The following is a 57,671-nucleotide window of genomic DNA, read 5'->3' on the forward strand; positions in this document are numbered from 1 at the left end:
GTCTGGAGCTTCCTGAGCGGGCCCACCTGCATCTATTCGGAAAAGCCACGGGACATCCTCGCCGAGATAGCCGCCGGCATCGAACACGAATTTCAGAACTCCCCCGTCGCCCCGGCCACGGTCGGCAGCCAGCCTGGGCCCAATACCCTCCGCGGGGCGGAAACCAATCTCTATGCCCAGGCCACAGAGCAGGCCTTCGATCTGGACCTCCTGGGCCAAAAAGTCCACATCACGGCTACGCCCATTGCCTACGTCTGGGACTACGGCGACGGTATCGCACTCGGTCCGACCCCCAATTCGGGCGCACAACTTCCGCAGGACCGCTGGGGCGAAAAAACCCTGACCAGCCACATCTATACCCATACGGGCAACTTCACCGTCACCGTGGCAACGCACTTCCGCGGAACCTACTCGGTCAACGGCGGTGCACCGCTGGCCATCCCCGGACACGGCACGTTCAACTCCGCACTACTGCCTGTCAGTGTCTGGCGGACAGTAACAAAAACATACGCCGACGATTGCCTCCAAAACCCACAAGGAGAAGGCTGCGGCAATGCACCCTGAAACAAAGCCCTGAGGTACGGGGCCTTCCGCGCACGGGCCGTTCTCCACGTCTCCACGTCTCCACACGGCTGCGAACGGACGTGGCTGACCTCCGCTTAGGGGGAGTCCGCTGCTAGGCTGGCCCGCATGCACTCTGCCGGGGAACGGAACCGACCCAGACAACCGCGAAAAATGGTGGCCATTGTTGTACCGGCACTGGGTCTTGCCGCCGTCGCGGCCGGAGTGGTGATGGCGGCATCTGCGGGGGAGTCCCGCAGTTTTGGCTGGTTTGCCTACGCTCCATTGTCGAATACAACCTTTTCAAGCGCGGGGTTGCTGTATCTGGGTCCCTGGACAAAGACAGGGATTGCGCTCGCGCTGATCGGCTCGTTGGTGCTCGCGTTTTGGTCCGGGTACCGAGCCGGTACGCGAAGATAGTAGCAGGGCCAAGAATGCCCGCAGCGCGCGCGGATCTCTGCGCGCTCGCCCGAATCTTCTCCCGGTGCGACGGCTTTTTCCGCGCCCGTGGGCCCCGCTTGGTCGGGCACCGAGTAGGCCGGGCTCTTTCAGCGGCGATATGTTCTCCCACACGCCCCACAAATGGACAAACGCCGCGAAAACGGAGGGATGCCGTGGAAATTTCCACGGCATCCCTCCAGATGAACGGCAAAAGGAACGGCAGGAGACCGGGCAGGATGGCCCGGCGACCGGATGTTACGTCAGGCGGATCTGGCGGTTGACGTCTTTGTATAGCAGGTAGCGGAACTGGCCGGGGCCGCCCGCGTAGCAGGCCTGCGGGCAGAAGGCGCGCAGCCACATAAAGTCGCCGGCCTCCACCTCGACCCAGTCGTTATTGAGCAGGTACATGGCCTTGCCCTCGAGCACGTACAGGCCGTGTTCCATCACGTGGGTCTCTGGGAAGGGGATCACACCGCCGGGCTGGAACGTCACGATATTCACGTGCATGTCGTGGGCCAGGTCGTTCGGATCGGCGAAGCGGGTGGTCTTCCAGACGCCCTCAACGTCGGGCATCTCGCTGGGCGCCACCCCGGCGTCGCTCGTGACGAAGGACTTGGCCTCGTAGCCCTCGAGCCGTTCGTAGGCCTTGCGGATCCAGTGGAAGGAGACGATTTCGTCGGAGACGTTCTTCAGGCTCCATGCGTCACCGGCGGCCAGGTAGGCGTAGCCGCCTTCCTCCAGCTGGTGCAGCTGGCCCTCGAGGGTCAGATTGACCTTGCCCTTGGTGACGAAGATGACGCCTTCGACGCCGGCCTCTGCCTCGGGCTTTTCAGCGCCGCCGCCGGCACCGATCTCCACAATCAGCTGGGAGAACGTGGTGGCGAAGCCGGAGATCGGGCGGGCAATGATCCAGGACCGGGTGTTGCTGAATCCCGGGAGGTTGCTCGTGACAATGTCCGTCAGCACGCCCTTGGGGATGACCGTATAGGCCTCCTTGACGATGGCGCGTTCGGTGGTGAGGTGTGTTTGGGGCGGCAGGCCGCCCTCGGGGTAGTAGTACTTGCCCATCAGTGAATCCTTTAGTGAGAGACGACGGCGAGCCGCGGGTGGGCCAGCGCCGTCAGTTGGGTTTGGTCAAGGCTCGTCAGGGCCAGCACTTCCTCGGCGCCGGCGGCGCCACAGACCAGGCCGCGCAGGATGAAGTTGGCCAGGGCGCGTGCCGTGGCCGGTTCGTCCATGACGGCGCCCGGGGTCTGCTGGACGTAGTTGCGCAGGCGTACGGCAGCTGCCGGGAGGCCTTCGCGGTAGAAGGCGTACGTGGCGCTGAAACGGCTCGGCAGCTGGGCGGGGTTCAGGTCCCAACCCTGGTAGTAGCCGCGTTCCAGGGAACGGCGGACCAACCGGCCGTGCAGTTCCCAGGCGGCGTCCGCGCCGTCGCCGATCGGCATGATGTTCGTGGAGCCGTCGGAGAGGCGAATGCCCGTTCCGGCGACGGCCAGCTGCATAATTTCCTTGGCGAAGTCCGCCACCGGGTGCTCCATTGACTGGTACTGAGCGGAGATCTCCAGTGAGGCGCTGTAGTCGTAGGTGCCGTAGTGCAGGGCGCTGATGCGTCCGGGGACCACATGGGGCAGCTGCGCCACGGGGGAGGTGCCGTCCGGGCCCAGAATGAGCTGCGGGGTTTCCACCTGCACCTCAAAACGCAGGCGTCCGGCAGGCAGTCCGTGGATTTCCTCCAAACGGCCCACCGCGAAGTCCATGGCCTTGACCTGGTCCACGGTGGTGACCTTGGGCAGGGTCAGCACCAAGCCGTCGGGTAGTTCCCCCGACTGCGCCAGGGTGGAGACGAACAGGTCCAGAGTGCGCACGCCGCGGGCCCGGGTCGGGGCCTCAAAGCACTTGAAGCGGATGCCCACGAACGGCGGGGCCGTCCCGGCAGCCACTGCGGCACTGACGGTCTTGGCGGCCGTCACGGCGGCTGCATCCTCGACGTCGTCGCCGCGGTCGCCAAACCCGTCTTCAAAGTCCAGACGCAGGTCCTCAATCGGCTCGTTTGCCAGCTTCGCGGCTACCCGGGGAGCCACGGCCGCAGCCAGCTCCCCGTCTTGCCCAAGCAGCGCGCCGAGACGCTCGAGGCCGCCGGCGTTGTTGATCGCCTCAAGGCCCTGTGCACCCCAGTCGGCGGCAAAGGTGGTGGTGAACTTATCCGCAGGCACGTACACGGTGTGCACGGGCTGGCGGGTGCCGTCGTCGCCCGGGTAGTTGCGGTCCAGCAGTTGGTCCGTGGCGGCGCAGGAAGCATCGATGTGCGCCAGGTCCGCCGCTGTCAGTGCTTGGGTTTCTGCCATCCTTAGCCCACCAGTTCATAGGCGGGAGTGGTCAGGAAATCCGTGTACTCCTCGGAGAGGCAGATGTCCGCGATGAGATCGCTGGCAGGCTTGTAATACTTGGCGAAGGCTTCCTCGCCCACCTCGCCGCGCAGCTTTTCGGTTTCCTCGCCCAGGATCCGGGTGACCAGCTCGCGGGTTGCGGTGTTGCCGGTGTCCGTGAGCGTGACCTTGTTGCGGATCTGCTGCCAGACCTGCGAGCGGGAAATCTCCGCCGTCGCGGCATCTTCCATCAGGTTGTGGATGGCCACTGCGCCGTTGCCGGAGATCCAGACGGCGGTGTAGGCCACGGCCACGTACAGGTTGGCCCGCATCCCTGCCTCGGTAACCTCGCCCGGAGCGGAGGCAACGTCCAGGAGCTGCTCCGCGGTGACGGAGACCTCGGGACGCTGCTTGTCCAGCTGGTTCGGACGGTCGCCCAGCACGGCGTCGAACACTTCCTGGCAGATCGGAACCAGGTCCGGGTGCGCCACCCAGGAGCCGTCGAAGCCGTCATTGGCCTCGCGGGTCTTGTCCGCGCGGACCTTTGCGAAGGCCTGCTCGGTAACCTCGGGCTCGCGACGGTTTGGAATGACGGCGGCCATCCCGCCCATCGCGAACGCACCATGGGCGTGGCAGGTCTTGACCAGCAGCTCCGTGTAAGCGCGCATGAACGGCGCCGTCATGGCCACCGAGGCGCGGTCCGGGAGAATGAATGCCTCACCGGCATCACGGAAGTACTTGATCATGCTGAACAGATAATCCCAGCGGCCGGCGTTGAGGCCTGAGGCGTGGTCGCGCAGTTCGAAGAGGATTTCATCCATCTCGAAGGCGGCCGGGATGGTCTCGATCAGCACCGTTGCACGGACACTGCCCTGCGGGACGCCCAGATAGTCCTGCGCGAAGACAAAGACCTCGTTCCACAGCCGGGCTTCCAGATGGCTTTCCATCTTCGGCAAGTAGTAGTACGGTCCGGCACCGTTGGCCAGCAGCAGCTTGGCGGTGTGGAAGAAGAGCAGACCAAAGTCCACCAGCGCGGCCACGGCCGGTTCGCCGTCGACCATGACATGGCGCTCGTCCATGTGCCAGCCACGGGGGCGGGCGATCACGGTGGCCAGCGGCGCATCGGTGCGCAACCGGTACTCCTTGCCCTCCGGCGAGGTGTAGCTCAGCGTTCCGGCGGCGGCGTCGCGCAGGTTCAGCACCGCGTCAACGACGTTGGGCCAGGTGGGTGTGCTGGCATCTTCCAGATCCGCGAGCCAGACCTTGGCGCCGGAATTGAGCGCATTGATGGCCATTTTGGCGGGGGACGCGGGGCCGGTCATCTCCACGCGACGGTCCTGCAATGCGGCAGGCGCCGCGGCAACTTTCCAGTCCCCGGCGCGGACGTCTGCGGTTTCGGGCAGGAAATCGAGTTTGCCCGTCCGTGCCACCTGCTCGCGCTTGGCGGCGCGGTCGTTCATGCGGGCCCGGCGTGCGGGTGCGAAGCGGCGGTTTAGCTCTTCAATGAAGGCCAGCGCCTCCGGGGTGAGGATTTCCGTGGCGCGGTCAATCGGATTCGCGTCCGAAAGAGTGAGCGTGGGGGTTGGTGTGGAAGACATGAAAAAGGGTCCCTTCTAGGAGTGGTGCCCGGCAGCGGCAGCTACGGCGGTTGCTACGTCACCGGCCACCTGCTGGTCGAAAACGCTCGGCACAATGAAGCTGGCGTTCAGTTCATCATCGGCCACGCGGGCTGCAATTGCACCTGCTGCGGCCACCAGCATTTCATCGGTGATGTCGGAAACACCGGCATCAAGCAGGCCACGGAAGAACCCCGGGAAGGCCAGCACGTTGTTGATCTGGTTGGGGAAGTCGCTGCGGCCGGTGGCGACGACGGCGGCGTACTTGGAGGCGATGGCGGGATCCACCTCGGGCGTCGGGTTGGCCATGGCGAAGATGATGGAGTCCTTTGCCATCGAGGCGACCTGCTCCTCGCCCAGAACGTTCGGGCCGCTGACGCCGATGAAGACGTCCGCGCCGGCCACTGCCTCGTGCAGGGTGCCGGTGAAGTTGTCCGGATTCGTGTTCTCCGCCAACCAAGTGCGGTGCGTGTCCGTGTAGGTTTCGCTGCGGTTGATGGCTCCCTTGCGTCCGCAGGCGATAACATTGACGGCGCCCTGGGCGATCAGCAGCTGGATAATGGCATTCCCCGCCGCACCCACGCCGGCCACCACAATCTTCACGTCACCGATCTTCTTATCCACCACGCGCAGCGCGTTGGTCAGCGCCGCGAGCGTGACAATGGCGGTACCGTGCTGGTCATCGTGGAAGACCGGAATGTCGAGCTCATCGCGGAGGCGCTTTTCAATTTCGAAGCAGCGCGGGGCCGCGATGTCCTCCAGGTTCACGCCGCCGTAGACCGGGGCCAGTGCCTTGACGATCATGATGATCTCTTCGGTGTCCTGCGTGTCCAGGCAGACCGGCCAAGCATCAACGTTGGCGAACTGCTTGAACAGCGCAGCCTTGCCCTCCATCACCGGCAGCGCAGCGGCGGGACCGATATTGCCCAGGCCGAGGACGGCGGAGCCATCGGTGACGACGGCAATCGTATTGCGCTTGATGGTCAGATTCCGGGCGGCGCCGGGATCTTCGGCAATTGCCATGCAGACGCGGGCGACGCCGGGTGTGTAAGCACGGGACAGGTCGTCACGGTTGCGCAGGGCTACCTTGGGGACGACCTCGAGCTTGCCGCCCAGGTGCATCAAAAAGGTGCGGTCGGACACCTGACGGACGGTGACGCCGTCGAGCGCATCCAACGCTTCCCTCACGCGCACAGCGTGCGCATCGTCGGTGGTGTTGCAGGTGACGTCAACAACCAGGCGTTCGTGGTGGGACTCCGTGACGTCCAGCGCGGTGACGGCTGCACCGGCCGCGGCGACGGCTGCGGCCAGCTCGCTGGTCGCCGTGAAGCTGGACGGCGCCTCGACGCGCAGGGTGATCGAATTTCCGGGACTGGGAGTCGCCATTGAATTTCCTCCTGGTGCCGGTCGGACCGGCAGTAGCTATGCTGCGAATGTTTTCGTATTATGGATATTATTATCTATCTCGTGGAAATACAATCCCTCTCTTACACGTATCACGGTACCGTCATCGGTGCGGTATCTTGGGAGAACAGGGCAGAGCTTCCGCGATGCGGATAATAGTTGTCGGAAATCTTACTGACCCAGACTTACAGGAGACGATCGAAATGGCTGTCAAAGCTGCCGGCGGTGTGCAGTCCGTGGAGCGTGTCTTCGAATTGCTGGAGCTCGTCACCGATGCCGGCGGCGAAGTGACGCTCTCGGAATTGGCCGGTTCCACCGATCTGCCGCTGCCCACCATTCATCGGCTGCTGCGCACGCTGGTGAAGCTCGGCTACGCCCGGCAGCTGCCCAACCGACGGTATGCCTTGGGGCCGCGGCTGATCCGGCTGGGCGACGGCGCTACTAAGCAGCTGGGTGCACTGGTGCGCCCGCAGCTGGCGTCACTGGTCCAAAAGCTCGGCGAGACCTCAAATATGGCGATGCTGGACGGCGACATGGTGGTCTATATTGCACAGGTTCCGTCGGCGCACTCGATGCGGATGTTCACCGAGGTGGGACGCCGCGTACATACCCATGATTCAGGTGTGGGCAAGGCTATTCTGGCCCAGCTTAGTGACGATGTGGTGCGCGGTATTGTCAGCCGGGCCGGAATGCCTACTCCGACGGACCGCAGCATCGGGAACGTGGAGGACCTGCTCGCGGATCTAAAGCGGATCCGTGAGCGCGGGTATTCCATCGATGACAACGAGCAGGAAATCGGTGTTCGCTGTTTTGCCGTGGCGATTCCCGGCGCGCCTACACCAACTGCTGTTTCCGTTTCCGGACCGGTTTCCCGCGTGGACGAGGGGTTCGCGGACCGGGCCATTCCCTTGCTGCACGCTGCCGCCCGAGTCATCGCAGATGATCTGGAGCAGGCCAGCCGCGCGTCTTAGCGAGATTGCTCCGCCGGTGTTTCGCGGTTCATGTCCCAGCCCTGGTTTCGAACTCGATGACAGGATGACCGCGGATGACCTGGCCACCCTTTGATGCCGTGCCCGCCGGCGAAGGGTCCGAGCCCCTGGTGCGCCGAAGCGACCTGATCATCCGTGGCACCGGGGTGGGCTGGGCGGCACACCGGGTGTGAATGGTGGTTGCAGGGTCGGGACGCGATCCCAAGCCGCGCAAAATAATTTCATCTGTTGAGAAAAAAGTTTCACTGAAACTATGGTGCACATCACAAGTTCCTGTTAGTGTCATCTTCAGCCAAAGGCGGGCATCCCGGATGTGAACTTTATCTGACGGGGTTGTTATCTACCGGGCGTAACTGAACCTTCAAACTCATTGAAGCTGCCGGGCCGCCAAAAAGACCCGCCGTTACTCCGCGTATCCTCCGCGCGGCCGGGCTGCTTCTGACGCAAGGAAGTCGCCACCATGGAATCTGCACTAAATGCCACAGCTGACCTCGAGACCTATCTGGTCCAGGCCATTGATCTGGCCACCCGGAACGTCCACAATCACGGCGGCCCTTTCGGCGCCGTCGTTGTCACCGCCTCGGGACAGGCCTTTGAAGGGCTAAACCGGGTCACGGCAACCAACGACCCCACCGCCCATGCCGAAGTGACGGCCATCCGGGCAGCCTGCGCCGGAACCGGTACCTTCGACCTGACCGGGGCAACTCTGTACACCAGCTGCGAGCCATGCCCCATGTGCCTGGCCTCGGCGCTGTGGGCCCGCGTCGATCAAATCATCTTCGCCGCAGACCGGCACGACGCCGCCCGCGCCGGATTCGACGATGCCGTCTTCTATGACTACTTCGAAACCCCGGTGGAACTGAGGTCAATGCCGGTCCGGCGGCTCGCTCCCGCCCAAACGAGCCCGCTGGCGCCGTTCGAAGCGTGGCTGGCCAGCGGCACCCGGATCGACTACTAGGCGCCGGTGATCCCCATGACACTTCAGACTAAGACCACCGCCAAGGGCGAAAAAGCCACCGTCGCCACCGAAACTACCGAATCCACCGGCACCACCGCCACACGAAAGCAAGGGACCAAACGCGGACTCGCGCGCTGGTTCGACCGCTACTTTGAAATCAGCGCACGCGGCTCGAATGTGTTCCGCGAACTCCGCGGTGGCCTGGCCACATTTTTCGCGATGCCTACATCGTCGTCCTCAATCCGCTGATCCTCGGCAGCCCTGACGGCTCCGGACACACACTGGGTATCCCCCAGGTTGCCGCCGTCACCGCCGTCGTCGCCGGTGTCACCACAATCGTGATGGGAATCTGGGCGAAGTACCCCTTCGCGCTGGCCGCGGGACTCGGGGTGAGCGCCTTTGTCTCATCCACCATCGCGACCACTAAAAACCTGACGTGGCCGGAGGTGATGGGGCTGGTACTGATCGCCGGTATCGTCATGTTCGTACTGGTCCTTTCCGGACTCCGGGAGGCTGTGATGAAGGCCGTCCCCACCGGGCTGAAGACCGCGATCGTGGTTGGCATCGGTCTCTTTATCGCCATTATTGGCCTGGTAAATGCCGGTTTTGTCCGCCGCATGCCGGACGCGGCCCACACCACCGTGCCGCTGCAGTTGGGCCAGGACGGCAAACTGTTGGGGTGGCCAACCCTGGTATTCATTGTCGGGCTGATCCTGACCATCATTTTGGTGGTGCGTAAGGTCAAGGGCGGCATCCTGATCGGCATTGTGGCCACCACGCTCTTCGCTATGGGCCTGCAGCTGATTACCAATACCCCCTCCAGCCTGAAAGATCCCTCCGGCTGGTCGCTCATGATCCCAGCCGTCCCGAGCCAAATCTTCTCCTTCCCGGATCTGTCCTTGATCGGGAAGGTGAATCTTTTCGGCGCTTTCGCCCATCTGGGCATTATGTCTGCGCTGCTGCTGACCTTCACCATCCTGCTCAGCGTATTCTTTGATGCGATGGGCACCATGACCGGGCTGGCGAGCGAGGCGGGGCTGGTGGACAAGAACAAAAACATGAAGAATGCCAACCGGGTGCTGCTGGTCGATGCGGCAGGCTCCGTTGCCGGTGGCTTCGGTTCAGTCTCCGCCAATGAGATCTTCGTCGAGTCGGCCGCTGGGATCGGCGAGGGGGCGCGCACAGGCTTGGCCAGTGTGGTCACCGGAACGTTGTTTCTGCTGGCCGCCTTCTTTACACCGCTGGTTTCCATCGTGCCGTTCGAGGCGGTGGCTCCGGCGCTGGTGATCGTGGGGTTCATGATGGCTTCGCAAATCCGCAATATCGATTGGTCGGACTTCGGTATCGCGATCCCTGCCTTCCTGACCTTCATCCTGATGCCGTTCACCTACTCGATCGCCAACGGTCTGGGGGCCGGATTCATCGCCTACGTGATCATCCGGGTCGTCCAGGGCAGGGCTAAGGAAGTGCATGTCCTGATGTGGGGAGTCTCTGTGGCCTTTGTTATCTACTTTGGTATCGGTCCAATCCAGCAGCTCCTCGGCCTCCATTAGCCGATCCTGCCCCGCTCGGCCACACTAAACGCGGGTGTCGGTTCCAAGGGCCGGCACCCGCGGAGGAGGAATAATACAGTCATGTTGAATCTTGTGGATTCCCTGCTGGCACTGCTGGCGCAGTCCCGCGACGGCCGCCCGTGTGCCGTCGCCACCATTGTGGGTGCAACGGGGTCAGTGCCGCGGACGGTGGGGACATCCATGCTCGTGAGCCCGGACGGCGCGGTGACGGGCAGCCTTTCCGGCGGTTGCATCGAAGGTGCCGTGGTTGAAGCCGCACTGGAAGCCATTGCCGGCGGTGAGCCGGGCCGGCAGTTCTTCGGCTTCAGCGACGACGATGCGTTCGCGGCCGGGCTGACCTGCGGCGGTTTCTTGGAAGTGCTGGTGCAGCCGGTGTTCCCGGAGGACGGGATGGGGCGCCGGGCAAAGGGCGAGCTGAAAGAGGGGAACGACGGCGGCACTCACCGGCTGATGGCCGGTGCGCTGGCGGGTCTGGCCGGGCTCGGGCTGCAGTCCCCGGCCGCGCTGATCCGGCGCATTGACTCCGGCGCACGGGGTGTTGATGGTACCGGCGGCGGCGCCGTCGTCGTCCGCGAACCGCAAAACGTGCAGCCGCAGGCGCTGACCGCGGGGCTGACCGCGATGCTCGGGGACACATCCCTGGTGCAGAGCGCCGCCGCGCAGTTAACGGAGCTGCTGCACTCCGGCTGGACCGGGCAGCTGCAGTTGAGCGCTGATGGAGCCTACTGCACAGACAGAGCTGATCGACTCTACTGCAAAGACAGAACGGGAATGTCCGGGGAACCGGCGCCATCCGGGGAACCGGTCACATTGTTCGTTGAAACCCGGTTGCCGGCTCCCCGGTTTCTGATTTTCGGTGCCAATGATTTCAGCGCCGCGTTGTTGCCTGCCGCGCAACTGCTCGGCTACCGGGTTACCCTCTGCGACGCACGCCCGGCATTCGCCCGGCAGCAGCGTTTTCAGAGCGCGGACGAGGTGGTCACAAGCTGGCCGGACCGTTATCTGCGGGCCGAAGCAGCAGCAGGACGGGTGGATGGGCGCAGCGTGATTTGCGTGCTCAGCCATGATCCGAAATTCGACATCCCGTTGCTGATCGCAGCGCTGGAGCTGGAGGTCGCGTACCTGGGGGCCTTGGGATCCCGGCGCAGTGACGCTCAGCGGACGGAGGCCTTGCTCGCCGCCGGTGTGCCGCCGGCCCGGTTGGACCGGCTGCATTCACCGATGGGCCTCGATCTTGGCGCGGTCAGCCCGGCCGAGGTGGCCGTTTCCATCACCGCTGAGATTCTGGCCGTGCGCGCCAACAAGCAGACCGTCGGGCCGCTGCGCCAGGGCGCGGGTCCGATCCACGGCACAGCCAGCGTGAACGGCACAGGCAGCATGAACAGCACAGGCATTGTCGATTGCCCCGTTAACCACGGTTTCCGTGCACGCCTGCGGACCACAGATGTTGAGGATTTGAGGAGATTGGCATGGATATGAACACCATCGAATCCACCATCCGGACCACGGACCCGGGCTGTTGGCGGCCGGGCGACGCCTGGCTGGCCGGCGGGACGGTGCTGTTTTCCTATGGGAGCAGCGTCTTGCGCCGCCTGCTGGATATCGGCGCAGCCGGCTGGACCCCGATCACGGTCAGCGAGGGCGGAATCGAGTTGGCAGCCACCTGCACCGTTGCTGAGCTGTATGCCCTACCGGAACGGGCGGAAACGCCGGCACAGACTGACTCACCGGCGCAGCCTGATTTGCCGCCACAGCCAAATTTGCTGGCGCAGCCAAATTTGCTGGCGCAGTGGCCCGCGCTGGCGTTGATCCGTCTGTGCTGCGACTCCTTTGTGGCCTCCTTCAAAATCTGGAACATGTCCACCGTGGGCGGCAATCTCTGCACCGCGTTACCGGCCGGGCCGATGACATCGCTGACTGCAGCGCTGGACGGAATCGCCACGGTCTGGACGGTCGACGGCGGCACCCGTGCCGTGGCGGTCGAAGACCTGGTGATCGGCGACGGCACGACATCCCTGGCGCCGGGCGAACTTTTACGCAGCATTACAGTGCCGGCCGAAGCCCTGCGCTCGCGGACGGCCTTCCGCCGGCTGTCGCTCTCAAACCTGGGTCGATCTGGAGTGCTGCTGATCGGCCGGCGGGACGAGGACGGCGCCTTCGTGCTGACCGTCACCGCCTCGACGAAGCGACCGGTAAAGCTGCGCTTCGCACCGTCGTCAACCGTTCCGGCCGACGACGGCGGAGTGCCAACCGCCGCTCACTTGCGCGCGGCACTTGACGCCGCGATTCCGGAGGAGCTCTATCACGATGACATTCATGGCCTGCCCGCGTGGCGCCGGGACATGACGTATCGCTTAGCGGAGGAAATCCGTGCCGAGCTAGTGACCGATTCTTCGTCGACGACGGGGGCATGAGCCATGACTTCGCAGAAAAACGGAATGAAAATCAACGGCACCTTCACGGACATCCAGCCCCGCCCCGGACAGTGTCTGCGGACTTTTTTGCGGGAACGGGGCAACCTGGGCGTCAAAAAGGGCTGCGACGGCGGCGACTGCGGAGCGTGTACCGTGCACGTGGACGGTAAACCGGTACACAGCTGCATCTACCCGGCCGTCCGGGCCGAGGGTCGGCAGGTGACCACGGTGGAGGGACTGGCGGGGCCGGACGGTCTGCACCCGATGCAGGAGCAGTTCCTGGCCGCGCAAGGGTTCCAGTGCGGCTTCTGCACCGCCGGCATGCTGATGACGGCGGCGACCTTCAATTCGGAGCAGAAGGAGAACCTGCCCCGGAACCTTAAGGGCAACCTGTGCCGCTGCACCGGGTACCGTGCCATTGAGGATGCGGTCTGCGGCGTCAGCCACGTCAGCACGACCGGGCAGCAGGCAGGAGACAATGTGGGCGCCCCGGCTGGACTGGCCGTGGTCACCGGGACGGCGCGCTTCACGCTGGACGTTCCGGCGGCGGAATTCCCCGGGCTGCTGCATTTGAAGATACTGCGCGCCCCGCATGCGCACGCCCGCATCCTGTCCGTCGACGCCGCAGAAGCCCTGGCGGTCCCGGGAGTACAGGCGGTTTTCACCCACGAGGACGCTCCCGCGCAGCTGTTCTCCACCGCCCAGCACGAGGGGTATCTGGACGATCCGGATGACACCCGGGTGCTCGACGACGTTGTCCGCTTCATCGGTCAGCGCGTCGCCGCCGTGGTCGCGGACACCGTGGGCGCGGCGGAGGAGGGCGTGCGCCGGCTCCGCGTTCACTACCAGGTGCTCCCGGCGGTGTTTGATCCGGAAGCGGCCATGAAAGCGGGTGCTCCGGTGATTCACGGGGAAAAGGAGCCGCTGCAGACCAGGATTTCCCGACCGCAGAACAACGTGGTGGCAGAGCTGCACAGCCACCTGGGCGATGTGCAGGCGGGGCTTGCCGCTGCGGACTTTGTGTACGAAAACACCTACCGGACGCAGCGCGTGCAGCACGCAGCGCTGGAAACGCACGCCTCCATCGCTTATTTTGACGACGCCGGCCGCCTGGTGCTGCGCACGTCAACGCAGGTTCCGTTTCTGGTGCGCCGGGCGCTTTGCCGGGTCTTTGACCTGCCGGCGGAAAAAGTCCGGGTGGTCTGCGAACGGGTTGGCGGCGGATTTGGCGGCAAGCAGGAAATGCTGACGGAGGACATCGTGGCGCTTGCCGCGCTGAAGCTGCAGCGGCCGGTGCAGCTGGAATATACGCGGGAGGAACAATTCACCGCGGCAACCACCCGGCACCCCTTCCGGATTAAGGTCCGCGCAGGGGCGCGCAGCGATGGCACGCTGACCGCTCTCGCCTTCGACGTGGTGACAAACACCGGGGCGTACGGCAATCACGCCCCCGGCGTCATGTTTCACGGCTGCGGGGAATCCATTGCCATTTACCGGTGCGGGAACAAAAGGGTCGACGCCCACGCCGTGTACACGAACACGGTCCCGGCCGGCGCCTTCCGCGGTTACGGCCTGAGCCAGATGATCTTCGCCGTTGAATCCACCATGGATGAGCTGGCGGTGGGCATCGGAATGGATCCGATGGAGTTCCGGCGCCGCAATATTATTGCCAAGGGTGATGTGATGCTGTCCACGCAGCCGGAACCGGAGGAAGACGTGATCCTGCACCCCGATAGCTACGGGCTGGACCAGTGTATTTCGCTGGCGGCGGAGGCGCTGGCCCGCGGCCGCGACCGTGAACGTGCGGCCGGCGTGGATGATCCAGGCCCGCAGTGGCTGGTCGGCGAGGGGTCGGCGGTGTCCATGATCGATACTGTGCCACCGCGGGGTCATTTTGCCCATTCCACCGTAGCGCTGCTGCCCGACGGGCGTTACCAGGCAAGCGTAGGCACTGCGGAATTCGGCAACGGTACGACGACGGTGCACGCCCAGTTGGTTGCCACCGCGCTGGGGACCACGGCGGATCGGGTGCGGATCGTGCAGTCCGATACCGACGTCGTCGAACATGACAGCGGCGCATTTGGCTCCACTGGGACTGTCGTGGCCGGAAAGGCTTCGCTGGCGGCTGCGGAGGAACTGGCACGGATGCTGCTGAAGTTCGCCGCCGTCAGCAGCAGCGCTGACGTCTCCGACTGCCGGCTGGACGCCAGCACGGTCATTTGCGCTGGTGTCCGCATTCCGCTGGTGGAGCTGCACCGGCAGGCCGAAACCGCAGGAACGCCACTGGTGGCGCAGGGCCAATGGGGTGGCAGCCCGCGTTCTGTTGCCTTTAACGTGCATGGCTTCCGGGTCGCAGTGCATTCGGGCACCGGCGAGCTGCGTATTATGCAAAGTGTGCAGGCAGCCGATGCCGGTGTGGTGGTGAACCCGATGCAGTGCCGCGGCCAGGTGGAGGGCGGAATTGCCCAGGCCTTGGGGGCAGTGCTGTATGAGAACGTGGTGGTTGGCGCGGATGGCGCCGTGGAGACGAAAATTCTCCGGCAATATCATCTGCCCACGTTCGCCGATGTACCGCGCAGCGAGGTCTACTTCGCCAAAACCACGGACGAGTTGGGCCCGCTGGGCGCTAAATCCATGAGTGAGAGCCCGTTTAACCCGGTGGCGCCCGCTCTGGCCAATGCAATCCGGAACGCTACCGGAGTCCGGTTCTCTGAGCTGCCGCTGGCCCGCGACAGGATCTATCTGGGTCTGCGGGACGCGGGGTTGCCGGAAGCCGGTTCAGCGCAGCAGGTGCAGCGCGGCGGGAGTATCCACGTCCGCTCCGTCGGACAGGTCGCTGCAGTCGATTAAGTCCACTAGGCCGGGATTCGCGCGCAGGAATGCACGTGCGCCGGAATCTCCGGTTGCTAAGGCTGCTGCCTGCCGGGCCAAGCACGAGTCAAGCAGGACCGGATGGCCGCGGCGCAGGACGCCTGCCCTACCGTATCCCGCCGCTGTGATCCGCCCGGTCCGGTGCGCGTCCAGCAGCCGGGCCACCATCCCGGTGGTGAGTCCGGGCTGGTCCACCAGCGCCACCAGCACGTTGTTCCCCACGGGCGCCGCGCCAACGCCGAGTCGAAATGACGTACTCATCCCCTCGTCCCAGTCCGGGTTTTCCAGTATGCGGTAGGACGTCAGCTGGGTGTCGGCGCCGACTCTCTGTGCCTCGGAGCCCAGGAGAACAACGACGTCCGCGCAGCCGCCGGCGCGAAGCACCCCGGCGAGGTACTCAACGAGCGTGGTCCCTCGGAACGGGAGCAGTGCCTTAGGGCCCCGGCCCAGCCGGCGCCCTGCACCCGCGGCCAGCAGGACCGCCGTCGTCATTGTTTCAATGCGCATACTTCATCATCACACCGGCACAGCGCGCTGGCTGCTGGCTGCTAGCTGTCGCCGCCTGCCCCTCCGGTGGTACCGGCGTTGACATTGAGCAACTGGTATTTCTCCGCGGCCAGAGCGGGCACCGAGGCGTCGATCTCGCCGCGCTTGGCAAGCAGCTGCAGCGTCCGGACCACGACGGAGTGCGAGTCGATCTTGAAGAACCTGCGGGCTGCCTGGCGGGTGTCGGAGAAACCGAACCCGTCCGCGCCGAGAACGGCATAATCGCCCGGCACGAACTGCCGGATCTGGTCCGGGACGGCCTTCATGTAGTCGCTTACGGCGATGACCGGCCCGGCACTGTCCTGCAGTGAGGTGGTGACGAACGGAAGCCGTGGCTCCGCCTTCGGATTCAGGAACTCTTGTTCCTCGGCGGCCAGACCATCGCGGCGCAGTTCGGTCCAGGAGGTCACGGACCAAACATCGGCGGCAACGTTCCAGTCGTCCGCGAGAATCTGCTGGGCTTCCAATGCCCACGGCACGGACACACCGGAGGCCAGCAGCTGGGCGCGTGGCCCTTGACCCTTGGCCGGAGCCAGCAGGTACATCCCCTTCAGGAGCGCCTCGACGTCCAGACCCTCCGGCTCGGAAGGCTGGGTGATCGGCTCGTTATACACCGTGATGTAGTACATGACATTCGGATCGGAATGCTTTCCACCGTACATCCGCTCCAGTCCGGCACGCATTATGTGGCCAATCTCGTAGCCGTAGGCCGGGTCGTAGGTCACCACTGCCGGGTTCGTGGAGGCCAGCAGCGGGGAATGCCCGTCCGCGTGCTGCAGACCTTCGCCGGTGAGCGTAGTCCGGCCGGCGGTGGCACCAATGATGAAGCCGCGCGTCATCTGGTCGCCGGCCGCCCAGAAGGCGTCGCCGGTGCGCTGGAAGCCGAACATCGAGTAGAAGACGTAGACCGGGATCAGCGGTTCGCCATGCGTAGAGTAGGACGTCCCGGCCGCCGTGAAAGCAGCGACGGACCCGGCCTCGTTGATGCCGGCGTGCACGATTTGGCCGGAGGTGGATTCCTTGTACGCCAGCACCAGATCGCGGTCCACGGACAGGTAGTTCTGGCCGTTTGGATTGTAGATCTTCGCCGTCGGGAAGAACGCATCGATCCCGAAGGTCCGTGCCTCGTCCGGAATAATCGGCACAATCCGGGCGCCGAACTCCTTATCCCGCATCAGTTCCTTGAACAGCCGGACGAACGCCATGGTAGTGGCGGCCTGCTGCTTCCCCGAACCGCGCTTGGCGATGTCGAAGCTCTTCGATTCACTCACGGCCAGCGCCTTATGAGCCGCACGGCGTTCCGGCACGGAACCGCCCAGCTGTGCGCGCCGTTCCATCATGTACTTAATCTCCGGCGCATCCATCCCCGGGTGGTAATACGGCGGACGGTACGGATCCTTCTCCAGCACCTCGTCGGAGATGGGGATCCGCAGCAGGTCGCGGAAGTCCTTCAGGTCCGCCAGCGTCAGCTTCTTCATCTGGTGCGTGGCGTTGCGGGCCTCAAAGTGGGTACCCAGCCCGTAGCCCTTCACCGTCTTGACGAGGACCACGGTGGGCTTGCCCTTGAACTCCGTGGCGGCCTTGTACGCCGCGTACACCTTGCGGTAATCGTGGCCGCCGCGCTTGAGATTCCAGATTTCGTCGTCGGAAAGGTCGGCAACCATTTCCTTCGTCTGCGGGGTCTGGCCGAAGAAGTGCTCGCGGACAAACCCGCCGGACTCGCCCTTGTAGGTCTGGTAGTCGCCGTCGACAGTGGTGTTCATGACCTCCACCAGCGCACCCTCACGGTCCTTGGCCAGCAGGTCATCCCACTCGCGGCCCCAGACCACCTTGATCACGTTCCAGCCCGCGCCGCGGAAGAACGCCTCGAGCTCCTGCATGATCTTGCCGTTACCGCGGACCGGTCCGTCCAGGCGCTGCAGGTTGCAGTTAATCACAAAGTTCAGGTTGTCGAGCTTGTCGTTGGCCGCGAGCTGGAGCAGGCCGCGGCTTTCCGGCTCGTCCATTTCGCCGTCGCCCAAAAATGCCCAGACCTGCTGGTCCGAGGTGTCCTTGATACCGCGGTTGTGCAGGTAGCGGTTGGACTGCGCCTGGTAAATCGCGTTCATCGGGCCGATCCCCATCGAGACCGTCGGGAACTCCCAGAACTTGGGCATCAGCCGCGGGTGCGGGTAGGAGGAAAGCGCGTGGCCTTCCTTGGACTTTTCCTGCCGGAAGCCGTCCAGATCCTCGGTATCCAGCCGGCCCTCGAGGAACGCGCGGGCGTACATGCCGGGGGAGGCGTGGCCCTGGAAGAAGATCTGGTCTCCGCCGCCGGGATGGTCCTTCCCGCGGAAGAAGTGGTTGAAGCCGACTTCGTAGATGGTGGACGCGCCGGCATAGGTGGAGATGTGCCCGCCCACGCCGATGTCCGGACGCTGTGCCCGGTGCACCATCACGGCGGCATTCCAGCGCAGCCAGCGGCGGTAACTGCGTTCGATGTCCTCATCGCCGGGGAAATCCGGCTCCTGGTCCGCCGGGATGGTATTGACGTAGTCCGTGGTGGTCACCATCGGTACGCCCACGCTCTGCGCACCGGCCCGCTGGAGCAGGCTGCGCATGATGAACTGGGCGCGCTCGGTGCCCTGCTCCTGGATCAGGGAGTCCAGGGACTCGATCCATTCCGCGGTCTCTTCCGGGTCGCCGTCGGGCAGCCGATGGGTTAGTTCGCTCAGGATGTGGGAGTTCTCTTCGCCAGCGGCCACGTCAGACCTTTCGTCGTTGAAAGCGTTTCCCGTCGGGAATGCGGCGGAGGAGCCTTATTCCATATCATGAGAAACAAATATTGTAGAATGAGAATACATGTCTCCGGCCGGAGCGGTCAATCCCGACCCCCGTCCGGATGTAGCGGATGGACTTTTTAGGAGGCGTAATGACCGTTGAATCAAGCGCGATGACCGATAGTGCGGACGACGGCGGCACAAACCACGGCGGGAAGGTCGCCGTGGTGACCGGAGCCGGCTCCGGGATCGGCCGGGCGGTGGCACGGCTGCTGCTGGGCTCCGGCTATCGGGTGGTGCTGGCCGGGCGGCGGGAGAAAGAACTCATGGAGACCGCAGGCGGGAATCCCGCCGCGCTGATAGTACCGACGGATGTCACCATACCGGCGGAGGTGGAGGCACTCTTCGCGGCCACGACGCATCGGTTCGCCCGGGTGGATGTGCTCTTCAACAACGCCGGCACATTCGGTCCCACGGGCTCGGTGGATGAGATTACCGCCGCGGATTGGGACAGCACGGTGGCCGTGAACATCACCGGCTCGATGCTGTGCGCTGCGGCGGCCGTACGGGCCATGAAGGCGCAAAGGCCGCAGGGTGGACGGATCATTAATAATGGGTCGATTTCGGCGCATTCGCCGCGGCCACGGTCAGCGGCGTATACCGTCACCAAACATGCCATCACCGGGTTGACAAAATCCATTGAACTGGACGGGCGGGGTTTCGGTATCAGCTGCGGGCAGATCGACATCGGCAACACGGCGACGGACATTATGTCCACCCTGGGCGTGGGAACCGGTGCCCTGCAGGCCGATGGCAGCCGCCGGGTGGAACCGACGTTTCCGGTGGCCGAAGCGGCCCGTGTGGTGCTGCTGATGGCGGACATGCCGCCGTCGGCCAGTGTTGGATCGGTGTTGATCACGGCTGCCGGGATGCCCTTCATCGGCCGCGGCTAACGCAAAACGTATAGCAAAACGCTTTTCGACTGCGCCGCAGCTGTCCGAATGAGAGCTCAGACGGACATCTGCGGCACAGTCGATGGGATGCGAACCGGCTAGTGTTCCGATTCCACCTGGCGGATCGGCACCTGAACACCGTTGACATCGAGAAGCTTGCCATCTTCCCAGCGGTCACCGTGCTCCAAGGCTTCCACCACTTCCGCCGGCACCAAGCGGTCAGCCGCCGCAGAGAAAACTGATGGATTCTGGGAGTTGCCGGCCTTGAGATGGTTGAACAGCAGGTTCAGCAGGATCGCCATGATGGCGGCAGAGCTGATGCCGGAGTGGAAGATCGTGGCAAACCAGTCCGGGAACTTGTTGTAGAAGGTCGGAGCAGCGATCGGTATGATCCCGGCACCGATGGCCGTGGCCACGATGATCAGGTTCATGTTGTTTTTGTAGCTCACTGTGGAGAGCGTGCGGATACCGCTGGCAGCAACCGTACCGAACAGGACGATGCCCGCCCCGCCCAGAACGGACAACGGCACGGCGGCCACAACGCGGCCCATTACGGGAAGCAGGCCCAGGACCACCAGGATGACGCCGCCGGCGGCAACGACAAACCGGCTCTTGATCCCCGTGACTGCCACCAGTCCAACGTTTTGGGCGAAGGCGCTTTGCGTGAAGGATCCGAAAATGGGGGCTACCGCGCTGGCGGCCATATCTGCCCGCAGGCCGTTACCCAAGCGCTTGGAATCAACCTTCGTTCCGACGATTTCGCCGACGGCCAGGATATCTGCCGAGGTCTCAACCATGATGACCAAAACAACGATGAACATGGAGACGATTGCGGCAATATTGAACGTCGGCAGGCCCAAGTGGAAAGGCACCGGGAACGCGGCGATGTCGCCGACGCCCACCTTGGAGAAGTCCGCCATCCCGAGTGGGATAGCCACCAGCGTGCCGATCACAATGGCAAGCAGGATGGACAACCGCGAGATGGTGGCGCTGCCAAGCTTGCTCAGCAGCAGGACGATGGCCAGAGTCAGTGCGGTCAAGCCGATATTGGCCACGCTGCCGTAATTAGGGGCTTTAGCGTTTCCGCCCATCGCCCAGTTAGCCGCGACGGGCATCAGGGACAGCCCGATCACCGTGATCACGGTGCCCGTGACCACGGGCGGGAAGAACTTGATGATCTTGGAAAAGATGGGGGTGATCAGGAACCCGACCACGGAGGAGACAATCACGGCGCCGAAGACAGATTGGATACCGCCGCCGCCCTTGACAATTGCCACCATGGTCGCAACGCCGGCAAAGGAAACACCTTGGACCAGCGGCAGCTGGGAGCCGAAGAACGGCACCCCGACGGTCTGCAGCAGGGTGGCAAGACCGCCCATGAAAAGGCAGGCAGCAATCAGCAGCCCGATATCCGCGGTGTTCATTCCGGCCGCCTGCCCGACGATCAGCGGTACTGCAATGATGCCGCCGTACATGGTGAGCACATGCTGGAGCCCGTAGCCGAAGCTGGCCCCAATGGACATCCGCTCGTCTTCGGGTCTGGCTGTGGTCGCGCGGCGCGACCGGCTCTCTTTGGTGGTTCTGGACATGGTGCGAAGTCTCCGTCCCGGCAATCAATCGTGCCGTCATGAAAAATTTTGGTCATGCGGGGTGCATGAAAAGCTTTGGTCATGAAACTGCCCGATGGATACTTCGCTTGGCGGGTTCTTCCGCGCTGAAAGTGTCGGGTCAAAAGTGTTCCGGGGCGGGCGGTCCGCCCGCCCCGGAACACCAGGTTTTAGCAGAATCCGGCGATGCCTTCCCAGGCCCGGCCGGCGTCGGATGCGTCTTCACGCAGCACCGTTGCTTCGATCAGACCGTAGGGACGGTCGGCGGCGAAGAAGACCTCGTTGGGATTGTCCAGCCCGAAGGGGGCCAGGTCCACGAGGAAGTGGTGTTTGTTCGGCATGGAGAATTTGATCTCATCGATTTCGGGGTGTGCCTCGAGGACCTTCTTGCCCATTCCGTACAGGGTGTTCTGCAGGGCTGTGGAGTAGTTCTCCGTGAACCCTTCCAGCAGCAGGGCTTTGACGTCGTCGTACGCATTATTGAAGTCAACGTCGGTGGTGTTGTAACGCCACCGGGCCGCCACATCGGTGGACATGATGCGGTCACTGGTCTCGGCCAGGGTCGTGTACTTGTCCTTCGGGTATCCCTCGAAGCCGGACTGGGTGGACTTGAGAACCGTCAGGCCCTTGAGCCCGCCCATCACCTGAACGTCGTCGCCGTCCTTGACTACCACGGCGGTCCGGGTTTCCGTCCCGTTTTTGACGAATGAGTGGTTGTGCTCGGATCCATCGGCCTGGATGCGGTCCCAGTTGTAGGACTCCGCCGCCCAACGGCCGCCGTCCACCCAGTCAAAGCTGGAGGTGAAGTGCTCGGCCAGGCGGAGCAGGAACTTCTCCGGCGAGCCAACGCCTTCACGGGCAAAGGCGTAGACGGTGTTCTTCTGCGTGTCCGTCGGGACGACGTGTGCGTTGTCCCCTTCGAGGTGGGCTGCCTCGAAGTCCCCGCGCAGCTCGGAGGTGACATTGAGGTCTTCGATCTCGTGGCGGTCCGTGTCGCGGGTGATCTTGACAAGGCGGACCTCCGCCTTGCCGTACTGGTTGGCGCCGAGAATGATGTTGTTGCTGCTCATGATTAGTTTCCTCTGTACGTTGAGTAGGCGAATGGACTGAGCAGCAGCGGCACGTGGTAGTGCGCCTCGCTCTGGGCGACAGTGAATGTCAGCACAACCTCCGGGAAGAAGGTGTCCGTTTTGATGCCGGCGAAGTAGGCCCCGGTGGCGAAGTGCAGCCGGTAATCTCCGGAGTCAAGCCGCTCGGGGCCAAGGTCTTTCACCCGCCCGTCGGCATCGGTTTTGCCCGTCGCAATCGTGGACCAAGCGTCACCGTCGCGGGCGTAAAGCTCGACGGCGACACCTGCAGCCGGCGTGCCGGCTGCGGTGTCCAGAATGTGGGTGGTCACATGGGAGACGCTCACGCGGTTACTCCTCCTTTGAGCCGCAGCAGGGCGATTTCGCGCAGCTGCTGGGCAACGATCGGATTCTCGGTTTCGGGGGTGTTCTGCAGCCGCTGCGTAAGAACGGCCAGGATTTCGTGTGAGCTCCGGCCGGCGGCTCGGATCAAAAAGACCCGGCCGAACTTTTCTTCATAGGCCCGATTCCCCGCTGCGAGCTCTGCCGCTACCTGAGCATCGGTGTCACCGAGTGCTGCTTGTTCGGCGCGCGACAGTTCGGCTTCGGCATTGCTGCCGGCGGCACGTTCGCCTATCCGGGGATGGTGGGCCAGCGCCGACTCGATTTCCGCTTCGACGAACGGATCGGCCGCGTTGCCGGCACAGTCCAGCAACGCTTCGATGCTGGTGAAGGGCCGGGCCAGGGCGATCTCCTCGATCCAACGAGGAACGTCAATGCAGGGACGCAGGACGGCAGCCGCCTCTGCAGGCTGCAACCGATTGAATTGCTCAAGAGTCAGTTGATCAAGCGACATTGCTTGTACCTCGTACTAAAAATGCTGGCATCCACGGTGTAGGGCTATACGAAAAAAATCTCGCATCGTGAAACTGTTATTTCAGCATATGTAATAGTGAACCTCGTCACACCGATGATGTCAAGCGGCGGCGCAAATATTCAAGCACAAAATTTCGGGACGGCAGGGGCCGCGGCCAAGGTTCCGGCCCGAGCGGCCACTGATTTTTAGGGATTTTCTGGGGCGACCCTGGTTTTCGCAGTGCCTGCTTTTTAGGACAACCCGGCTTTGGGTGCGGCGGAAGTTTTTGGGCATGGCTATGCCCCGGCCCGGGAAAGCCCCGGCCGGGGCATAGATCCTGTGTAATCAGTTCACGCCGAGGGTTTCCCGCAGCTCGGCGACGTGGCCGTTCGGGGCGACGTTGTAGGCGGCGTGCAGTACGCGGCCCTCGCCGTCCAGTACGAACGTCGACCGGAGGACGCCTTCCATGTCCTTACCATTCACGGTCTTGTGGCCCCAGGCGCCCCAGGCGCGCGCAACCTGCGCGCCGTCGTCGGCCAGCAGCGGGAAGGTCAGTCCCTGATCCTCGGTAAAATTGCGCAGCTTTTCGGGGGAGTCGGGGGAGATCCCCACCACCTCGTAGCCGGCCTTCTTTAGCGAGCCAAGGCTGTCGCGGAAGTCGCAGGCCTCCGTGGTGCAGCCGGGCGTGGCGGCAGCCGGGTAGAAGTACACCACCACGTTGCGACCCTGGAAGTCGGCGAGGGAGATGGTGTTGTCAGAGGCGTCGGGAAGGCTAAACGTGGGGGCAGTATTGCCGGGAGAAAGCTGCTCTGTCATGGGGTTTCCTTAGTCGTTGAGGTGCATGGTTACTCGGGGTGCGGGGTGCGGGGTGCGGGGTGCGGGGCGCTGGCGGGACTGCCGACAAACGATAGTTTACTCAGCCGTCCGCGCAGGCTGAAGCCCCAAAGCGCTGGCAAGTGTGAGGATTTTGCGTGCGCGGCCGATTCTGGGCAGGTCGCTTCCGTCGCGGATAATCCCGCCGCGGGCATCGAAATCGGACAGGAAGTCACATGCCCAGTCAATGTCCGTCGGCGTGGGGCTGATGACCTCGTTGATCACCGGAGCCTGATCAGCTGACAGGCAGAGTTTGCCGGTCATTCCCATCAGCACAGTAATTCCCGACTGCTCGCGGAGAACCGGGCGGCTGGTGCCCACGGTCGGGCCGTCAATGGGGCCGGGGAGATTGCCGGCGCGGCTGGCCACGACCAGCTTCGCCCGCGGGTACGCCATCGCTTCCCGGTCCGCGCTCATGCCGGTGTCGCGGCGGAAGTCGCCGCTGCCAAAGGCCAGGCGGAAGGCGCCATGTGCCCGGGCAATGCGCGTCGCTTCCTCGATGCCGTAGGCGGATTCAACGAGAGCCACAATGCGGTGCTTGCCACCGAGCCGGTCAAAGGTGGTGGAGACCTGTTCGGGGGTTTCAGTCTTCGCCAGCATCACTCCGAGCAGCCCGGGTGCATCCCTGAGCGCGGCCAAATCGTCTGCCCAGAATGCAGAGGCTGCATCATTGACGCGGACCCACGCCCGACCACCGTTGTACAGCCAGCGGGATACAGCCTCCCGGGCTTCCGGCTTTTTACCCGGGTCCACCGCATCTTCGATATCCAGAACGACGGCGTCCGCAGACGATGCTGCGGCGTCACCGAAAATTTCCGGCCGGGTGGCAGGGACCAGCAGCCAGGAACGGGCGACCTCCGGCTGCACAGCGGGTGGCAGACCGCTGCTTTGTCCTACCTCTGCGGGCCGGCCCGCAGATTCGGCGTTTTGGGTTTCCCGGGTGGCGGTAGCACTGTGCATGGCGGGCTGCCCCTTCTAAGCATTTCGTATGATGAAAACTAAATATTGTTATACGAAATTATGCTAGAACTCTGAGCCGGATTAGTCAACGAAAGAAGAGAGTCTTCCCGGCGCCGCCCGAAGGGCCGGCCCAGGACCTTCTTCGGCGGCGTCGTTGGCTCTTCCCTTTTGTGACGGTGTCGGAATGGTGTGGCAGGCCCGCTGCTGGCAGAATGAAACCACACCCATCGCCGCAGGAGGACACCGTGGATAATGTCATTGGCAACAACATCGATCGTCGGCTTAAAGCCGTGCTGGACATTATGGCCGCGGGAGCCTGGCGGGGTGAGAAACCCGGCGCGGGAGAGGTCCTGGCCGAAGCCATTGCGCTGGTGCCGTTTGACACCGAGGAGGGCAAGCTGCTCAGCGGGGGTGTACCGCGCGGCCACAAGAACCTGACCACAGCCACGACCAAGCTGGTCAAAGCCGGTTGGCTCGTGAAGGGCCGCAGCGGTTGGTCGCTCACTGATGACGGGCTGCGGGCCACGGTCGCCTTCCCGGATGCACAATCACTGGCGGTCGCGCTGGCGGCGGGAACCCCGGTCCCGGCCGAGATGCCCGTGCCGACAGCGCCGGCCAATACCGCCAAGGCGGCGTCCAGCAAGCCGGCAGGTAAGGCTACAGCAACGAAAGCGCGCGCTACCAAAACGGCTGCAAAGCCCGGGACCGCCGCAGCACCCGAAACCCCCGCAGCACCTGAGGTGCCCGCCGCGCAGAACGGACCGTCCGCCGTCGAGCTCGGACCGCAGCCGGAAGCCGTCGCCATCGTCGGAGACTTCGGCACGGCGCTGGGGGCGCCAGGCAACTGGGAGCCGGACTATGACGAAGTACAGATGAAATTTGATGACACGGACCGCCTCTGGAAGCTGACGGCGGAACTCCCCGAAGGGTTTTACAGCTACAAGGCCACCATTGACAGGTCATGGGAAGAAAATTACGGTGCGTTCGGGGTGCGCGGTGGAGCAAACCACGAACTGCATCACCGGGGTGGCCGGATCACGTTCCGCTACGATCACGGCACCAAGGACGTTCTGACCAGCTGAGGTGGCCGTGCCGTCGCGGGCCTCCTGGCTGGGGTAGACCGAGTGGCCGGGGAGCCGGGTGCGGCCGTTGCCGAGGTCCTCGAACGTGGCGAACTCGATGCTGACTACGTTTTACGCCAGGACCAGCCGACGGTCAAGGGACCGGCGTGCAGAATAGGAAGCTTGAAGTATCAACTGCTGTGGGATGCTTGATTTATGAGCGAACCGAGGTGGTTGTCATCCGGGGAGCATGAGGCATGGCTTGCTTTATTGTCCACCATGACGCTGCTGCCCGGAGCGTTGGACGGGCCCCTGCAGCAGGAGGCTGAACTCTCCCTCTTCGATTACAACGTGCTGGCCATGCTCTCCGAAGCGAAGGACGGTACCTTGCCCATGAGCGAGCTTGCTGCCCGGACCAGTGCCTCGCTCTCGCGGCTCTCGCACGTTGTGAAGAAGCTGGAAGGCCGGCGCTACGTCACGCGTTGCCCGCACACCCTGGATGCGCGAGTTACCACGGCCACAATTACGGTGCCGGGAATGGAAATGATTGCGGGGCTGGCGCCGGGGCATGTGGACAATGTGCGTTCGCTGGTCTTTGATCAACTGGACGACGACGACGCGGCTGACCTTGCGCGGATCGGCCGAAAGCTGGTGCGTGGTCTTGACCCGCAGCACTGGATCCTTCGCAAGCCTTCGCCTTGATGGTTCGGGCGGCTGCCAACTCGCTTCTTTCGTTTCAGTAATTTCGGTGGCGCTGGTGCTGAGATGGGGACTGTCAAAAAAGTATGCGAGAAGGTCTTCCGCACCACCGGGCCACCCCCGCACAGTGTGGTGCTCAGTTGTGGACTGTGATGATCGTGTAGGCCAAGACGGCCTGCCCATAAAGACCGGCTCCGGTTACCGTGAACGTGACCGGGCCAGGCGTCGTCGGAGTTCCGGTGATCGTCCCGGTGGAAGCATTCAGCGTCAATCCGACCGGCAGCACACCGGAGGTGACGACGAACGAGGCCACATTTACGGCCGGAATAGTAAATGAATACGGGATTCCTACTGTTGCTGCCGGGACAGCTCCGGCAGACAAAACCGGCAGGGCAAGCACCGACACCGTATACGAGTTCTCGTTGGTGACGTACACATGTGTCCCATCGGGGGACACGGCCACCCCGACCGGCTTCAGCCCGACGGGAATCGTCGCGGACACCTTGTTGGTCGCCGTATCAATCACCGACACTGTATTCGCATTGGCGTTGGCCACGTAGAGGTGTGCCCCATTGGGCGAGACCGCCACTGCGGCAGAGTTCGCCCCCAAAGTTAACGGAATTATCACCGACACTTTGTTGGTGACCGTATCAATGACTGACACTGTACTCGGACCGCTGTTGACAACGTACACGCGTGCCCCGTTGGGCGAGACCGTAACCGAGGCCGGCGCGGCCCCGGCCGTAAACGGGATGGTCGCCGACACGGTATTCGAGGTCGTGTCAAGCACCGAAACCGTATCGGAACCGGCGTTGGTGACGTAGACATGTGCCCCGTTCGGCGTCACCGCGACCGCGTCTGGGTACACCCCGACCGGTATGCTCGCCGACACTGCATTTGTGGCCGTATTAATGACCGACACCGACTTCGAGCGGTAGTTGGCGACGTAGACGTGTGCCCCATCCGGTGTCACCGCCAACCCCCACGGGTAGGTCCCTACCGTGATGTTCTTTACTACCAAGTTTGTGGCAGTATCAACGACAACCACCGCATCTACGTAGGGCCGGCTGACGTAAAGGCGCGTCCCATCCGGTGACAGAGCTACCTCGTATGGGTTCCCGCCGACCACGATGGTCGAAACCGTATTCGTGGCCGTAGCAATCACCGATACCGTACCCAAACTGTAGTTGGCCACGTAGACGTGTGCTCCGCCCGGTGAGACCGCCACCCCCACCGGAGACGTCCCGACCGTCACGGAGGGTGGGGTGCCGGCGGAGGATACGGTGATCGCTTCGCTGCACGTGCTGGTACTGGCGGTGTTGAAGGTGTCGGTGGGGGTATAGGTGGCCCGCCAGTGGTAGGTGCCGGCAGTTGGCTGCAAAGAACCGGTGGCTGAACCTTCGGAAAGCGTCTGGGCTGCAGTGGTGAAGCTGGCCGGCCCGGTGCAGTCAGCGGCGACATGATGGCTGAAGGTGACGGTACCGGCGGGGGAACCAAAGCTATCGTCGCCGATCACTTTTGCGGTGGCGGTGAAGCTGGTCCCAGTAGGGCCTGACTGCGGGGTTGTGTTGCGCAGCGTGGTGGTGGTGCTCTGTTTGGGCGTGGTGGCGCTGACGCTGGCTGCGCTGCGCCAGTTATGGACCGCGGCCTGCAGGGACCAGGTGTAGGAGGTGTTCGGGGTCAGCCCGGAGGCGGTGCAATTGGTGGTGCTGGCCGTAGGATTCGCCACGCAGCCGGTCAGGAGCCCAGGGGACTGCACCAGGTCGTAACCGGTGGGTTCGAAGGGCTGGGTCCAGGAGAGAGCGGCGTTTGTGGCGGTCATAGATGTGGATATGAGGGCCGGGATGGCTAGCGTACCGGCGTCTGATCTGCCATGGGATCCCGTCGAAGTGGCTGTCCAGTAGCTGTAGGCGGGGCCGGCGATGCCGAGCATGACCCCCATCAAAGTCGCGACGGCCACAGCACGCCGGAACCGGCGACGTGCAGGAAGAGGTCGGGAAAGATTCCGGGCCGGGGTCATTCGCTCACCTCGATGGTGACCGGGACGTCGAAGCTGGCGCCCTGACAGGCTGCGGCGGAGATGACGCTCATTGCGGCAGCCCCGCGCAGGTGCAGCACCTGGGTCGATCCGCCCGGCAGCAGGACATTTAAAGAGTTGATGTCAAGGATACTGACCCCGGAGTTGCCGACGGTATTGGGCCATCCCGGGTCGCCGGTGCATCCGAAACCACCTTGAACGCCTACTCCGCCGGCTTGGGAGACGCGTTGCAGCCTCACCTGTTTCGAGTTGGGGTTGGTAACGTTCAGGATCAAGTCTCCGGTCCCTCCGGGGTAGAGAGGCCCCGTCGAGGAGTCGGTCGTGGCGGGCAGGACTATTAAAGGCTGCAAGGTGCCCGCTGCTGCGGTAGCGGTCCCTGACCCGCCGGCGGTGAAATAGGCCAGGGCCGGGGTGGACACTAGGCCGCAGACCAGAGCCAGAGTGCAGCCGGCTGCCAGGAGTAACGTGCGCACTGTGCTGGGCCGGTTCACGAGGAGGCCTTGGCCCGGCGACGCCTGGCCGCCATAAACAGGATCCAACCGGCCAGCGCGAGAACGCCGGTGCCGAGCAACAGCCCTCCGATGACTGCGCCGGTGTCCGGCAGTTCCTGATTGGGCACCGGGCTGCTCGGGTCCGCGTAAGTCGCGGTGCCGGCGAACGTGAAGTGCAGCATCTTCTGTTGACAATCGTCTTGGTTGGTCGAGGTGTTCTTGATTTGGATCGGCAAACCGTGCGTTTCACTGTCTGCGCCCGCAGGCACAGACAGCACACCGGAAAAGCCCGGCAGAAGCAGTTTCTCCGCTGAGCAGCCTGATGGAGGGGCCGGGAAAAGAGGATCAAGGCCCATAGTGATCGTCTGGACTTTGATGGGGTGGTCCAGCGTGTTGTGCACCCGATAAACCAGACAGCGAGTCACACCAGGTGCCAGCGTGGCCGGAGGACCTTCGCACCGAGGCGAGGTCGAGGATCCGACTGGCATCGCCCGGACCTCACCTTCGATCCGGAACGTGGACGGGCTCGAATTCAGCAGGGCCGGGACCGTGGGTATGCTCGCTGCGGTGACCAGGAGCGCGAGTGCAGCGGTCAGGACAACACGGCCGAGGCCGCCGGCGATCATCAACCACTCCCGCCAGCGGCGCAAAATCGACGGACTCACCGGGCCCTCTGCCTTTCTGGCACCTTGCGAGAGTGCCGCACTCCCGGACCAGGACGGGAAACGTCTGAGCCAGCTGACTGTGAAGTCCTAGCTGATCGTGTAGGCGAGGTTGACGATGGCGCCCTTGCAGGCATCCTGGTTGGTGGCCTTGTCGTTGAATTTGATCGTGGCGCCGGTCCACGCGCCCTGGCGGAAACCCACCGGGATCTCAGCGTCCACGGTCATCGCTGCCCCGGCAAGGGTGTAGTCCGTTGCGTCGCAGGTCCCGTTCGCGGCGCCGGCGGCCATTGTCACTGAGGCGATGCTGGCGGTCACTGTCCCAACATAGACCGGGCCATCATCCCCGTTGGTGAAGTTACCGTCGAGAGGCTGGGCGGAATCCCCAGGACGCATGTCCGTCACGGTAGTGGTTTGTAGGGGCAGGATATTGGAGGTAGTACCGGTCGCAGCCGTGCCGGTCCCCGCCCCACCAACCGTCCAGTAGGCGAAGGCTGCGCCACCGCCCACGAGCAACAGCCCGGCCGTCACGAACGCTATCTTTTTGGTTCGGCTGCGCCTTGAGGCGCCGGTGTTTAGTACTGTGCTCATATTGTTCCCCCGAAGTTATTTTTGGCGATGGCGTATGACATGGTCAACGCAGCCGGAAGGAACAACCATAACAAGCACAAGATCGTATTTTGGCCATGCGATGGCCATGCGATTGCCTCACGCACGCACGTCGCATCGGCATCCCGTGGAGGATCTACAATATTTAGTCCTCATCCCCCGCGCCGTAGCAGCGAATTGCGAGGAGAGCAGCCGTCCTTGCTGACGTTTTCGTCCCATCAAAAATAGCTGTGTAGCTGCTAGTCTGGACTTAAAGACTGATGGTCTATACATTTATAGACTTTAGTCTTTTCGGAAGACTTTTTGTATATAAAAATTATGTTACCTGGAGGTCGGTCAAGTTGCAGGAGCACAAGCCTTTCCAATTTCTTGGAACTTTGATTTTATTTTCCGACGTTCAGGCGTGAATCCGGAGAACAGATTATCTGATTTCAGCGGCGGGGTGGGCAAGTGACGGACGGCAAGCTGATACGCGTGCATCTGGTCAGTGCGGACTTTCTCCTGCAGCAAGGACTTCAGACCATCTTAACGGGTCTGGATTACGTGACGCTGGAGGCAGTGTCGCGGACAGCTGAAGACGCTTTTACGGCCGTGGTTGCTGCCGGCCCTGACATCGTGCTGATCGAACGGGGACTACCCGGGATCGACGGTGTCGCTGAAATCCGGGCCATCACCGAGCAGGCACCCCGGACAAAGGTGGTCCTGCTCTGCGCCGAGACAGACCGGAAAACAATGATCGAGGCCTACCAAGCCGGGGCTGTAAGTTTTTTGACAAAAACTCAGATGACGCAGGACCTCGGTCCCGCACTGAGGATGATCCACCGGGGCGCTGCAATTTTCGCCATGCCTCTAAGCTCCCCCCGGCTGCAGACGCCCGGAGCTACCGAGAGTGCGGACAACCTGGTGCTTAAGGCCCAGTTCAACAGCCGTGACAGGAAACTTTTGGCAGGTGTGGCAGCCGGAAGAACAAATGCCCAAATTGGCCGCGATCTTCATCTCAGCGAAGCCACGATCAAGGCGCAGCTGACCGGGATCATGACACGGCTCAACGTCTCCAATCGGGTCCAGCTGGCGGTCGCCGTTGTCCGTAACGGTCTTGTGGACATGCCAGTCAGTCACGCACCGGGCCCATAGAAACTGAGTGCGGCCCGCTCCGATAGACGAAAATCCAAAAGCCACTTACCTACCGCAACGCAGCGAGCGGAACCGACCGAACACTGCCGGCCGCGTCAGCGGTATTTGCGGTGCTGGTTCTCCTTGCCGCTGGGTCCCGAACCGGCTTCGGAAATCCACGGACCGGTGCCCTCGGAAACATCGATGATCCCCTGCTCCAGCCAGCCGAAGTCACCCGCGAGCACGCCCGACGCAAGGCGGGCGTCGCCGTCGTCCGTGTTGTGCCACAGGTCCGTAAAGAGCGCGTCGATGCGCATCCGGGATTGGCCGCAGAAAGCGTCGGCCAGTTCTATCGCGTGCCGCCCCTGCACGGGATCCTTCACGCGCAGCATCTCCGCGCGGCTGCAGCAGGCCGCCATTGCGAACAACTCGGCGCCTATATCCACGATCCGGCCAAGAAATGCCTGCTTATACTCCAGCCTGGCCTGCCAGCGGCCCATCCCGTAAAACGTTTGTCGGGCAAGTTTGCGGGATGCGCGCTCTATGTAGCGCAGGTGCCCCGCCAGCGGTCCGAATTCGTTGTAGGAGCGCGGGTCCATACCCTTTCCCATGGCTAATTTGGGCAGCCACCTGGCGTAGAAACCGCTGGCAGCGACGGCAGCCTTCCCCTTGTCCTGCAGCGAAGCCGTAGCCGAGGCAAGATCGCCGGCGGCGCTTAAATGGGCATCCACGGCTTCCCGGGCGATCAGTAGGTGCATGATCTCCGTGGAGCCCTCAAAGATCCGGTTGATGCGCATGTCGCGGAGCATCTGCTCTGCGGGGACGGCGCGTTCGCCGCGGGCGGCCAGCGACTGCGCAGTTTCGTAGCCGCGGCCGCCACGGATCTGCACTAGCTCATCGGCGCACCGGTAGGCCATCTCGGAGGACCACAATTTTGCCAGCGCCGCCTCGATGCGGACATCCTTCATGTGCGAATCCGCGAGCTCGGCGGAGAGCTCAAAAACTGCCTCAAGGGCAAACGCGGTTGCGGCCAGGAACGCGATCTTCTTGCCCACCGCTTCGTGCTGGCCAACGGGTTTACCCCACTGGGTCCGGGCGTTGGACCATTCCCGCGCGATCTTCAGCGTCCATTTGCCGGTAGCCGCGCACATCCCGGGAATGGACAGCCGGCCGGTGTTAAGCGTGGTGAGGGCTATCTTCAGTCCCTGCCCCTCGCGGCCCAGCCGGTTGGCTGCCGGAATGCGGACCTGATGGAAGCGGGTCACCCCATTTTCAATGCCGCGCAGACCCATGAAGGAGTTCCGGTTTTCAACGGTGATCCCGGGGGTATCGGCTTCCACAACGAAGGCGGAGATGCCGCCCTTGGCCTGGGTCCCGTCCGGGAGCACGTGCGGGGGAACCGTCGCCATTACCACCACGATTTCGGCGATAACCCCGTTGGTGGTCCAGAGCTTGACGCCGTCGAGCACGTACTCGGCACCATCCTCGCTCAGCACCGCCGTGCAGCCCATCCGGGCCGGGTCCGAGCCGACGTCCGGCTCGGTGAGCAGGAACGCGGTGATGGCCCCGGCGGCGCAGCGCGGCAGGTATTCCTTCTTCTGTTCCTCGGTGCCAAAGACCTTGACCGGCTCGGGCACGCCAATGGACTGATGGGCTGAGACCAGCGCGCCAAATGACGGATGGACGGAACCGAGTAGCTGCAGGGCCCTGCCGTAGTAGGTCAGCGACAGCCCCAAACCGCCGTAAGTACGCGGGATCTTCATGCCAAAGACCCCCAATTCGGTCAGCCCGGCAAGGTATTCATCCGGGATGAGTGCGTCGCGTTCGACCCGGTCTGCGTCCAGGGTTTCGCAGTAGGTCCGCAGCCGGCCCAGGAACTCTTCGCCGCGTCCGGCATCGTCGGCCGTGGGCTCGGGGTGCGGATGAATCAGGGAGATATCGAAGTTGCCCAGGTAAAGACCCTTGGCAAAACTCGGCCGGGACCAGTTGGTTTCGCGGGCATCTTCGGCGACCTTCCGTGCGTCCTGTTCGGTGACGTGGGAACCACGGCCTTCCGGGGCGGGGTCGGTGGATGTCGTGGGATTGTCGGCCTTGACGCTCATTATGTCCCTTTCGCCGCCCCGTGGGTGCAGACGCCTGCACGGGTTGAAGAAGACCCGTCGGGGTGTGACCTATGCTACCCGCCGGTAGCCGGGGAAGCTATGGCTGAGGTGATGCCGATGCCGGGACCTAGGCTGGGGTCATGAGTGAACACGCGCAGGGTTTTGCCGCCGAGGAGTTCGACGCCGTCCGCCGCCTTTTTGACTCGATGCTCGCCGCCGATTCCGGGTACAGCGCCCAATTAGCGGCTTATCATCAGGGCGTGAAAGTTCTGGACCTGCATGGCGGCCCGGAAATTGCCGCCGACTCCGTGACAGGCGTATTTTCCTGCTCCAAGGGTGTGGCAGCGCTCGCCTTTGGTTTGTTGGTGCAGGACGGCCTCGTTGATCTGGACGCAGCGGTGAAGCGATACTGGCCCGAATTTGGCTGCCACGGTAAGGAAATTCTTACTGTCGGTCAGCTATTGAGCCATCAGGGCGGCCTGGTTGGCGTACCCGGGGGCTTCGCCATGGAGGAATATAACGATGCCGCCGCCGTGGCCGCCAAGCTGGCCGCAGCGGTTCCGTTCTGGCGTCCGGGCCGTGCCTTCGGTTACCATGCGCTGACCATGGGTGTGTTTATGGAAGAACTCTGCCGACGGATTACGGGCGGAACGCTGCAGGCGCTGTATGAGGAGCGGATCCGCGGGCCGTTTGCGGTGGATATGTACCTTGGTCTGCCGGAGAGCGAGGAGCCGCGGTACCGTGACGTGCTCTTCGACGAGGATCCACACCTGCCGTTCATTGATCCGGAGGGAATTCCCGGGATCTCGGGCAACGTCCGCGCGGGAAACCTGCTGACATTGCCGAACCTGCGCTCCATCCGGGCCGTCGGCAGCTGCAGCGGCGCGGGCGTGGGGTCCGCCGTCGGACTGGCCAGACTGTACGCCGCAGCGAGCACGGGAGTGGACGGCGGCCAGCCCTTCCTGACGCAGCAGACCATCGCGACGATGAGCCAGGAACAGGTCTGGGGGATCGATCGCGTCTTCAGCCAGGAAAGCGCCTTTGCCGTCGTCTTCATGAAATCCCACGCGCGGATGGACTTCGGCAGTGCACAGGCGTTCGGGCACGACGGCGCCAATGCGGCTTTGGGGTTCGCCGACCCCGCGTACGAGGTAGGGTTCGGCTACATACCACAGCGTGCAGAAGAGGGCGGGACGGTGGGCCGCGGCATGCAGCTAAGCATTGCGGTGCGCAAGGCGCTGCTCGGCGTGGAGTAGGCGGTGCCGGTCCGCCGGGCCCGCACGCTCAATCCAAACGGGAACCAGCCTAAGCTGATCTCATGAGCACAAACACGTATGTCACCGGCGGCCAGGAGTACACCCGGGATACCAATTACATTGAGGATCGGATCATCCGCGGCGGGGACGCCCCCGAGGCCGGGCGGTGGCCGGTGGAGCCCGGTCGCTACCGGCTCATTGCCGCCCGGGCGTGCCCATGGGCCAACAGAACCGTGATCGTGCGCCGGTTACTGGGTCTGGAGGACGTGATTTCCCTTGGCCAGCCCGGCCCCACCCATGACGAGCGTAGCTGGACCTTTGACCTCGACCCTGGCGGCCAAGACCCGGTACTGGGCATCGAACGGATTCAGGACGCGTACTTCCGGCGTTTTCCGGGCTACCCGCGCGGCATTACCGTTCCCGCCGTCGTGGACGTTCCTTCCGGCGCGGTCGTGACCAATAACTTTCCGCAGATCACGCTGGACTTCTCCTCCGAGTGGACCGAATACCAACGTGAGGGCGCTCCCCGCCTCTACCCGGAGGAACTGCGCGAAGAGATTGACCGGGTCAACCAACGTGTCTTTACGGAGGTTAATAACGGCGTCTACCGGTGCGGGTTTGCCGGTTCCCAGGAAGCCTACGACGCAGCCTACGACCGATTGTTCACTGCGCTGGATTGGTTGGAAGAACGCCTGGCCGGCCAGCGCTTTTTGGTCGGAGAAACTATTACGGAGGCCGATGTACGGCTCTTCACAACCCTGGCGCGCTTTGATGCCGTCTACCACGGGCATTTCAAATGCAATCGGAACAAGCTTACGGAGATGCCCGCGTTGTGGGGCTACGCCCGGGACCTGTTCCAGACCCCCGGGTTCGGTGACAGCACCGATTTCCAGCAGATTAAGCAGCACTACTACCTGGTGCATAAAGACATTAATCCCACGCAGATCGTGCCCAAGGGCCCCGACACGTCGGGGTGGTTGACCGCGCACGGGCGCGAAAAGCTTGGCGGGCGGCCATTTGGGGACGGCACCGCTCCCGGACGGGTTGCTCCCGGCGAGGAGGTGGCCCCGGGGCACGGCGCCTGAGTGTTAGGCGTGTGGCCGGCGGCCACACGCCTAACGGTTACCGCATAACCATCCTCTGAGCCTCTTGTACGTCGGGGTCTGTTTGATCCTCGTCGGACTGAACCTCCGTACCATTATTTCCAGCTTTTCTACGGTCCTGACCGAAATCACCGCGGCTACGGGCATGCCGGTGCTCACAGTGACGCTGCTGGCCACAGTTCCTGTGACGTCTCTTGACCTGTTTTAGAAAACCCGCGCATCCCCTCGATCAGCGAAATAGGAATTGCCGTTGCCGATGTACCGGCAGCGGTTAGGAGGCTGTCGGACGAACTAAAATGCCTCGCCGTCGCGATATTTAGCCCCTACTTCCCGCGCGTCATCTCGCTGTGGCAATGAGCTGTGGTTCGTTGTTACGGACTGATTCGACTTCTTTGCTGACCATCCGCGGGACAAGGTGGGCCCGGGGATGGTGTTAATGAAGTGCTGCACCTGGTCCCGTTCCGTCTTGGTCGGGTCCAGCTACCGATCCTGGAGATCTTTCGGGATGGCCCCCGGTGTCCGATCATGGACATGACCGTGCGGGTCATAAGCTGACCGGGTGAGGATCGGCTTCCGACACGTCCTGATCTTGTGAGCCAATGCGGTGCGTCCGCATCGCGTGGGGAATGTCCCTCAATCTCTTTGGTCGTCAGCTCATATTGGTGACGAGCCGGAACCGCTGGAGGACTAGCGGGGTTGCATCATTAGCTGTGAAGGTGGGATCGCCGAGCTCTGCGCGTTCGGCGGGGCTGTGCCAGCCTTGTTCGTGCACCGCCCGCCACTGAGCCACGGTTGTGAGTCCCTCACCCTCGTCGAGCACATGCGCTAGATCCACGTCCCCCAACTGCACGACCCGAACGCTCGTGATCTCGATGACCGCGACCCGTCGTCCCTCGGAATCGATCACCGCAGACTGCGAGCCGATCTCATTCAGCGGAAGGTTCTGGACCTCGTAGCCGCGAAGCAGGCCAGTTGTCGAGGTCTTGGACCCGTCCAGCACGGCGGCTACAAGCTGATCCCGCAGCGGACCCGGAAGTGAGAACTCAAAGATCGGAAGCGTCACCCCCGGATCCTAGCAGGGAGCACACCACTCGTCGGGCATCACGGTGGTCAAGTCCGGGAGCGCGCGACTCGCACGGGGCGATTATCACCGGACAGATTGACCGAATCCAGAGGTAGGTTTGGTCCCGGTGGCTGAAGTTCTCGCGTCTGCCACTTCGTTTCCAGCTCTGTGCAATGTGGATTGCTGCGGTTTCCCAAAGCCTGTTTTATGTGGTGTTTTCTGATCGGAAATGGACGGTCCACGGTTTACTCCTTGATCGGGATAAACCGAGGGCTAGATTGGGATGGTTCGTCGAATGCCGCAATAGCGGGCATCAAATAGGGAGAAGCATGGGAAACAGCGGTAGTGACAGCGTCACGATTAGGGAAGTAGACGAACTCGGGAACGTTGATGACCGGTCGAAGAACAGTGAACCGGGCAGAAATCCGGGCAGCGTCCCGGCTGGGGCGAACCCATTCATCATCGGGGCTTGGATTCTCGCTGCAGGATTGCTCCTTAGCGGGGTGATGATGCTCATTCAGTCCCGGGATCCATCTGCCGCCGGAAACGTGGGCTCCGGCAACATCCCGCTTTCGCTCATCCTGCTCAACATCGCCCCCTATGCGCTGCTCGCCGGAGTCCTCACCGTAGCTGCACTGATGTTCTGGCATGCAAGCCAGTGGCAACATCGTGACACCCATTGAGCGATCGCGTGACCTAACCACCTTCTCAGCCAGGGAAGGGCCTCTGACAGACTGGACTGGTTCAGCGGGAATGCTGAATGTGTGTTGCGTATTTCTCTCTCCATCGTCATTGTCCTTTCAAAAGTTATTTGCAGCAACCCAAGCCTCGACAGCCGGTCCGCTTTGTATGTGCTGCGCGGTTTGGCGACTGGCCGCCGAGTCTTTTGTGTTAAAAGTGACGCAACGTTGATAAGTTTCTGCACCGCCGCCCGGCCCGGAAGGGGAAGGTTGGGCGAACAGTCCATGGAGTATGTGGAAGCCTCCGAAGCAGCCTCGGCGTTCGGTCGGTCCGGCGTTTTTTGCCGCGTTGGCGGGAGTTGGCGACGAGCTTGGGTTCACAATGAAACCTCAACGCACTGCACGGTAATTTATGGTGCGGACAGCACGCCGAGGCCGAAAACGGGGTTCCTAAGACAACCCGCCGGAACAACGCGACGTGAGCACTGAATCGATACTATTCGCGGTCGCCTCATTGTGGTGACGGCGAAGCAGCAGGTCTTCGCGGCAAAATGGTCCACAGCATCATCCTGCCCCTGCAGAGGTCGCTATCCGTTGAATACCGTCGGCGTTTCACTTCAACAGCTTCCGGTCTGGATACGGTCGGTACGTGGTCACGCATTTTGCGGAATCATGCGTCCGTGGCTCCGCGTCGTCCCGCAAGAGGTCCTTCCGTATAGACATCAAAAAACCGTTCCATAAGGCTGTCGGGGCATCGGGAACAAACGAGCTGGCATAAAGGCTGCTCATCGGTAGTGTTTCACAGGGGAACGATGAGCGGGACATTTGGGGCCTGAAATACAATCCCGTTTACAGGCACCCCCGTTTGGACCATAGTCGAGGTATGGAAATGGGTGGAATTCTTCCCAAAGACGCACCTGATCCCCGTGCCGAACGGGCCGGGAGCCTGAAACTCATGCCCATTCCGGTGATGGGGCTCATGCCCCAACCAGCGTTGGAGGACTGGGATGCCGTCGGTCTGAGCTGCAGCGGGGGTGATGGTGGGTATAGCGAAATAACGGCGAGCATCACCTATACGCTTTGGAGAAACCCGGATGACCGCGCAGACCCGGTCAACCTCGCGGACCTGGACGAGACGACACGCAGGTCGATCGAGGAAGTTCCGCCATGGCCGCGGCCTTCCTGGCTGATCGAGTACGTGGAGCGACTGCGCTACCCGCAGCTGTGGGAGGCCGTGCGAACCACCTGGCATCGCGTTCTGTCCGAGCGTTCCTCGGTTCGGACCCTGCTGGCTGACCATGTCAATCACATCCTCATGAACCAGTACAGGGAGGAGCTCTGGCCGGGCGGCAATCCGTGGGACCAGCACCCACCCGCAGTAACCGGCCGGATGGTCAACGGCCAGGCCAGGACCGTCATCAACGGAATCAACGTGCCCGGCGCGGAGGTTGATACGGACACGTTCGTCTACGGCATCGGAGCCCAACTGCCAGGCGGTGGTGTCGTGACAGCCGTGCTTCCACGCACTGAGCTCAAGCACATCGAGGTCCAGTTCACAACCCGGAGCTAACGGCCACACCTCAGCGTCCATAAGCCGAACGCCCACAGGTCACCTCGATTGACAGAACCAAACCTTGGTAGGACGAACTGTCTTTCCCTTACTGGCAGACTGGACCGATGATCTCAAGGTGTTGGCTACGGCGGACGGCGAAAATTGCCCGATTGCTTGCGGCCTCCGCAAATAACTGTTAGGCCTTAGATAGGTGCGCGGAGCCGCCGCTCGTCCCGATGTCGGGACACGCCGTCGTACATGAAGGGAAGTGTCCCCATGGCCCGTAAGAATCCCCAGGTTGAGGCCGAGGCCGAGGTCGAGATCGAAGACGAAGACGAAAGCCGGATCGAGGTCGGTAAGCCGAAAACGTGGGCCGCAGGTATCCCGGGCGTCCTTCACTCGATGGGGCCCGCGCTAAAGGACATGGGGGTGAACAGGACCCGGAAAACTCTGTTGGCGATGAACCAACGGGACGGATTTGACTGCATGAGCTGTGCGTGGCCGGATCCCGATCACCGCAAGACCTTTGAATTCTGCGAGAACGGGGCCAAGGCGGTCACCTGGGAGGCCACCCCCATCACCGTAGACTCCCATTTTTGGGCGCAGAACCCGGTGAGCGAGCTGCGCACTAAATCCGAGTACTGGCTGGGGCAGCAGGGCCGCCTGACCGAGCCGGTCTACAAGCCCGCCGGCAAGGACTACTACGAGCCGGTCAGCTGGGCCGAGGCCTTCAGGATCATCGCCAGGAAGCTCAATAGCCTGGACTCCCCGGACGAGGCCTCGTTTTACACCAGCGGCCGCACCTCAAACGAGGCGGCTTTCAGCTATCAGCTGTTCGTGCGCGCTTTCGGCACCAACAATTTACCGGACTGCTCCAATATGTGCCACGAATCCACCGGCTGGGCAATGGGGCAGACGCTGGGCATCGGCAAAAGCACCATCGTCTACGACGATTTCGGCAAGGCCGACCTGATCATTATCATGGGCCAGAACCCCGGGACCAACCACCCGCGCATGCTCACCGCGCTCGAGGAAGCCAAGAACAACGGCGCGCAGATTGTCGCTGTCAACCCGCTTCCCGAGGCGGGTCTGCGGCGTTACAAGAATCCGCAGGAGGTCAAGGGGATCATTGGGTCCGGCACCGAGATCGCGGACCAGTTCCTGCAGATCCGCCTGGGCGGGGATATGGCGCTGCTGCAGGCGATCTGCAAACGGGTCCTGGATGCGGAGGACGCGAACCCCGGCACGGTGCTGGACCACGAGTTCATCCAGGAGCACTGCCAAGGGCTGGAGGAACTGAAGGCGCATCTGGCCCGGTTGGACGAGGGCGCGGTGCTGACGGCAACGGGTCTGCGCCTGGAGGAGATCGACGAGCTGGCCGACCGGTATCTGCGGGCGGAGCGGGTCATCATTACCTGGGCAATGGGCCTCACTCAGCAGAAGAAGGGTGTGGCGGCCATCAAGGAGGTCATTAACCTGCTCCTGCTCCGGGGCAACATCGGCAAGCCCGGGGCCGGTGCGTCTCCGATTCGTGGGCACAGCAATGTGCAGGGCGACCGGACGATGGGCATCTGGGAGCAGATGCCGCCGGTTTTCCTGGACGCACTGGAGAAGGAGTTCGGTTTCAATCCGCCCCGGGAGCACGGCGCGGACGCGGTGCAGACCATCCAGAAGATGCGCGACGGCGCCATGAAGGTTTTCGTGGCACTGGGCGGCAACCTGGTGGCGGCCATTTCAGACACCACGGCGGCCGAGGCGGCGATGGAAAACCTGGATATGAGCGTGCAGATCTCCACCAAGCTCAACCGGTCCCACACGGTGGTGGGCAAGGAGGCACTGATCCTGCCGACGATGGGCCGGACCGAAATCGACCGGCAGGCCTCCGGAGAGCAGTTCGTGTCCGTGGAGGACACCGTCTGTGCGGTGCACCCGTCCTGGGGAAAGGTGGAACCGGTGGCGCCCAACCTGCTCTCCGAAGTCGCGATCGTATCCCGGCTGGCCCAAGCGACGCTGGACGGGAAGGTGGCGGTGGACTGGGCAGGATTTGAGCGGGACTATGACCTGGTCCGCGAGCACATTTCGCACGTCGTGGCAGGTTGTGAAGACTACAACCAACGCATTCGCCAGGACGGCGGGTTCGTGCTCGCGAATGGGCCCCGGGACTCCCGGACCTTCCACACCCCCACCGGAAAAGCCGTGTTCACGGTCAATGACCTGGAGCACGTCCAGTGTCCGCCGGGTCGGCTGATCCTGCAGACCATGAGGTCCCATGACCAGTTCAACACCACCATCTACGGTCATAACGACCGCTACCGGGGAATCAAAAAAGGCCGTCAGGTCGTGTTCGTGAACCCGGAGGATCTTACCGAATTGGGTCTGGCGGATGGCCAGTACGTCGACGTACACGGCGAGCATCACGATAATCAGGAGCGGGTGCTGCGTAACTACCGGCTGGTTTCCTACCCCACGGCCAGGGGGTGCGCTGCGGCCTACTACCCGGAGGCGAATGTGCTGGTGCCGCTGGATAGCGTGGCCGACGGAAGCAACACTCCGGTGTCCAAACACGTGATCGTGCGGCTGGAACCCACAGGCGGGTAAACGCGGTGCGCGTCGCTGCCGGTCGGCGCTCTATTGCGCCGTGCCGGCCCATCCTTGCGTGTCGGGACCGCCGGTTTTTCCGTTCCCGCACAGCTGCAGTGCCGTGTCGACGGCGGACCTGACCGCCGCCTGCGAGCCGACGTGACCGCTGCTGACGGCAAGAGCTGCGGCGTAGCCGACGAGGAAGGTGCTGATCGGCGCCGCTGAGGGACCCGCGGACCGGGTGGATTCGTCCGCCAATTTGAGAATCAACTTCTGGTCCACCTGCAGGTCCAAAATTTGGAGAGCCTGGGAGAGGCGCTGGCCCCATTGAGTTACGTCCCGCTCTTCCTCGTCGTGGTCAGTCATGGCTGCTCCTTCGTACGGTCGTGTACCTGCACTGGTTTCAATGACATTTGAGTCGGTGACGCTCTTGTGAATGACGCTGCTGTCAATGACGTTGTTGTGAACGATCTTCCCAGGCCGCTTCGCAGCCAAGGCCCCGCTCTCAAGGAATAGCATCCGGGGCGGCATTGCACAACGCCTCGCTTTCGAATGTGACGAGCGGGCGGTGAGGTGCCCGGGCAGCGCGAAGGGACGTCGTCGACTGTCTTGAATTAGGTCAGAAATTTGTTTCTTAATCCAAAATGTTTCCGCTACGGTTAGTTAGGCAAGGGTTACCTAATCGAGGAGAATTGTGGAAATATCACGCCGACAGAGTCTCAGACTGGGACTTATGGCTTCCGTTGCGGCTGCAGGACTTGCAATGAGCGGGTGCTCTACTGGAGCGGCCGGAGCAGGAACTGCCGGGACGGAAACTGCCGGCGGCTCGGCAGCAGCGGAACAATTTCCCGTTTCGATCAAGCACGTCTTCGGCGAATCAACGATCACTTCCGCACCGCAGCGGGTGGCCACGGTCTCTTGGGTCAATGCAGACGTCGCCATCGCGTTGGGCACCGTTCCGGTCGGCATGCCCAAGGACGACTGGGGAGGTAACGCACAGGGTTCGACCCCCTGGAAGGATGCAGCGCTGGAAAGGGCAGGAGCCGCCATCGGTTCGGCCAAGGCTCCGGTGCAGTATTCGGAAACCGACGGCATAAACTTCACCGGGATTGCTAAGACCAGCCCGGACATCATTCTGGCAACGTATTCCGGCCTGAGCCGGGAGGATTACGACAAGCTGAGCCTGATCGCACCGGTCGTTGCCTACCCCGAGGCGGCCTACGGAACGTCATGGCAGGAATCCACTGCGATGATCGGCAAGGCATTGGGCAAGTCGTCCCGAGCCAGTGAGCTGATCGCCGCGACAGAAAAAACCGTGACGCAGGAGGCTGCAAAGTACCCGCAGCTGGCGGGAAAAACGTTCATTTACGGCAACCTTGAGCCAGCCAAGAGCGACGGCGTGAATATTTATACCGATGCTGATAACCGGCCCAAGTTCCTGACCAGCATTGGAATGAAGGAAGCACCGGTGGTGCTGGAAAATCAGAACAAGGCAGCAGGATTTTTCATAACCTGGTCGGCGGAACGGGCCAACGAGCTGCTCTCCGACGTTTTTGTCAGCTGGGTTCCGGACGCGAAAACGCAGGCGTCAATTGTGGCCGACCCGCTGCTGGGCCAAATACCGGCCGTTAAGCAGGGCGCGTTTGTCGCGGACACGGACAATTCCCTCACGCTGGCGATTTCAGCGTCGTCCCCATTGAGCCTGCCGTGGGCACTGGAGAAATTCCTGCCGCAGCTGGGCGCGGCAGCCAGTAAGGCCCAGCACCAGTAATGGGCGTGCATGCGGCTCCATTGACGCGGCCCGCTGGCGGACTACGCAGTACGACGGCGGCAAGTCCGGCCTCGGCGGCAAGTCCGGCGCCCACTGTGGCGTGGTCTTCATTGGGGGCGGGATCGGGGCCGGCAGCGCCTCCTTTAGTGCTCAGCAGACGGCGTCAGGCCATTGCACCGCTCGCCGCGCTGACGGTGATTGCCGTGCTCGCCGCCGTCGTTCTCGGTTCCTTGGCAATCGGTGCCCGGCCGGTGTCACTGCCGGTAGTACTGGACGCCGTATTCCATCCGGATGCAGCTAACGGCGACCATGCGGTAGTGCTGGCCAGGGTTACCCGGACGGTTGCCGGACTGCTGGTGGGCGCGGCGCTGGGACTGGCCGGCACCGCCATGCAGGGCGTGACGCGGAATCCGCTCGCGGACCCGGGCATTCTCGGAGTCAATGCCGGCGCGGCGCTGGCGGTGGTGGCGGCGATTTTCTTCCTCGGGGCCGACAGCGTCTCCAGCTATCTTTGGTTAGCCTTCGGCGGGGCCGCTCTTGCCGCCGTCGTGGTCTACTCGGTTGCCAGTGTGGGCCGCGTGGGTGCCACGCCGGTCAAGCTGGTGCTGGCCGGTGCCGCCGTGAGCGCCGGACTCGGTTCGCTGTTGAGCGCCATGCTGGTGAACAGCAGGGACTCGATGGAGCTGTTTCGTAATTGGCAGGTCGGCGCGCTGGCGGGAAAATCGTGGGATTCAATTCTGGCAGTGCTGCCCTTCATCGCTGTCGGAGCTGTGCTGCTGCTGGGCACCGGCAGGTTGCTCAACAACCTCTCGCTTGGCGAGGATGTTGCGCGTTCGCTGGGTCAGCGCCCGGGAACCGGGCGGGCCGTTGCGGCGCTGGGGATTGTGCTGCTGTGTGGAAGCGCCACAGCCTTAGCCGGCCCGATCGGATTCATCGGCTTGGTGGTCCCGCACCTGCTTCGCGCCGTGGTGGGACCGGACTATCGGTGGCTGCTTCCAATGTCGCTGGTGCCGGCACCGGCGGTCCTGCTGCTGGCTGACGTGCTGGGACGGGTTCTGCTGCCGCCCGGGGAGATTCCGGCGGGAATTCTGGCAGCGCTGATGGGAGCGCCGGTCTTTGTCTGGCTGGTTCGTCGCGGGCGGAAGGCTGCACTGTGAATCCGGCAACGCGAATGGTTGCGCGCGCGGGGCCCGCCGGGCGGGTCCAGCCCAACGGCGCCTGGGTGAGGCACATCCGGCTCAGACCCCTGCGTCGCCGGATCGTCATCCTGGCCCTGTTGTGTGTGCTGGTCGCGGGCCTGTTCAGCGCGAGTGTGCTGCTTGGCAGCTACACCGTGAGCGTTGCTGACTTCTTTCGGATGCTTGGCGGGATGCGCATTCCGGGCGCCAGTTTCATCGTGATGGAAAACAAACTGCCGCGGGCAGTGGTGGGATTGATGGTCGGGATGGCGTTCGGCATTTCCGGTGCCGTTTTTCAGTCGATGCTGCGCAACCCGCTCGCCAGTCCTGACATCATCGGCATCAGCTACGGGGCCAGCGCAGCGGCCGTTTTTGCAATCGTTTTTTTCGGTGCGGCAGGAGTATCTGTCTCAGTCGCCGCCGTCGTCGGTGCCCTGGGCGTCGCGTTGCTCATCACCGCCCTCTCTCGACGGCACGGCGGTCCCGGGCTGATTCTGATCGGAATCGGTGCCGCGGCGTTCATGCAGGCGGCCGTCACCTTCTTGTTGCAGCGAACGGACATCCGTGTTGCCCAGGATGCGCTGATCTGGCTGACCGGCTCGCTGAATTCCAGCAACTGGAACCGTGCGGGCCTGCTGGCTGCCGCTCTGGCCGTTCTGCTGCCTCTGGCCGCCTTGCTGACGCGCAGCCTGCACGGTCTGCAGCTGGGAGACGATACGGCTGCGGGGCTCGGATTCCGGGTGCCGCGTGCCCGTCTTTGGCTCACTATCATGGGCGCGCTGCTGGCTGCACTGGCGACGGCGGCGGCTGGCCCGGTGGCCTTCGTCGCTTTCCTTTCCGGTCCGATCGCCAAGCGGCTCTGCGGCCAAAGCACGTCGCTGGCCGCAGCCGGCCTGGTCGGCGCCGCGACGGTGTTGGCTGCGGACTTCCTGGCCGTCAACCTGATACCCGGAAGCGCCCTACCGGTCGGAGTCGTGACGGGTGCCTTGGGTGCGCCGTTCCTGCTCTGGCTGCTCATTAGTACTAACCGTTCCAGCACCGGAGGCTGACCATGACGGACCCAACCGGGAGGCACAGACCGGGAGGCACAGACCGGGAGGCACAGACCGGGAGGCACAGGCGGGAACAGCGCGGACCGGGACAGCACAGACCCGGACGGCACAGGCAAGGACCGGAAAGGAGAGCACAGGATATGAGCCCGATGATCAATCTGCCGGCGGAGCTGGGAGCCGAAGAACTGAACCTTGGCTACGCGGATCGCACCATCGTGAAGGGACTCTGCGTGGAACTGCCGGCGGGTAAGGTGACCATGATTGTTGGCGCTAACGCGTGCGGGAAGTCGACGTTGCTGCGCGGACTGGCCCGACTGCTCAAGCCCGGCTCCGGACACGTCACCCTTGACGGCAAAGACATTCACCGGTTGCCCTCGCGCCAGGTGGCCCGGCGACTGGGCATTTTGCCGCAGACGCCCACGGCACCGGAAGGTATTACAGTGGCCGAACTGGTAGGACGCGGGCGAAGCCCGCATCAGGGCTGGTTCCGGCAGTGGACCGCGGCCGACGACGACGCAGTGGCTACCGCGCTGATGGTGACGGGCTCGCAGGATCTGGCGGAGCGGACCGTCGACGAGCTCTCCGGCGGGCAGCGGCAACGGGTTTGGATAGCAATGGCCCTGGCGCAGCAGACGGATATTTTGCTCCTCGACGAACCCACTACGTATTTGGATCTCGCACATCAGGTGGAAGTGCTGGAACTCCTGACCGAATTGAACCGGAGCCGCGGCACCACCATTGCCATTGTGCTGCACGATCTGAACCTGGCCGCCCGGTACGGAGAGCATTTAATTGCCATGAAAAACGGGCGAATCGTAGCTGCCGGGGTTCCGGGCGAGGTAGTGACGGCGGGAATGGTCCGCGACGTGTTCGGGATGGAATCGGTCATTATTCACGACCCGGTAGCCGGTACGCCAATGGTGGTTCCCGTCGGTGGGCGGGGACGGGCGCAGCTGCCGGAGACCGTCCAGGCAGCAGAGGTGGCGTAATGGCGGGTACCAGTTCAGGCACGGCACTTGCCCCGGCACTTGCCGCGGCACTTGCCCCGGCACTGGCGCCGACTATTCGCCCAATCCGCGCCTTTGCCGTCTCCGTCTTACGGGTAAGGCAGTTGTCGGAGCATTTCCGCCGGATCACCTTCACCGGGGCGGACCTGGAGCGTTTCGGTCCCGCAGCCGGAGCGCCCACCCTCGATTTGCGGATCAAGGTGATGATTCCGTCGCCGGGCCATCCGCTGCCGGACTTCGGGGAGCTCACGGGCACCGGCCTTGAAGCAGGCTGGTACCAAAACTGGCTGGCCATGGAACCGGCCTCGCGGGGCAGTATGCGCACCTATACTGTCAGGGAATACCGGCAAGGGGAAAGGATTCTCCCGCCCGGCGGTGCGGGGGCGGCAGAGCTGGACATTGATTTTGTCCTGCACGGCGCCACCGAGACGGCCGGCACCGGCGGCCCGGCGGCAACCTGGGCCGCCGCTGCCGCGCCAGGGGATCAGCTCACCGTCATTGGGCCCGATTCCCGCGCCGCGGGCTGCGCGGGCATCGAGTTCCACCCCGGCGGGATCCCGCTGGGCCACAACCGGCACATATTACTTGCCGGGGACGAGACCGCAGTCCCGGCCATCAGCGCCGTGCTTGAGTCGCTTCCTGCGGGAGTGACCGGCGATGCGATCTTGGAGGTCCCCGCCGCTGCGGACATGCTCCAGCTGCGCACGCGATCCCGTATTGACGTGCGATGGTTGGTGCGGGGCAGCCACACGCATGGCGAGCTTTTGCAGCGGGCCGTCCGCGCCGCCGTCGTGCCCGCTGCCTGCCAGAGTGGAAGTGAGCCCGAAGCCGTGGATGTAGACGCCGCGATCCTGTGGGAAACGCCGCAGGCACCGGTGGGCACGGGGAACGGCTTTTACGCCTGGATCGCGGGTGAAGCCGCGATGGTGCGCGAGTTGCGGCGCTATTTGGTCCGCGATGCGGGTGTGGAGCGAAACCGGGTGGCGTTCATGGGGTATTGGCGGCTGGGCAAGGCCGAGCGCGCCTGAGTTGCTGCAAACGCGCTGCTTGAGATCGGGCGTTGAACTGCGGTTGCAGACCTCATCCGGTGCGCCGGGCGACCAGCCCCGCGACGAGGGTGAGCAGCGCGGCGACGCCGAAGGCCACGGCGAAACCCGCCTCAGGATTGATCAGCAGGGCGGCAAAGACGGCGCCCACCACGCCCAGCACGGCGGCGGTGGTGAGCGTCTCGTTCAACTGCAGGGCCGAAGCGTTGCTGCCCTGTTCCGCGGGAGGCGACTGCTCCAGCACCAGCACGGACTGCGTTGGATAGGCCATCCCCATCCCCATCCCGGCGAACGCCCAGCCAAGCCACGCGACCCACACCGGCGTGGCCGGCAGTACCACCAGGGCGCAAACGAAGACGCCCAGCAGAATTCCCAGTGCCCCGAGCAGCAGCCTGCGATGTGGTGGCACGACGCCGCGGCCGGCGAACCAGGAGCCGGTGAACCAGGTAATCCCGCCCACGGTCAGCGATAGGCCGGCAAGCCAGGCCGGCAGCCCGCGCTGCTGGATCATCAGCAGCGGCAGATACACATCACCGAGGGTGAAGGCGGTGCCGATCAGCGCGCGCATCAGGATCAGCGACGGCATGCCCCGCCGCGACCGCCAGGTTCCGCGCGGCAGCAGTTTGGGCACGGCGACGATCAGGACGACGACGGCGGCACCGAGTTCGGCGGCCCACCAGGGTTGCGTACGCTGGGCCGCGTTCCCCAGCACCAGCACCGCGAGAGCCGCGGCAACAGCCCAGCCGGGTCGACGCCACACAGGAGCAAGCCGCATCCGGTGCATCTGCAGTCGGTAAAACCGGCTCCGCGGTGCCGCTGCGCTGCTGGGATCAGTGTTTGTCCGGGTTCGGCTTGCCCGGACCTGAACGGCCAGGTTCATGCCGCGGGTGCCCGAACGGACCAGCACCACAGCGAAGACGGCCAGGACAGGAACGGAAACGAACACCCAGCGCCAGCCGAACTGGTCCGTGACGGCGCCGCTGACCGCGGGCCCCACAATTGATGGCAGCACCCAGGCTGCCGCAAGCGCGGCGAACATCTTTGCGCGCAGGGCGGCCGGAAACACGCGGGCAATCACCACGTACAGGGCCACGCCCTCCAACCCTGCCCCCAGACCCTGAATGGCCCGCCCTGCCACCAGGACTTCCATGGTCGGCGCAGCCGCAGCCACCAGCAGGCCCAGGCAATCCACGGCGATGCCCGCCATTAAAGGCCCGCCAGGACCCGAGCGGTCAATCCACGGTGCGGCGAAGGCCATCGCAACCACCGAAGTCGCCATCGTCACGGCGAATGCCAAGCCATAGAGCGGAAGACCATCGAGTTCCTGCGCCGCCCGCGGCATCGCTGTGGTGATGGCAGAGACGGAATACGCGACCAAAAACGCAAGGCTGAACAAGCCCACCGTCGCCTTGCGGTACGTGGCTCCCCAGATGGATACCGGAGCGGCGGACTTTTTTTCCGCCGGGCCCGGTTCCGCCGGGGTCAGTTCCGCCGGCCCCGGTTCCGCCGGGGTCAGTTCCGCCGGCCCCGGTTCCGCCGGGGTCAGTTCCGCCGGCCCCGGTTCCGCCGGGGTCAGTTCCGCCGGCCCCGGTTGCGCCGTGCCCGGTTGAGCCGTGCCCATTTTCGTCAAGCCCATTTTCGTCGGCCCCGGTTTCGCCGGGCCCGGTGGCGCACCGCCCTCTTGCTTTGGCCGGCCCCTGCGGATCAACACGGGGTCGTTGTCGAGGATTTAGGATTCACCCCTCTATCATCGTCCGTTGCCGGGGACTCCGTCGGGTTTTTGTTGGCGGCGTCGGGCACAGCGGCATGAACCAGATTAGGGCCCTCCTGGTCAGCCGGATCACGCCCCGGTGCAGTGCTCCTGAGGACCGCAGTTTTTAGGCGTTAGTCGCGGCCGCGCTTTCGTCGCTTTCGGTGTTCTCCCGCTCGACGAACTCCTCGTCGATTTCATAGTGCCGAAACTCCGTCTCCGGGTCCGGCGCGCCGTCCACAATATATTCGCGGTCGAGCTGGCGCTGTACCTGGCTGTCGAGGATCTGCAGTTTCGTATCCGCGATCTTGTCGAGGTTCTCGGGAAACTTGTCGTCGGGGGTAAGACGCAAATTGCTGGCCATGATGTGCTCTCTCGCTGAGGATTTCCGCCGGATGCAGGCTATAGCCCAAACGGCAACTTTGGACCGATCATAGTGTAACGGGAGGTCGTTGCGCACAATGATCGTAGGATTAATCTGTCCAGTTCCCGGCGCGGAGGTAAGTGTGGAAGTTCCGACCAAAATCCCGGCAGCGATCCCGACAGCGTTTTCGGCAAAATATGTCGCCCTCGGGGATTCCTTCACCGAGGGCATGGGTGATGACGATCCGAAGCTGCCGCACGGCTGCCGTGGCTGGGCGGACCGCGTCGCCGAACAGCTGGCCCGGGCTGACACAAACCCCAACCCCAACGCCAATGCCAACGCCAATGCTGACGCCAGCCAGGGCGCCGGCCTGGGCTACGCGAACCTGGCCATCCGCGGCAAAAAGCTGCGCCAGGTCCTTAGCGAGCAGATCGATGCCGCAGTAGCGCTGCAGCCCACTCTCGTCAGTATGTATGCCGGAGCCAATGACATTCTCCGTCCCAAGGTGAATATTGATGCACTCATCGAGGACTACAGCCGTGGGATTGCGAAGCTAAGTGCCACCGGTGCCACGGTGCTGCTGTTCACCGGGTTTGATTCCAAGGCCTCGGGCGTCTTCGGAAAGACCCGCGGCCGGACGGCGATTTACAACGAACTGGTCAGGGAAGTTGCCGATGAGCATAACGCACTGATCGTGGATTACTGGCGCTTCGACGAATACGACGATCCAAGGATGTGGAGCATCGACCGGATGCATATGTCCACTCCCGGACATATCAATATGGCACGCCGCGTGCTGGCCCTGCTGGATCAGGAATCCGGGCTGGATGTGCCGGATCTGGAGCCTCTCCCGGTGTTGGGCCGGCTAAAAGTCGCGGCGGCGAACGCCCAGTGGGCGCGGGAGTACGTTGGTCCCTGGATCGGCCGGCGGTTGCGCGGAGTCTCGTCCGGGGACTCCCTTGATCCGCGGTGGCCGCGGCTGCATTCCCCGGGGCCGGCCGCTGTCGAGGAAGGCGCCCGGGGTGCCATAGGCCTCGCGGATTCCCCGGATTGGTCATAATCCACGCCAACTCATAGAATGGATAGGCGTCAGGTGGCGCGGAGCGTGCGCAATTGCTCCGGTTGTTCGGGAACTTAGTTCCGGAAGGGCCGGTAGTTAGGGGCTCAAGTTGCGCGGTATCGCCAATACCTTGGTAGCTCAGGCTGCTGTCCGGTACGTCCCTGAACGCAATTCATGGCAGGTAAAACTGCCGACCATTCATTTTTTGGAGGATCGTCATGGCAGCTCACTGCCAAGTGACTGGAGCCGAGCCGGGCTTTGGGCACAGCATTTCGCACTCGCACCGACGCAACAAGCGTCGGTTCGACCCGAACATTCAGAAGAAGCGCTACTGGGTTCCTTCCCTGCGCCGCAACGTCACACTGACCCTTTCGGTCCGTGGCATCAAGACCATCGACGTGCGCGGTATTGACGCCGTTGTCGCGCAGATCCAGGCACGCGGGGTGAAGCTCTAATGGCAAAAGACAGGGACGTACGTCCGATCATCAAGCTCAAGAGCACCGCGGGTACCGGTTTCACTTACGTCACCCGCAAGAACCGTCGTAATGACCCCGACCGTTTGGTTCTGAAGAAGTACGATCCGAAGATCCGCCAGCACGTCGAATTCCGAGAGGAGCGCTAAAACACATGGCTAAGAAGTCAATGATTGCAAAGAACGAACAGCGTAAAGTCATCGTTGAGCGTTACGCCGCCAAGCGCCTCGAGTTGAAGAAGACTTTGGTCGACGCTAACGCCACCGATGAAGCCCGCGAGGCCGCACGTCTGGGCCTGCAGAAGCTTCCCCGCAACGCTTCCCCGGTGCGTCTGCGTAACCGCGACGCGATCGACGGACGCCCCCGTGGAACGCTGCAGAAGTTCGGCATCTCCCGTGTCCGCTTCCGTGACATGGCACACCGTGGCGAGCTGCCGGGCATCACCAAGTCCAGCTGGTAAGCAGCCGAGGCAGCGAAAAGGCTGTTTCTGAGCTGACTCGCTCCATGGCATAAAAGAAGGACGGCGGCCCCAGTGGCCCCGTCCTTCTTCTATGTCCTGAAACTCAGTAGCAGCAGCTGCATCCATTCCGACATTTGAGTGCATGTGCTGCTACTTGGATAGGGAACGACGATGGGTATGGACCCGGCTCAAGATTGGCTGAGAGCGAAAAAAGCGGGATGTCGGTGGGAAAATTTGTGAAAACCCCGAAAAACCGCGAGAAGTAGCCGATTTATAGAGGTGGAACTGGTATGTTCGCTAACAGTGGTTGGCACGCAACCGGCGTGCACGCTGAATCCATACCAGTCCAGGAGGACATACATGGCTAAGAATCGTAGTGAATTGGTTGCAGAGGTCGCGGCTAAGGCTGACACCAGCCAGACGGCAGTAAACGCAGTGCTGGATGCCCTGTTCTCGGTTTTTGAGAGCTCCGTTTCCGCCGGCGAAAAAATCACCATCCCGGGTTGGTTGGCCGTTGAGCGCACCGACCGCGCCGCCCGTACGGGCCGCAACCCGCAGACCGGCGAGGCCATCCAGATCGCCGCCGGCCACAGCGTCAAGCTGACCGCAGGTTCCAAGCTCAAGGCCGCGGTCTCCACGAAGAAGTAGTCTCCCAAGGACCTGCACGCTGCAGGACCTAAGCCTGAGGGCGGCCGCCGGGAGGTGGCCGCCCTCAGCGTCTTAAACAGGAGTGCCCGATGGGCGTCCAACGAAGTTCCTGAGAGCGTTCGCGAGGGGTCCCGACCGTGCTAACGGGGAAGTTTCCGGCGGACTCCCGGCGGACTCCCGGCGGTGCGCGGCGGTGCCCGGCGGTGCACGGCGGCAAAGTTCCTGGCCACCGGCGACGATTCGCGCATCTGCGGATGCTTGCCGGAGAATAGGTACGTGCCAGTAACCACCACCAGCCGAAGAATTCCTCCCGTCAGCGGACCAGCAGCAGTACTGGGGATCCGTGGCCTGTGGCTGCTGTCCGGAGCAGGCGCGGCCCTGCTGGCGCTGGTGGTTGCCTTGCTCTTTTCTTCAGCGGCCGCTGCCAGCACGCTGATAGACCCAGGCGCCCTGACCCGGTGGGGCCTGCCGATAGCGCTGATCATCCACAACCTGGCGGTTGCCACCGTTATTGGATCGCTGGTTTTTGCGGTGGTGCTGCTGCCAAAGGATCTCGCTCCCAGCCGGCATGCGCCCGGCGGGCGATCTTCCGGATCTTCCCGCAGGGCGCCGGTAACGACGGCGCCGGTAACGACGGTGCCGGTCATGGGCGGGCCGGTGGGGCCGCCCGAACATCCTGCCTTCACCCGGGCCATGACGCTCGCTGCCGGCGCTGGCCTGCTCTGGACCATCTCTGCCGTCGCGGTGCTGATTTTCACCTACTCCGATATCTCCGGCCTGCCGATATCCGGCACGGGCGACTACTCCAACCAGTTGGTCTACTTCATGACAGACCAGGCAACAGGTCAAGCCTGGCTGTCTATCTGCATTTTCGCCGCCGTCGTCACGACGCTGTGTTTTGGCGTCCGCTCAACCACCGGGCTGGGCCTGACCATGGTGCTGGCCATCCTCGGGCTTGTTCCACAGGCACTGATCGGGCACTCCTCCAGCGGCTCGGACCATCAGGGAGCGGTAAATTCCCTGCTGCTGCACATCATCGGCGTTGCCCTCTGGGTGGGTGGCATCATTGCGCTGGCAGCGGTGTCCACGAAGTTGGGTAAACTAACGGCACCGGTGCTGAAGCGGTTCTCCGCACTGGCTCTGGTGTGTTTCTTTGTTGTCTTCGCTTCCGGCGTGATTAACGCGGCCATCCGCGTGACCAGTTGGAATGCGCTTTTCACCTCCCCCTACGGCCAGATGATCATGGCCAAGACGGTGGCCACGTTGGTGCTGGGCAGCATCGGTTACATGCACCGGTCCTGGATAATCCCGCGGCTTGAGGGCAAACGCCCGCTCGCAGCGTCCCGGGTCCTGTGGCAACTGATCCTCGGTGAATTGATAATCATGGGCGCCACCAGCGGGATAGCAGTCGCCCTGAGCCGATCCGCCCCGCCGCAGCCAACCACTTTTGCACCTGACGCGACACCCGCCGTGATCCTCAGCGGGTACCCGCTGCCGCCCGAACTGACCTTCTCCCGCTGGTTCAGCGAGTGGCGATTCGATTGGCTCTGGCTGACTTTTGTGCTGGTAAGCACGGCACTGTATTTCTCCGGCATGCTCAAGCTACACCGCCGGGGAGACAAATGGCCGGTGCTGCGGTTGGCCTCCTGGCTGGTCGGCATGGTGGCGCTGGTCTTCATCACCTCCGGCGGTCCGGCGGTGTACGGCATGGTGCTGTTCAGCGCGCACATGGTGGACCATATGGCCTTGATGGTGGTGGCACCGCTGTTTATGGTACTGGCCGCACCAGTGTCCCTGGCGTTGAAGGCGCTGACTCCCCGCGGCGACGGGAGCCGAGGCGCACGCGAATGGATCTTGGTGATTGTCCATTCCAGGTTCTCGAAGCTGGTAACGCACCCGCTCTTTGCCGCAGCCAACTTTGCCGGCTCGCTGGTGCTGTTTTACTACTCCGGCGCTTTTGAATATGCGATGCGGGACCACATTGGCCACGAACTGATGATTTTGCACTTCACGCTGACCGGTTATGTATTCATTCTCACCATGATCGGTACGGATCCGCTGCCGCGTCGTGCGCCGTATCCGCTCCGGCTGCTGCTGCTGCTGGCCACGATGGCTTTCCACGCCTTTTTCGGGGTGACCCTGATGAGCTCCACGGCGCTGTTGGCCGGTGACTACTTCGGGAACATGGGCCGGTCCTGGGGCGCTTCGGCCATCGTGGACCAGCAGGCGGCCGGTGCCATCGCCTGGGGAATCGGCGAGGTCCCGACCCTGCTCATTGCCCTTGGGGTGGCTTTGATGTGGTCCCGTTCGGATGAACGCGAGATGAAGCGCAAGGACCGCGCTGCGGACCGGAATAATGATGCGGATTTGAGTGCTTACAACGATATGTTTGCCGACCTTGCCCAACGGGACGGAATCGTGCATGACGCCAAGCAAGGAGAACACAGCTAGTGGATACAGCAGCAGGGACCGCAACGCACCTGAAGATCAGGGCCTCCGAGCTTCAGGGTCGGAGCTGGCTTAATACCGGCGGTAAAGCGCTGGGGCTGGAACAGTTGCGTGGAAAAATCGTGCTGCTGGATTTTTGGACGTTCTGCTGTATCAACTGCCTGCACGTGATCGATGAACTGCGGCCGCTGGAGCAGGAATACTCCGATGTGCTGGTGACAGTGGGGGTGCACTCACCCAAATTTGAACACGAGGCGGACCCGGTGGCCCTGGCTGCCGCCGTCGAACGTTACGAGATCCGCCATCCCATTCTGGACGATCCGCAGTTGCTCACCTGGCAGGCTTACGCGGCACGGGCCTGGCCCACCCTTGTGGTCATCGATCCGGAGGGCTACATTGTGGCGCACCTTTCCGGTGAGGGGCATGCGGCGGGTCTGGCGACGCTGATTCCCGAGCTGATGGCGGAGCATGAAGCCAAAGGCACCTTGCACCGGGGCGATGGACCGTACGTGGCTCCGGTGCCGACGGCGGGCGATCTTCGCTTTCCGGGTAAGGTGCTGCCGCTGCCGAACGGGCGTTTTTTGGTTTCCAATACCGGGCAGCACCGGCTTACCGAGCTGGGACCGGATCTGCAGACGGTGCTGCGGACCATCGGTTCCGGGGACAAGGGGCATGCCGACGGGACGGCCGGAAAAGCGCAGTTCAATGAGCCGCAGGGCCTGACCCTGTTGCCGGCGGATATCGCCGCGCAGGTAGGCTACGATGTCGTCGTCGCCGATTCCGTCAATCACCGCCTGCGCGGCGTCCGGCTCAGCGACGGATCGGTCCGGACGCTGGCCGGCAGCGGCATCCAGCGGCTGCTGGAGGCCGGACCGGCAAGAGTGGACGACGACGGCGCCGCACTTTCCGGCGGCGATCTGGGCTTGCGTCCGCTGGAGGTCGCGCTGTCCTCGCCGTGGGACGTCATCTGGTCCGCGGCCCTTAACCGGGTAATTGTGGCCATGGCCGGCGTTCACCAGATTTTCGGATTTGACCCGGTAACCGGCCGGATCAGTATCGTGGCGGGTAATGGGCTCGAAGGTCTGCTGGACGGGCCGGCGGACCAAGCGTGGTTTGCCCAGCCCTCGGGTCTGGCCGAGGGACCGGATGGAAGCATCTGGGTGGCCGATTCGGAAACCTCCGCCCTGCGGGTACTCCGGGTCACGCCGCCCGCCTCCCAACTAGGTAGCAGCAACGGCACCCATTCGTCATTTTCGGTGCCGCAAGTGCGACCTAGTTGGGACGAAGAGGGTGCTGCGGGCATCACAGTGGAAACGGCCGTAGGTACGGGCCTTTTCGATTTCGGTTTCCGCGACGGAGCGGCGGAGCAGGCCCGGCTGCAGCATCCGCTGGGTGTGACGGTGCTGCCGGACGGTTCGGTGGCCATTGCCGATACGTACAACGGCGCAGTGCGACGCTATGATCCGGTCGCCGGGACATTGAGTACGCTGGCTCGGGGCCTTGCGGAGCCCTCTGACGTGCTGTTGGACAGCAGCGGGGAAACCGCGCTGCTGATCGTGGTGGAAGCTAACCGGCATCAGCTGGTGCGCTTGCCGGTTCCCAAGGAAGCGCAGCAGGTCGATGAAGGCGCGGCACAGACGCAGCGTCCTAAAACCCCTGTTGCCCCGGGTGAGCTTGCTTTAGAGGTACGTTTCTCGGCTCCGACGGGGCAGAAACTGGATGACCGCTGGGGGGACCCAACCCAGCTGAAGGTCTCCGCTACACCGCCGGAGCTGCTGACGGCAGGAGGGGGGACGTCAATGGGCCTGTCGCGGAGCCTGACTTTGGCGGACGGAATTCCCGCCGGAATTCTGCACATTACCGCCCGCGCGGCCGCGTGCGACGGGCCGGAAACGGCCGACGGCGGGATCCCTGAGCATGCGGCATGCCACCTGTACCAGCAGGACTGGGGTATCCCCGTGCTGCTGGATCCCTCCGGTGCCACCGTACTGACGCTGGATCTGCGCGGAATGGATTAGCGTCCGGCTACGCCTGCAGGAGTCATCATGAGGAGTAGCCAGCATCCGTAGCCAGCATCCCTGCACAGACCAGCGCACTCCTGCCGTCGCGCACAGATCAGTCAACGCCGTGCCATAGCCGTTCGTCGACTGGCAGAGTGATGGACATGGATATTGAGCAGGTGTTGCGGGGCTTGGGCGGGGCCGCCCGAACGGGCACCTTGCTGCAGCTCGGCGTGACCGCAGCCCAGCTTGTGCGTGCGGTCCGGAGCAGGCAGGTATGGCAGCCGGGACCGGATGTTCTCTCGATCTACGGGGCTCCGGAGGAGTTTGTGCAGGCCGCCTGTCAGGGCGGCGTTCTGACGTGTGTCTCCGCTGCCGGTCAGTTCGGGCTGTGGCGGGTCCGCGAACCTCGACAGTTGCATCTGGCCTTTCCGCAACAGCGGCGGCTTGGCCATGAGCCGTGCGATGAACCGGACCATGAACGGGACAATGAGCCGCACGATGAACCGGTTGGTGCGTCCGTGCCCGGTCCCAGCTACAGCAGCTTCACGCCGCTGCGGCATCCCATCCTTCATTCACGGCTTACT

Annotated in this window: 53 protein-coding genes and 1 pseudogene (1 of these 54 running past the window's edge); 32 read left to right on the forward strand and 22 right to left on the reverse strand. The window is 63.4% G+C overall.

The features are described from left to right. Both IV500_RS15785 and IV500_RS15790 read left to right on the forward strand, forming a co-directional pair. A partial coding sequence (locus IV500_RS15785; RefSeq protein ID WP_230855059.1) for a PKD domain-containing protein occupies positions 1–564 on the forward strand: 564 nt, incomplete at its 5' end. A gap of 171 nt (positions 565–735) precedes the next feature. Further along, positions 736–981: a hypothetical protein gene (locus IV500_RS15790; RefSeq protein WP_230855060.1), complete on the forward strand. Its 246-nt coding sequence runs from the start codon at positions 736–738 to the stop codon at positions 979–981. Between the two features lie 276 nt (positions 982–1,257). On the opposite strand, the gene IV500_RS15795 is transcribed toward IV500_RS15790, so the two are convergent. Genes IV500_RS15795 through IV500_RS15810 form a run of 4 tightly spaced genes read right to left on the reverse strand, consistent with a single transcriptional unit; the run spans position 1,258 to position 6,373 of the window. Continuing rightward, positions 1,258–2,070 carry a bifunctional allantoicase/(S)-ureidoglycine aminohydrolase gene (locus IV500_RS15795; protein ID WP_196397778.1) on the reverse strand — a complete coding sequence of 271 codons (813 nt, stop codon included), beginning with the start codon at positions 2,068–2,070 and terminating at the stop codon, positions 1,258–1,260. An 11-nt stretch (positions 2,071–2,081) separates the two neighbouring features. Next, positions 2,082–3,350, reverse strand: a complete 1,269-nt coding sequence (locus tag IV500_RS15800) for a DUF6986 family protein (protein WP_196397779.1) — start codon at positions 3,348–3,350, stop codon at positions 2,082–2,084. Between the two features lie 2 nt (positions 3,351–3,352). Continuing rightward, positions 3,353–4,969: a malate synthase A gene (gene aceB, locus IV500_RS15805; RefSeq protein ID WP_196397780.1), complete on the reverse strand. Its 1,617-nt coding sequence runs from the start codon at positions 4,967–4,969 to the stop codon at positions 3,353–3,355. Between the two features lie 15 nt (positions 4,970–4,984). Then, entirely contained in the window at positions 4,985–6,373 is a 1,389-nt protein-coding gene (locus IV500_RS15810) for an NAD-dependent malic enzyme (RefSeq protein ID WP_196397781.1), read from the reverse strand. 221 nt (positions 6,374–6,594) lie between these two features. Between IV500_RS15810 and IV500_RS15815 the strand changes: the two genes are divergently transcribed. The 7 genes from IV500_RS15815 (at position 6,595) to IV500_RS15840 (ending at position 15,176) form a co-directional block, all read left to right on the forward strand. After that, entirely contained in the window at positions 6,595–7,362 is a 768-nt protein-coding gene (locus IV500_RS15815; protein ID WP_196397782.1) for an IclR family transcriptional regulator, read from the forward strand. Positions 7,363–7,840: 478 nt separating this feature from the next. Then, positions 7,841–8,338: a nucleoside deaminase gene (locus tag IV500_RS15820; RefSeq protein ID WP_196397783.1), complete on the forward strand. Its 498-nt coding sequence runs from the start codon at positions 7,841–7,843 to the stop codon at positions 8,336–8,338. Between the two features lie 15 nt (positions 8,339–8,353). Next, on the forward strand, positions 8,354–8,587 hold the full coding sequence (locus tag IV500_RS22295; RefSeq protein ID WP_376770217.1) for a hypothetical protein: 234 nt from the start codon (positions 8,354–8,356) through the stop codon (positions 8,585–8,587). A 32-nt stretch (positions 8,588–8,619) separates the two neighbouring features. Next, entirely contained in the window at positions 8,620–9,891 is a 1,272-nt protein-coding gene (locus tag IV500_RS15825; RefSeq protein ID WP_376770220.1) for an NCS2 family permease, read from the forward strand. An 81-nt stretch (positions 9,892–9,972) separates the two neighbouring features. Continuing rightward, positions 9,973–11,391, forward strand: a complete 1,419-nt coding sequence (locus tag IV500_RS15830) for an XdhC family protein (RefSeq protein ID WP_196397784.1) — start codon at positions 9,973–9,975, stop codon at positions 11,389–11,391. Then, positions 11,382–12,326: an FAD binding domain-containing protein gene (locus IV500_RS15835; RefSeq protein ID WP_196397785.1), complete on the forward strand. Its 945-nt coding sequence runs from the start codon at positions 11,382–11,384 to the stop codon at positions 12,324–12,326. Before IV500_RS15830 ends, IV500_RS15835 begins: the two co-directional genes overlap by 10 nt. Before the next feature lie 3 nt (positions 12,327–12,329). Then, positions 12,330–15,176 (forward strand): molybdopterin-dependent oxidoreductase, encoded by a 2,847-nt coding sequence (locus tag IV500_RS15840; RefSeq protein WP_196397786.1) that lies wholly within the window; start codon positions 12,330–12,332, stop codon positions 15,174–15,176. Here IV500_RS15840 and nboR read toward each other — a convergent pair. Together nboR and aceE are read right to left on the reverse strand one after the other, a co-directional pair. Then, on the reverse strand, positions 15,105–15,704 hold the full coding sequence (nboR, locus tag IV500_RS15845) for a nicotine blue oxidoreductase (RefSeq protein ID WP_196397787.1): 600 nt from the start codon (positions 15,702–15,704) through the stop codon (positions 15,105–15,107). The two genes, IV500_RS15840 and nboR, sit on opposite strands and share 72 nt — an antisense overlap. A gap of 41 nt (positions 15,705–15,745) precedes the next feature. Then, positions 15,746–18,487 carry a pyruvate dehydrogenase (acetyl-transferring), homodimeric type gene (aceE, locus tag IV500_RS15850; protein WP_196397788.1) on the reverse strand — a complete coding sequence of 914 codons (2,742 nt, stop codon included), beginning with the start codon at positions 18,485–18,487 and terminating at the stop codon, positions 15,746–15,748. Positions 18,488–18,675: 188 nt separating this feature from the next. Between aceE and IV500_RS15855 the strand changes: the two genes are divergently transcribed. Continuing rightward, the gene (locus tag IV500_RS15855) at positions 18,676–19,455 is read left to right on the forward strand and encodes an SDR family oxidoreductase (RefSeq protein ID WP_196397849.1); all 780 of its coding nucleotides are present in this window, start codon (positions 18,676–18,678) and stop codon (positions 19,453–19,455) included. Positions 19,456–19,553: 98 nt separating this feature from the next. Here IV500_RS15855 and IV500_RS15860 read toward each other — a convergent pair whose 3' ends face one another. The 6 genes from IV500_RS15860 to IV500_RS15885 form a co-directional block, all read right to left on the reverse strand. Next, complete coding sequence (locus IV500_RS15860; protein ID WP_196397789.1) at positions 19,554–21,044, reverse strand: nucleobase:cation symporter-2 family protein; 1,491 nt, start codon at positions 21,042–21,044, stop codon at positions 19,554–19,556. 188 nt (positions 21,045–21,232) lie between these two features. Next, entirely contained in the window at positions 21,233–22,132 is a 900-nt protein-coding gene (pucL, locus tag IV500_RS15865; RefSeq protein WP_196397790.1) for a factor-independent urate hydroxylase, read from the reverse strand. A 2-nt stretch (positions 22,133–22,134) separates the two neighbouring features. Then, positions 22,135–22,476 (reverse strand): hydroxyisourate hydrolase, encoded by a 342-nt coding sequence (gene uraH / locus IV500_RS15870; RefSeq protein WP_196397791.1) that lies wholly within the window; start codon positions 22,474–22,476, stop codon positions 22,135–22,137. Further along, complete coding sequence (uraD, locus tag IV500_RS15875) at positions 22,473–22,970, reverse strand: 2-oxo-4-hydroxy-4-carboxy-5-ureidoimidazoline decarboxylase (protein ID WP_376770221.1); 498 nt, start codon at positions 22,968–22,970, stop codon at positions 22,473–22,475. The genes uraH and uraD overlap by 4 nt, the downstream gene beginning before the upstream one ends. A 360-nt stretch (positions 22,971–23,330) precedes the next feature. Continuing rightward, positions 23,331–23,801: a thioredoxin-dependent thiol peroxidase gene (bcp, locus tag IV500_RS15880; RefSeq protein WP_196397793.1), complete on the reverse strand. Its 471-nt coding sequence runs from the start codon at positions 23,799–23,801 to the stop codon at positions 23,331–23,333. A 96-nt stretch (positions 23,802–23,897) separates the two neighbouring features. Continuing rightward, positions 23,898–24,818 (reverse strand): HpcH/HpaI aldolase/citrate lyase family protein, encoded by a 921-nt coding sequence (locus IV500_RS15885; RefSeq protein WP_196397794.1) that lies wholly within the window; start codon positions 24,816–24,818, stop codon positions 23,898–23,900. A gap of 245 nt (positions 24,819–25,063) precedes the next feature. Between IV500_RS15885 and IV500_RS15890 the strand changes: the two genes are divergently transcribed. Then, entirely contained in the window at positions 25,064–25,900 is an 837-nt protein-coding gene (locus IV500_RS15890; RefSeq protein ID WP_376770218.1) for a pullulanase X25 domain-containing protein, read from the forward strand. Here the strand turns inward: IV500_RS15890 and IV500_RS21595 are convergent. Further along, positions 25,898–26,011, reverse strand: a pseudogene (locus IV500_RS21595) (polyketide cyclase); the annotation flags it as partial. The gene IV500_RS15890 and the pseudogene IV500_RS21595 overlap by 3 nt on opposite strands. An 84-nt stretch (positions 26,012–26,095) precedes the next feature. On the opposite strand from IV500_RS21595, the gene IV500_RS15895 reads away from it, so the two are divergent. After that, a complete protein-coding gene (locus IV500_RS15895; protein WP_196397795.1) occupies positions 26,096–26,581 on the forward strand; it encodes a MarR family winged helix-turn-helix transcriptional regulator in 486 nt (161 codons plus the stop codon). 133 nt (positions 26,582–26,714) lie between these two features. On the opposite strand, the gene IV500_RS15900 is transcribed toward IV500_RS15895, so the two are convergent. The 4 genes from IV500_RS15900 to IV500_RS15915 form a co-directional block, all read right to left on the reverse strand. Beyond that, entirely contained in the window at positions 26,715–28,400 is a 1,686-nt protein-coding gene (locus tag IV500_RS15900) for a beta-propeller fold lactonase family protein (RefSeq protein WP_196397796.1), read from the reverse strand. Positions 28,401–28,594: 194 nt separating this feature from the next. Continuing rightward, the gene (locus IV500_RS15905) at positions 28,595–29,107 is read right to left on the reverse strand and encodes a hypothetical protein (RefSeq protein WP_196397797.1); all 513 of its coding nucleotides are present in this window, start codon (positions 29,105–29,107) and stop codon (positions 28,595–28,597) included. Next, positions 29,104–29,772 carry a hypothetical protein gene (locus IV500_RS15910; protein WP_196397798.1) on the reverse strand — a complete coding sequence of 223 codons (669 nt, stop codon included), beginning with the start codon at positions 29,770–29,772 and terminating at the stop codon, positions 29,104–29,106. Before IV500_RS15910 ends, IV500_RS15905 begins: the two co-directional genes overlap by 4 nt. Before the next feature lie 87 nt (positions 29,773–29,859). Beyond that, positions 29,860–30,360 carry a hypothetical protein gene (locus IV500_RS15915; protein ID WP_196397799.1) on the reverse strand — a complete coding sequence of 167 codons (501 nt, stop codon included), beginning with the start codon at positions 30,358–30,360 and terminating at the stop codon, positions 29,860–29,862. 468 nt (positions 30,361–30,828) lie between these two features. On the opposite strand from IV500_RS15915, the gene IV500_RS15920 reads away from it, so the two are divergent. Beyond that, positions 30,829–31,512, forward strand: a complete 684-nt coding sequence (locus tag IV500_RS15920) for a response regulator (protein ID WP_196397800.1) — start codon at positions 30,829–30,831, stop codon at positions 31,510–31,512. Between the two features lie 95 nt (positions 31,513–31,607). Here IV500_RS15920 and IV500_RS15925 read toward each other — a convergent pair whose 3' ends face one another. Beyond that, a complete protein-coding gene (locus tag IV500_RS15925) occupies positions 31,608–33,593 on the reverse strand; it encodes an acyl-CoA dehydrogenase family protein (RefSeq protein WP_196397801.1) in 1,986 nt (661 codons plus the stop codon). 140 nt (positions 33,594–33,733) lie between these two features. Between IV500_RS15925 and IV500_RS15930 the strand changes: the two genes are divergently transcribed. Continuing rightward, positions 33,734–34,849: a serine hydrolase domain-containing protein gene (locus IV500_RS15930; protein WP_196397802.1), complete on the forward strand. Its 1,116-nt coding sequence runs from the start codon at positions 33,734–33,736 to the stop codon at positions 34,847–34,849. 62 nt (positions 34,850–34,911) lie between these two features. Then, positions 34,912–35,934, forward strand: coding sequence for a glutathione S-transferase family protein (locus tag IV500_RS15935; protein ID WP_196397803.1), 1,023 nt, complete (start codon positions 34,912–34,914; stop codon positions 35,932–35,934). Between the two features lie 667 nt (positions 35,935–36,601). On the opposite strand, the gene IV500_RS15940 is transcribed toward IV500_RS15935, so the two are convergent. Next, entirely contained in the window at positions 36,602–37,015 is a 414-nt protein-coding gene (locus tag IV500_RS15940; RefSeq protein WP_196397804.1) for an ASCH domain-containing protein, read from the reverse strand. 329 nt (positions 37,016–37,344) lie between these two features. Between IV500_RS15940 and IV500_RS15945 the strand changes: the two genes are divergently transcribed. The 3 genes from IV500_RS15945 to IV500_RS15955 all read left to right on the forward strand — a co-directional run bounded on the left by IV500_RS15945 (position 37,345) and on the right by IV500_RS15955 (position 41,845). Further along, on the forward strand, positions 37,345–37,698 hold the full coding sequence (locus IV500_RS15945; RefSeq protein ID WP_196397805.1) for a hypothetical protein: 354 nt from the start codon (positions 37,345–37,347) through the stop codon (positions 37,696–37,698). A gap of 880 nt (positions 37,699–38,578) precedes the next feature. Beyond that, positions 38,579–39,265, forward strand: coding sequence for a hypothetical protein (locus IV500_RS15950; protein WP_196397806.1), 687 nt, complete (start codon positions 38,579–38,581; stop codon positions 39,263–39,265). Positions 39,266–39,523: 258 nt separating this feature from the next. Further along, positions 39,524–41,845 carry an FdhF/YdeP family oxidoreductase gene (locus IV500_RS15955; RefSeq protein ID WP_196397807.1) on the forward strand — a complete coding sequence of 774 codons (2,322 nt, stop codon included), beginning with the start codon at positions 39,524–39,526 and terminating at the stop codon, positions 41,843–41,845. A gap of 30 nt (positions 41,846–41,875) precedes the next feature. Here IV500_RS15955 and IV500_RS15960 read toward each other — a convergent pair whose 3' ends face one another. After that, positions 41,876–42,193 carry a DUF6457 domain-containing protein gene (locus IV500_RS15960; protein WP_196397808.1) on the reverse strand — a complete coding sequence of 106 codons (318 nt, stop codon included), beginning with the start codon at positions 42,191–42,193 and terminating at the stop codon, positions 41,876–41,878. Between the two features lie 367 nt (positions 42,194–42,560). Here IV500_RS15960 and IV500_RS15965 point away from each other — a divergent pair, with 367 nt between their 5' ends. The 5 genes from IV500_RS15965 (at position 42,561) to IV500_RS15985 (ending at position 47,863) form a co-directional block, all read left to right on the forward strand. Then, the gene (locus IV500_RS15965) at positions 42,561–43,598 is read left to right on the forward strand and encodes an ABC transporter substrate-binding protein (RefSeq protein ID WP_196397809.1); all 1,038 of its coding nucleotides are present in this window, start codon (positions 42,561–42,563) and stop codon (positions 43,596–43,598) included. A gap of 146 nt (positions 43,599–43,744) precedes the next feature. Further along, positions 43,745–44,755, forward strand: coding sequence for a FecCD family ABC transporter permease (locus tag IV500_RS15970; protein WP_312875957.1), 1,011 nt, complete (start codon positions 43,745–43,747; stop codon positions 44,753–44,755). 14 nt (positions 44,756–44,769) lie between these two features. Then, positions 44,770–45,825, forward strand: coding sequence for a FecCD family ABC transporter permease (locus tag IV500_RS15975; RefSeq protein ID WP_196397851.1), 1,056 nt, complete (start codon positions 44,770–44,772; stop codon positions 45,823–45,825). A 143-nt stretch (positions 45,826–45,968) separates the two neighbouring features. Continuing rightward, positions 45,969–46,817 (forward strand): ABC transporter ATP-binding protein, encoded by an 849-nt coding sequence (locus IV500_RS15980; protein ID WP_376770219.1) that lies wholly within the window; start codon positions 45,969–45,971, stop codon positions 46,815–46,817. Then, entirely contained in the window at positions 46,817–47,863 is a 1,047-nt protein-coding gene (locus IV500_RS15985) for a siderophore-interacting protein (RefSeq protein ID WP_196397811.1), read from the forward strand. The genes IV500_RS15980 and IV500_RS15985 overlap by 1 nt, the downstream gene beginning before the upstream one ends. Before the next feature lie 52 nt (positions 47,864–47,915). On the opposite strand, the gene IV500_RS15990 is transcribed toward IV500_RS15985, so the two are convergent. After that, a complete protein-coding gene (locus IV500_RS15990; RefSeq protein ID WP_196397812.1) occupies positions 47,916–49,502 on the reverse strand; it encodes an MFS transporter in 1,587 nt (528 codons plus the stop codon). Between IV500_RS15990 and IV500_RS22500 the strand changes: the two genes are divergently transcribed. Then, entirely contained in the window at positions 49,488–49,691 is a 204-nt protein-coding gene (locus IV500_RS22500) for a hypothetical protein (protein WP_512699639.1), read from the forward strand. The genes IV500_RS15990 and IV500_RS22500 overlap by 15 nt on opposite strands. Positions 49,692–49,758: 67 nt before the next feature. Here IV500_RS22500 and IV500_RS15995 read toward each other — a convergent pair whose 3' ends face one another. Continuing rightward, positions 49,759–49,995, reverse strand: coding sequence for a hypothetical protein (locus IV500_RS15995; RefSeq protein WP_196397813.1), 237 nt, complete (start codon positions 49,993–49,995; stop codon positions 49,759–49,761). 142 nt (positions 49,996–50,137) lie between these two features. On the opposite strand from IV500_RS15995, the gene IV500_RS16000 reads away from it, so the two are divergent. From IV500_RS16000 to IV500_RS16035, 8 genes are all read left to right on the forward strand, one after another. Further along, entirely contained in the window at positions 50,138–51,055 is a 918-nt protein-coding gene (locus tag IV500_RS16000; protein ID WP_312875959.1) for an SGNH/GDSL hydrolase family protein, read from the forward strand. Positions 51,056–51,273: 218 nt separating this feature from the next. Further along, positions 51,274–51,510 carry a 50S ribosomal protein L28 gene (gene rpmB / locus IV500_RS16005; protein WP_196397815.1) on the forward strand — a complete coding sequence of 79 codons (237 nt, stop codon included), beginning with the start codon at positions 51,274–51,276 and terminating at the stop codon, positions 51,508–51,510. Beyond that, complete coding sequence (gene rpmG / locus IV500_RS16010; RefSeq protein ID WP_196397816.1) at positions 51,510–51,677, forward strand: 50S ribosomal protein L33; 168 nt, start codon at positions 51,510–51,512, stop codon at positions 51,675–51,677. The genes rpmB and rpmG overlap by 1 nt, the downstream gene beginning before the upstream one ends. A gap of 5 nt (positions 51,678–51,682) precedes the next feature. Next, positions 51,683–51,988 (forward strand): 30S ribosomal protein S14, encoded by a 306-nt coding sequence (rpsN, locus tag IV500_RS16015; protein ID WP_196397817.1) that lies wholly within the window; start codon positions 51,683–51,685, stop codon positions 51,986–51,988. A 360-nt stretch (positions 51,989–52,348) separates the two neighbouring features. After that, a complete protein-coding gene (locus IV500_RS16020; protein ID WP_196397818.1) occupies positions 52,349–52,636 on the forward strand; it encodes an HU family DNA-binding protein in 288 nt (95 codons plus the stop codon). Positions 52,637–52,912: 276 nt separating this feature from the next. After that, positions 52,913–55,087: a bifunctional copper resistance protein CopD/cytochrome c oxidase assembly protein gene (locus tag IV500_RS16025; protein WP_196397819.1), complete on the forward strand. Its 2,175-nt coding sequence runs from the start codon at positions 52,913–52,915 to the stop codon at positions 55,085–55,087. After that, on the forward strand, positions 55,087–57,102 hold the full coding sequence (locus IV500_RS16030) for an NHL domain-containing thioredoxin family protein (protein WP_196397820.1): 2,016 nt from the start codon (positions 55,087–55,089) through the stop codon (positions 57,100–57,102). The genes IV500_RS16025 and IV500_RS16030 overlap by 1 nt, the downstream gene beginning before the upstream one ends. Before the next feature lie 146 nt (positions 57,103–57,248). Next, on the forward strand, positions 57,249–57,671 hold the 5' portion of the coding sequence (locus IV500_RS16035) for a putative endonuclease domain-containing protein (RefSeq protein WP_196397821.1). The gene runs 534 nt beyond the window's last position; 423 of the gene's 957 nt are visible here — the first part of the coding sequence; its start codon is at positions 57,249–57,251; the stop codon falls past the right edge of the window.

The organism is Arthrobacter terrae (assembly GCF_015708085.1).
GTDB classification, from domain to species: Bacteria; Actinomycetota; Actinomycetes; order Actinomycetales; family Micrococcaceae; genus Arthrobacter_M; species Arthrobacter_M terrae.

Coding starts and splice junctions, on each gene's coding strand:
- IV500_RS15790 (WP_230855060.1), top strand. CDS start 736: ATGGTGGCCATTGTTGTACCGGCACTGGGTCTTGCCGCCGTCGCGGCC.
- IV500_RS15795 (WP_196397778.1), bottom strand. CDS start 2,070: ATGGGCAAGTACTACTACCCCGAGGGCGGCCTGCCGCCCCAAACACAC.
- IV500_RS15800 (WP_196397779.1), bottom strand. CDS start 3,350: ATGGCAGAAACCCAAGCACTGACAGCGGCGGACCTGGCGCACATCGAT.
- aceB (WP_196397780.1), bottom strand. CDS start 4,969: ATGTCTTCCACACCAACCCCCACGCTCACTCTTTCGGACGCGAATCCG.
- IV500_RS15810 (WP_196397781.1), bottom strand. CDS start 6,373: ATGGCGACTCCCAGTCCCGGAAATTCGATCACCCTGCGCGTCGAGGCG.
- IV500_RS15815 (WP_196397782.1), top strand. CDS start 6,595: ATGGCTGTCAAAGCTGCCGGCGGTGTGCAGTCCGTGGAGCGTGTCTTC.
- IV500_RS15820 (WP_196397783.1), top strand. CDS start 7,841: ATGGAATCTGCACTAAATGCCACAGCTGACCTCGAGACCTATCTGGTC.
- IV500_RS22295 (WP_376770217.1), top strand. CDS start 8,354: ATGACACTTCAGACTAAGACCACCGCCAAGGGCGAAAAAGCCACCGTC.
- IV500_RS15830 (WP_196397784.1), top strand. CDS start 9,973: ATGTTGAATCTTGTGGATTCCCTGCTGGCACTGCTGGCGCAGTCCCGC.
- IV500_RS15835 (WP_196397785.1), top strand. CDS start 11,382: ATGGATATGAACACCATCGAATCCACCATCCGGACCACGGACCCGGGC.
- IV500_RS15840 (WP_196397786.1), top strand. CDS start 12,330: ATGACTTCGCAGAAAAACGGAATGAAAATCAACGGCACCTTCACGGAC.
- nboR (WP_196397787.1), bottom strand. CDS start 15,704: ATGCGCATTGAAACAATGACGACGGCGGTCCTGCTGGCCGCGGGTGCA.
- IV500_RS15855 (WP_196397849.1), top strand. CDS start 18,676: ATGACCGATAGTGCGGACGACGGCGGCACAAACCACGGCGGGAAGGTC.
- IV500_RS15860 (WP_196397789.1), bottom strand. CDS start 21,044: ATGTCCAGAACCACCAAAGAGAGCCGGTCGCGCCGCGCGACCACAGCC.
- pucL (WP_196397790.1), bottom strand. CDS start 22,132: ATGAGCAGCAACAACATCATTCTCGGCGCCAACCAGTACGGCAAGGCG.
- bcp (WP_196397793.1), bottom strand. CDS start 23,801: ATGACAGAGCAGCTTTCTCCCGGCAATACTGCCCCCACGTTTAGCCTT.
- IV500_RS15885 (WP_196397794.1), bottom strand. CDS start 24,818: ATGCACAGTGCTACCGCCACCCGGGAAACCCAAAACGCCGAATCTGCG.
- IV500_RS15895 (WP_196397795.1), top strand. CDS start 26,096: ATGAGCGAACCGAGGTGGTTGTCATCCGGGGAGCATGAGGCATGGCTT.
- IV500_RS15900 (WP_196397796.1), bottom strand. CDS start 28,400: ATGACCGCCACAAACGCCGCTCTCTCCTGGACCCAGCCCTTCGAACCC.
- IV500_RS15915 (WP_196397799.1), bottom strand. CDS start 30,360: ATGAGCACAGTACTAAACACCGGCGCCTCAAGGCGCAGCCGAACCAAA.
- IV500_RS15925 (WP_196397801.1), bottom strand. CDS start 33,593: ATGAGCGTCAAGGCCGACAATCCCACGACATCCACCGACCCCGCCCCG.
- IV500_RS15930 (WP_196397802.1), top strand. CDS start 33,734: ATGAGTGAACACGCGCAGGGTTTTGCCGCCGAGGAGTTCGACGCCGTC.
- IV500_RS15935 (WP_196397803.1), top strand. CDS start 34,912: ATGAGCACAAACACGTATGTCACCGGCGGCCAGGAGTACACCCGGGAT.
- IV500_RS15945 (WP_196397805.1), top strand. CDS start 37,345: ATGGGAAACAGCGGTAGTGACAGCGTCACGATTAGGGAAGTAGACGAA.
- IV500_RS15950 (WP_196397806.1), top strand. CDS start 38,579: ATGGAAATGGGTGGAATTCTTCCCAAAGACGCACCTGATCCCCGTGCC.
- IV500_RS15955 (WP_196397807.1), top strand. CDS start 39,524: ATGGCCCGTAAGAATCCCCAGGTTGAGGCCGAGGCCGAGGTCGAGATC.
- IV500_RS15960 (WP_196397808.1), bottom strand. CDS start 42,193: ATGACTGACCACGACGAGGAAGAGCGGGACGTAACTCAATGGGGCCAG.
- IV500_RS15965 (WP_196397809.1), top strand. CDS start 42,561: ATGGCTTCCGTTGCGGCTGCAGGACTTGCAATGAGCGGGTGCTCTACT.
- IV500_RS15975 (WP_196397851.1), top strand. CDS start 44,770: ATGGTTGCGCGCGCGGGGCCCGCCGGGCGGGTCCAGCCCAACGGCGCC.
- IV500_RS15980 (WP_376770219.1), top strand. CDS start 45,969: ATGAGCCCGATGATCAATCTGCCGGCGGAGCTGGGAGCCGAAGAACTG.
- IV500_RS15985 (WP_196397811.1), top strand. CDS start 46,817: ATGGCGGGTACCAGTTCAGGCACGGCACTTGCCCCGGCACTTGCCGCG.
- IV500_RS15990 (WP_196397812.1), bottom strand. CDS start 49,502: ATGGGCACGGCTCAACCGGGCACGGCGCAACCGGGGCCGGCGGAACTG.
- IV500_RS15995 (WP_196397813.1), bottom strand. CDS start 49,995: ATGGCCAGCAATTTGCGTCTTACCCCCGACGACAAGTTTCCCGAGAAC.
- rpmB (WP_196397815.1), top strand. CDS start 51,274: ATGGCAGCTCACTGCCAAGTGACTGGAGCCGAGCCGGGCTTTGGGCAC.
- rpmG (WP_196397816.1), top strand. CDS start 51,510: ATGGCAAAAGACAGGGACGTACGTCCGATCATCAAGCTCAAGAGCACC.
- rpsN (WP_196397817.1), top strand. CDS start 51,683: ATGGCTAAGAAGTCAATGATTGCAAAGAACGAACAGCGTAAAGTCATC.
- IV500_RS16020 (WP_196397818.1), top strand. CDS start 52,349: ATGGCTAAGAATCGTAGTGAATTGGTTGCAGAGGTCGCGGCTAAGGCT.